Here is a 56973-nt window from a genome sequence, read left to right as displayed (position 1 = left end):
AGGTTTTCGTCTGCGCTTTCGATTGCTTCGTTTTCCTGCCTTTCGAAGCCCCGTCGGCCAGCACGCTGCCCGGCAGCTTCTTCAGCACGTCGTAGTGGCTTTCGTCGCGCGCTTCCTCGTCGCGCTCCTTGATCAGCAGCCATTGCTCCTTGTCGCCGCTGCCGCGCATGTGGCTCCGTACCAGCGTCCAGCCGCCATGCAGCTTCTCGCCGTGCAAATGAAACTTGAGCTTGCCGGCCGCGTACGACCGCGCGGCTTCGGCCGCGCCGCCCGCCGGCTCCCACGTGCCGCGATCCCACACGATCACGGTTCCCGCGCCGTAGTTGCCGGGCGGAATCTCGCCCTCGAAGGTACCGTATTCGACCGGATGGTCCTCGACGTGCACCGCGAGCCGCTTGACCGACGGGTCGAGGCTCGGCCCCTTCGGAACCGCCCACGACAGCAGCGCGCCGTTCAGTTCGAGCCGGAAGTCGTAGTGCAGACGCCGCGCGTCGTGCTCCTGGATCACGTAGGAGAGCGTATCGGGCGCAGCATGCGTCGCGCGCTTGCCGGTCTTGCTCGCGGCGCGATTGCGGGTCGTCGCGCCGGCCGGCTCCGGCGTGTCCTCGAAGCGGCGCTTGCGATGATAGTGGTCGAGTCGGTCGTTCATGGCGATGACTCCGGTGCGTTTGGTGCCATAGACGGCTCGGCCGCGCGCTCAGGCCGCCGCGCGCCGTTTGCGGGAAGTTGCGGCGGTTTTCGACGTCGCGCGCCCGCTGCCGCCGCTACCGCTGCGACTGCGCGCCGTGCTTGCCGCGCGCGGCTTTTTGCGCGCGGGCGCGGCCGCCTCTTCATCGGACTCGGCCTCGCTATCGCTCTGATCCTCGTCCTCGTCGGCGGCGCGCTTGCGGCCCGTGGTGGCCTGCTTGCCCTTGCCGCGGCCAAGACTGCGGCGCAGCAGATCGGACAGGTCGAGAATGTCGGCGGACTTGCGCGACTCGTGCGGCGTTTCGACCTCGACGACCTCCTCGGTCTTGCCCGCCTGGATCTTGCGCTCGACGAGCGCCATGATGTCGTCGCGAAACGTATCGTGATACTGCATCGGGTCCCACGTCTCGCTCATGTCGTCGATCAGCTTTTTCGCCATGTCGAGTTCTTTCGCCGACACGCCGGCGGCCTTCATGCCTTCGGGCGGCACGTTGAATTCGTCGAAATTGCGCACCTCGTCGGCCCAGCGCAGTGTGTTCAGCGCGAGCATCGGACCGAGCGGAATCAGCGCCGCCAGATGCTGCTTGTTGTGCAGCACGACACTCGCGACGCCGATTTTGCCCGACGCCGTCATCGCCTCGCGCAACAGCGCATAGACTTTTTCACCCTTGCGGTCGGGCGTCAGGAAATACGGCGTATCGAGATAGAGAAACGAGATGTCGGGGGCGTCGACGAACGCGAGGATGTCGACCGTCTGCGTCGACTCGGGGTTCGCCGAGCGGATTTCGTCGTCCGACAGCACGACGTAGTGATCCTTCTCGTACTCGAAGCCGCGCACGATGTTGTCGCGGGTCACGTCCTTGCCGGTCCTCTTGTTGAACTGCTTGTAGCCGATCGGATCGATCGTGCGCTTGTCGAGCAGATTGAAGCCGACCTTCTCCGACTGCGTCGCCGGATAAAGCTGCACCGGTACGTGGACGAGCCCGAAACTGATTGCGCCCTTCCAGATCATGTGTGCCATCGCGCGCTCCCCTGTCCCATGGCCCTGAGATATCAGGCGAAGCAGCAAGCGTGCCCGCGTTTCGGCGCGCTCGATACTGCTGCCACGCGTAAAGCAGGAGCGGTTCAGCTCGGCGGCGTGCTGTCATGGCGTTGTAAGTCTTGCGACGAGGCGGCAAAACCTACGGTTTTCCTGGTGCGCGCGGTCTACGCGGCGCCCGCATCAAGGCTCGAGCAGGACCGGTACCGACGCAAACCCGCGAAACCGCACGCGAGCGCCCCGCGTCGGCTCACCATCGACGCGATACGCCGGGAAGCGCTGCACGAAGCGCCCGATCGCAATCCGCGCCTCCAGCCGCGCCAGCGACAGACCCGCGCACTGGTGAATCCCGAACCCGAACGCGAGATGCCGGTTCGGGTCGCGGCGGATATCGAAGCGGTCCGGCTCGGCAAACTGCTCGGGATCGCGATTGGCCGCGCCGATGCACAGCGTGACCGGCGTGCCGCGCGCGAGCGCGCCGCCGCCGATCTCGGTATCGACGGTGGCCATGCGATTGCCGAGCTGGTTCGAACTCTCGAAGCGCAAGCACTCCTCGACCGCGGTGCCGATCAACTCCGGCTCGCGCAGCAGCGCGGCACGCTCGTCAGGCCACTCGCTCAGCGTGACGAGACCGTTGCCGATCAGGTTGGTGGTCGTTTCGTGCCCGGCGTTCAGGATGAAAATGCAGTTCTGCAGCAGTTCGGCTTCAGATAGCTGCTCGTGCGGCCCCTGCCCCTGGATCAGCCGCGTCAGCACGTCGTGCTGCGGATCGCCCGGCTCGCGGCGGCGCCGTGCGACGAGGCCGCGCAGATAGTCGACGAATTCGCTGACCGCGCGATTGCCGCGCTCGAACTGCGCGTCGGTCAGCGACGGCTCGAGCGCGCCCAGTATCGCGAGCGACCAGTCGCGCAGCGGCGCGCGTTCATCGTGCGGCACGTCGAGCAGATTGCCGATGACCTCGACCGGAATCGCCGCCGCGAATTCGCCGATCAGATCGATACGCCCGCGCTGCGCGGCCGCATCGAGCAGGCCGTCGACGAGCCGGATCAGCGCGGGCTCCATCGCCGCGATCGCGCGCGCGGTCAGCGCGCCGGCGATCAGCTTGCGCACCCGCGTATGGCGCGGTGGATCGTTGAACACGAGACTCGTGGTGTGATGCGCGTAGAGGAGAGAGTCACCGTATTTCGGGCGGAACTCGACGGTCTTGTCGGAGCTGAAGGTCTTGGGGTCGCGGTAGACCGCCTGCACGTCGCGAAAGCGCGTCAGGAACAGCGAGCCGTCGGGCATGCGCCGGATTGGCTCATAGCTGCGCAGTGCGTGATAGACCGGATAGGGATCGGCGTAGAACGCCGGGCTCAGATGACGCAGATCGAAGTCGCGGGCAAGGGAGGATGCCTCGCTGGCGGTTGCCGGGGTCATGCGTTGTCTCCGTGGGGCGTCTTGTTGCGCCCGTGTGGGGTGGTGGGTTCGTGTGACCGTATTCGTTCGGCCTGCTCCGTTACGGCGATGCGCCGATCGCCGGCTTCAGCCAACGCGACGACCAGCCGCCTGCGACGGGCCAACGCACAGAACCGATACAATAGCGGGATTTTCCGCGCGCCACGCGCCTCTTTCTTCCTGCGTCACCGGTCGTCCATGAACCTCGTCATTCAAAGCGTCGCCCCCCTTTCCGCCGACCACCACAAAACGCTCGTCGCGCTCGCACGCGGCTCGCACGCCGCCGTCATCGACGAGCACGCGATTCGCATCGCCGACGCGAACCTCGCGCAACGCGCTGACGTCGAAGCGTATTGCTATGCGCATCGACTCGATTACGCGTTTGTCGAAACCGGCCGCCAGTTGAGCGACTTCGGCCTCGTCGCGATGGACATGGATTCGACGCTGATCACGATCGAGTGCATCGACGAAATCGCCGATTTCTGCGGGCTCAAAGCCGAAGTCGCGGCGATCACCGAGGCTGCGATGCGCGGCGAGATCAAGGACTTCAACGAGAGCCTGATTCGTCGGGTCGCGCTGCTGAAAGGGCTCGACGCCAGCGCGCTCGAGCGCGTGTACGAGGAGCGGCTGCGGTTGTCGCCGGGCGCCGAACGCATGCTGGCCGGCGCGAAACAGGCGGGCCTGAAAACGCTGCTCGTGTCGGGCGGCTTCACGTTCTTCACCGCGAAGCTGAAGACGCGCCTTGGGCTCGATTTCACGCGCGCGAACACGCTTGAAATCATCGACGGCAAGCTGACCGGCAATGTGGTGGGCGAGATCGTCAATGCCGACGTGAAAGCGCGCACGCTGCGCGAAACCTGCGCGACGCTCGGCATCGAACCGTCGCGCGCAATTGCGATGGGCGACGGCTCAAACGACCTGAAAATGATGGCCGAAGCGGGACTCTCCGTTGCATTCCGGGCGAAGCCGGTGGTGCGGGAAGCAGCCAGCGTGTCGTTCAATTTCGTTGGACTGGACGGTTTGCTGCGGTTGGTTTGAGGCTGGCGCTCGAGGGATCCGTTATCGCTCGCGTTGGCACAACGACCGACGCGCTAGCGAGCCGCGCGAACCGTTGCGTTATCTGTTGAAAATGGCCGGCAGGAACAGCGCGAACATGCCGATGGAAATCAGGATGCTGAAGATCAACACGCCCTTCATGATGCGATCGTGATTTTTGCCTATTTCCAATGACAGGATAAATTGTTTCATAAGCTCCTCCACAAGACAGAACAAGTATAAGAGCTGCACTATCCAATAAAACTAATTGAGGTAAATGTGCAGGGCCGCGGATAGAAGCGCCGCCAGGCAGGTCATGAAAATTGACGTGCCTATCGCCCCACGTGATAGCGCGCCAACCACGGATTCGGTCTGCCGGTGATCGATAACGGCGGCAATCGGCACCGCAAGGTTCAGCAACAGCCAGAAGAAAAGATTCATCCAAGCCCCTCCCCTGAGCGCCGCAACGTTATCCGGCAAGCACACGATCGTAGCGTCGCGCCGCGGCATCGAACATTCGGCCGAACGGTCGGGTCTGCCTGATACTCAGGGCAACAAAAAAGCCCGCCGGGAACACATCCCGGCGGGCTTCTCGAACAACGTGTCGAACAGGGCTAAGGCGTGTTAAGCCAGCTTGGCCAGGCTCTGCTCGATATCCGCGCGCAGGTCCGCCTCGTCTTCCAGACCGATATAGAAGCGCACCAACGTGCCGCGACGCGGCCACTGCGCCGCAGTGCGCATCGACGCGATGTCGTACGGCATCGCGAGGCTATGCGCGCCGCCCCAGCTCCAGCCGAGCGAAAACAGTTCGAGTGACTCGCAAAACGTGTCGATCCGCGCCGCGCTGTACCGCTCGTCGAACACCACCGAGAACAGTCCGCCCGCGCCGCTGAAATCGCGCTTGTACACTTCGTGCCCCGGACAGTCACCGAGCGCCGGATGCAACACCGCGACGATTTCCGGCCGGCTCTTCAACCACGTCGCGAGCGACAGCGCCACGCGATCGTGCTGCGCGAAACGCAACTGCATACTCGGCAGGCTGCGCAGGATCAGCGAGCAGTCGTCCGAGGACACGCCGATGCCCATGCGCATGCGCGCCGCCTTCAGCTTCACATGCACGTCGCGCTCGACCGTGATCGTCGCGCCCATCAGCACGTCGCCGCCACCCGACTGGTATTTGGTCAGCGCCTGCACCGAGATGTCGACGCCGTGGTCGAACGGCCGGAACGCGAGGCCCGCGGACCACGTGTTGTCGATCGCGGTGACGACCTTGCGCGCGCGCGCCGCCGCCGTGATGGCCGGTACGTCGGGCACTTCCATCGTCACCGAGCCGGGCGCCTCGATCCAGATCAGGCGCGTGTTCGGCTGGATCAGACTGGCGATGCCCGCGCCGATCAGCGGATCGTAGTAGCGCGCCGTGATACCGAAATCGCGCGCGAGCCAGTCGCCGTGGTCGCGGTTCGGCGAATACACGTTATCGGGAATCAGCACGTCGTCGCCGGCCTTCACGAGCCCGAAGTAGACGTTCGAGATCGACGACAGCCCCGACGGCTGCAGCAGCGCATGATTGCCGCCCTCGATCGCGGCGAGGCGCTGAGCGAGCGCGATCTGCGTCGGCGTCGCATGCAGGCCGTAGCGCCATTGCGCGTCGTTTTTCCAGTCGAGCGCGCGCATCGCGGCGAGGTCGGGAAACACCACCGTCGACGCGCGCGTGACGGGCGTCGAGAACGATTCGAAGCCCGGCGTGATCTGGTCCTCGGCACGCACGATGCGGGTCTGCAGGCCATGTTTGAATTTGGATTCAGTCATGTGAAGCTCGGTGAAAAACATAGTCAAGCGAGCCTGAAGCAACGGCCGCGCTGCGCGATTCCGGATGCCCGGCGCGCGTGCGCATCAGTAGCCCGTTTGCAGGTTGCTGACGCCGCCCACTGGGTGCCCCCCGGCAGCGGATGCCGGCGCGGGAGCCGCCGCTGCGCCGTTGGCCGCGGCCGGTTGCGGTGAGGGGGCTGCAGGCCTCGTCGCCGCACCGCCGGCCGAACCGGCCACCGGCACCGCCTGCCCTGCCGCCAGCGGCTTCAGGTTGAATTCCTGCGGGTTCGAATCGTCGACGTTCATGCGGTCGCCTTCGAGCGAGCCGTCCGCCGCGAACTTGCCGACCCAGTTGCCGGTGATATGCGTGCCGTCGTTCGATTCCTCGACTTCGAGCGTATCGCCGACGCGATCGCCAGCGATCAGAATCACCTCGCCGCTATCCGTGTACTGATACTCGCCGTGCACGCCTGATGGATCGTCGGTCTTGGGCCCGAGCCGCAGCACGATCGGCCGCGCGCCGAGCGTGCCCACGTAGCGCGGAAACTTCGCGAACTCGGGGCTCGGTTTCAGCGGCAGCTGGATCGGCGGCGGCGCGGCCAGTGCCTTGACCGCATCGCTTTCCGCCCACGCCTGCGACGGCATCCACAGCACCGTGCCCGTGCACAACAGCGCGGCGGCGCTCACCACCACGCCGGCGCGCAGGCGCAACGTGCGCGTTGCCGAACCCTTCGTCACTTTCGCTTCCTGCATCCCGTCGATCCTTGTTGCTGGTTCCTGCTTGCTACCTATGTCGCGCCGGCCTGCCGTGCGCGGTCACAGACGCTCGAAAATCGCCGCGATCCCCTGCCCGCCGCCGATGCACATCGTGACGAGCGCATAGCGCCCGCCGATGCGCTGCAGCTCGTACAGCGCCTTCACGGTGATCAGCGCGCCAGTCGCGCCGATCGGATGGCCGAGCGAAATGCCCGAGCCGTTCGGATTGACCTTGGCCGGATCGAAGCCGAGCTCCTTGCTGACCGCGCAGGCCTGCGCGGCGAATGCCTCGTTGGCCTCGATCACGTCGAGATCGGCGACCGTGAGACCCGCCCGCTCGAGCGCCTTGCGACTCGCCGGCACCGGGCCGATGCCCATATACGCCGGATCGACGCCCGCATGCGCGTACGACACGAGCCGCGCCAACGGCTTCACGCCGCGCCGCTCGGCGACGCTACGCTCCATCAGTACGACGGCCGCGGCCGCGTCGTTGATGCCCGAGGCGTTGCCCGCCGTCACCGTGCCGTTTTCCTTCGCGAACACCGGCTTCAACTTCGCGAAGTCGTCCGCGGTTGCGTTCAGCCTCGCGTGCTCGTCGGTGTCGAACACGACGTCGCCCTTCTTCGACGCAATCGTGATCGGCAGAATCTGTTCCTTGAAGTAGCCGCTCGTGATCGCGTGGGCCGCGCGACGATGCGACTCGAGCGCGAGCGCGTCCTGGGCGTCGCGCGAGATCTCGTACTTGCGCGCGACGTTCTCGGCGGTCACGCCCATGTGGATCGACTGGAAAGGATCGTTGAGCGCGCCGACCATCATGTCGACGAGACGCGCGTCGCCCATGCGCTGTCCGAAGCGCGCGGCCGGCATCGAGTAAGGCGCGCGGCTCATGTTTTCAGCGCCTCCGCCGATCGCGATATCGGCGTCGCCGAGCAGCACGCTTTGCGCGGCCGACACGATGGCCTGCAAGCCCGAGCCGCACAGCCGGTTCACGGTCAGCGCGGGCGTATGCTGCGCGACCCCGCCGTTGATCGCCGCGACGCGCGCGAGATACATGTCTTTCGGCTCGGTGTGCACGACGTTGCCGAACACGACGTGTTCGACTTCGTCGCCCGACACGCTCGCGCGCTCGAGCACTTCGCGCACCACGCGCGCGCCGAGATCGGTCGGCGCGAAATCCTTCAGGCTGCCGCCGAACGTGCCGATTGCCGTGCGCACACCACTTACCACCACTACGTCCCGTTGCATCGCTTGTCCCTCCTGTTGTCTCTCCAGTCTGCCTGGATGATTGCACCAGCGCGGGCCATGCTGCGCCGCGCGCGGCTTACGTAAAACCTAGTTCGCCAGCCGCCGCTCGACTGTCTCGCGCGACGGAATCGGCGCGACCGCGCCATAACCTTGCGTGGACAGCGCGGCGGCAACGTTCGCGTAGCGCGCGGCGGCAAATGGATCGTCGCCCGCGACGATGCGCGCGATGAAGGCGCCGCCGAAGCAGTCGCCGGCGCCGGTCGCATCGACCGCGTCGACGACATGGCCCGGCACGACGCGCCGCTCGTTCGGCGTCGCGATATACGAGCCGTCCTTGCCGAGCTTCAGCGCGACCACGCCCGGCCCATGCGACAGCAGAAAATCGACGATCTCGTCACGGCCGGTCAGCCCCGTCAGTTCGGTCACATCGTCCCAGCTCGGCAGGCAGATGTCAGTCTGGCGGATCGCCTCGAGCATCACCGCGCGCGCCCGCGCGAGCGGCCACAGCTTAAGACGCAGATTGGTGTCGAAGCTCACGCGCGCGCCATTCGCGCGCGCATGCGCGATCGCTTCGAGCGCGGCGTCGCAGGCGCTGACGCTGATCGCGAGACTGATGCCGGACAGATGGACGACCTTCGCCGCCGCGAGCGCGTCGCGCGGCAGATCGGCGGGTGCATAGCGGCTCGCCGCCGAGCCCGCGCGCAGATAGTCGAACGCGTGGCCGTTGGGGCCGTGAGACACGAAATAGACGCCGGTCGACGCTTGCGCATCGATGCGCACGAACGACGTGTCGACCTGCTCGCGCTCCCACAGATCGACCAGCAGGCGTCCGAAATGATCGGCGCCGACCGCCGACACGAAGCCGGTCCTCGCACCCTGGCGCGCGGCCGCGATGCAGAAGTTCGACGTGTCGCCGCCGAAGCCTTGCAGGTAGTTCGGTTGATCCTTCGCCGACTGGTTGAATTCGATCATCGCCTCGCCGAGCGCGAGGATGTCCGGTGTGTGAGCTTCAGGCTGTGCGGCCGCGCTGTGCGTCATCGCTTAGACCTCGCCCCACAAATCGTGGCCGTCCGCGCCCGTGATCTTCACCGATACGAAATCGCCGACCTTGTAGCGCTTCGACGCCTTGGCGGACGGCGCGACATAGACGACGCCGTCGATCTCCGGCGCATCCGCCGCGGTGCGGCCGATGCCGCCGTCCGCGTTGATTTCGTCGACGAGCACCTTCAGCGTCTTGCCGACCTTCCTCGCGATGCGCTTGGCCGACACCTGCTCGGCCACTTCCATGAAGCGCGCGCGACGTTCCTCACGCACTTCATCGGGCAGCGCGCCGTCGAGTTCATTCGCGCTCGCGCCTTCGACCGGCGAATACGCGAAACAGCCGACGCGATCGAGCTCCGCCTCGCGGATGAAATCGAGCAGCGTCTCGAACTGCTCTTCGGTCTCGCCCGGAAAGCCGGCGATGAACGTGCTGCGGATCGTCAGATCGGGGCAGATCTCGCGCCAGGCCTTGACGCGCTCCATCACCTTCCCGGCGTTGGCCGGGCGCTTCATGCGCTTCAGCACTTCCGGATGCGCGTGCTGGAACGGCACGTCGAGATACGGCAGCACGTGGCCCTTGTACGGACCCTCGGCCATCATCGGAATCACTTCGTCGACGCTCGGATACGGATACACGTAATGCAGACGCACCCACGCACCGTATTGCGCGGCGAGTTCGCCGAGCGCGGCGACCAGATCCGTCATGCGCGTCTTGATCGGCTTGCCGTTCCAGAAACCGGTGCGGTATTTGACGTCGACGCCATATGCGCTCGTGTCCTGCGAGATCACGAGCAGTTCCTTCACGCCGGACTTGAACAGGTTCTCCGCTTCGAGCATCACTTCCGCGACCGGGCGCGACACCAGATCGCCGCGCATCGACGGGATGATGCAGAACGTGCAGCGGTGATTGCAGCCTTCGGAAATCTTCAGGTACGCGTAGTGGCGCGGCGTGAGCTTGACGCCCGCGGCGGGCACCAGATCGACGAACGGATCGTGCGGCTTCGGCAGATGGCTGTGCACCGCCTGCATCACCTCGCCGAGCGCGTGCGGGCCGGTTACGGCGAGCACCTTCGGATGCACTTCCTCGATCAGCCCCGAACCGCTCGCGCTCTTCTTCGCACCGAGGCAACCGGTGACGATCACCTTGCCGTTTTCATTGAGCGCTTCGCCGATCGCGTCGAGGCTTTCCTGCACGGCTTCGTCGATGAAGCCGCAGGTGTTGACGACCACGAGGTCCGCGCCGTCATAGGTGCCGGAGATTTCGTAGCCTTCGGCGCGCAACTGGGTGATGATCTGCTCGGAATCGACGAGGGCCTTGGGGCAGCCGAGAGAGACGAAGCCGACTTTCGGCGTGGCGCCCGGCATGGCCGGAGCGTTCGAGGGGGTGGAAGACATGGGGAACCGCTTGAAGACGTTAAACCCTGAATTGTAGCGGTTCGCCACCGCCACCGCTCGTAAGTCTTTGAATTCTAGTCTTCAAACGGGGATGGGTTCGGCAGGACCAGGTTGATTCAGCTCGCTATTTTCGTCGCTGGAAACGTGCTGACGCGTCGGCGCCGACGCGCCTCCGGCCGCCAGCGCCTGGCCGATTACCGTAAGAATTTCGTCAGAGTCCTGCACTCGCCGGATCGCCGCATGCAGTTCGGCGGCTTGCGGCCAGGTCCGCTGCAGGTAGCTGAGCCACTTCTTGACGCGGCCGTGCTCATGGGTCAGCGTGCCATGCGCCCGCAGTTTGTTCATGTAGCCGACGATCGAACCCAGCACCTGTTGCCATTCGTCGGCAGATGGACACGGGTCGAGGAGCCCGCGGATTCGCTGCGCGAGGAACGGATCCGACACGGCGCCGCGCCCGATCATCACGTCCGCGCAGCCGCTGACCGAGCGGCAACGCTGCCAGTCCGCCACCGTCCAGACTTCGCCGTTCGCGATGACGGGCACGTCGACGGCGTCGTCGATGCGCGCGATCCACTCCCAGTGCGCCGGCGGCCGATAGCGGTCGTCGCGCGTGCGCGCATGCACGACGAGCGAGGCCGCGCCGCCGTCCGCGAGCGCCTGCGCGCATTCGATCGCCCGCGACGTGTCGGACACGCCGAGGCGCATTTTTGCCGTCACCGCGATATCGGCAGGCACCGCGGCGCGCACGGCCGAGACGATCTGGTTCAGCAACTTCGGGTTCGCGAGCAGCATCGCGCCGCCGCCGTGCTGATTGACGACTTTGGCGGGACAGCCGAAGTTCAGGTCGATACCGTAGGGCGACAGCATGGCCGCGTACGCGGCATTGCGTGCCATCCACTCGGGATCGCTGCCGAGCAGCTGGATCACCATCGGCGTGCCGCTGGCGGTCACGCTCGCGTGCAGGATTTCGGGCGCCTCGCGCTCGTAGACGCGGGTTGGCAGCAGCGAGCCTGTGATGCGGATGAACTCGGACACGCAGCCGTCGAAAGCGCCCGCGCTCGTCAGCACGTCGCGCAGCACATAGTCAGCGAGCCCTTCCATTGGGGCGAGAAACAGCCGGCTCATGAGCGGTGTGGGTGAACGGCGGGTCAGAGCAGAATGAGCCGCGCGGCCTTCGCAACGGAAGACGCTGACGCGATCAGGGAGACGGTCTGAAACATAGGACGGGTCCAGCGGAAGAAAAACGGTAACGGCGCAAGCAGCGGTGTGCCGGCAGTGGACGCAACGGACATCGAGCCGCGGCCGGAATCCGGTTCCGACGGAAAAGCGTCCCCACGCGCGGGCCGCCATTGTAGCGCGTCGGCGGCTGCACTCCCGCGAGCTCGCCGCCATTCACTCCTTCACTTCTTCTCCGTCTCCGGATTGGCCTGCGGCGTGGCCGGCGCATTGCTCACATTGCTCGCATTGCTCGCATTGCTCGCAGTGACCGCGCCGCCCGGCGTAAACGGGAACGTGGCGAACATGGTCTTCGCCTGATTCTGCATCTGCTCCTGCATCTGCACGAACATGTTCTTCGATTGCTCGATGTAGCTGGTCATCATGCCCTGCATCATCGGCGCCTGCATATTCATGAACTGCGACCAGACTTCGGGGTTCATCGCCTTGCCTTCATAGAGATTCTTCGACTGGTCGGCAAGCTTCGCCTGAATGTCGATGAAGGCCTGGATGTTCTTTTCCAGATACGTGCCCATCATGCCCTGCATCGCATGACCGTAGAACCGGATGATCTGCGACAGCATCGACGACGAGAACATCGGCAGGCCGCCGCTCTCTTCTTCGAGAATGATCTGCAGCAGGATCGAGCGCGTCAGGTCCTCGTTGCTTTTGGCATCGATCACCTTGAAATCTTCCTGATCGAGCACGAGTTGCTTCACATCAGTCAGCGTGATGTAGGTACTCGTCTCGGTGTCGTAGAGCCGACGATTCGGATATTTCTTGATCAGTCGTTCGGCCGTTTTCTTTGTAGTAGTAGTCATGTAACGCCTTTAAGCTCGAGTTAAGCAAACGCGGAAACGGCGTCCGGGCTGTGCAACGGGATCCATTGCGCAGCCGGGACGCCGGCGAAACCATCTGAGCCGAAGCGCGCCACCTTCCGGTCCGGCGCGCCGATGGCTCAGCCCATATGCAAGCCGCCGTTCAGCGAAAAATCGGCGCCCGTGGCGAAGCCCGATTCTTCCGACGCAAGCCACGCGACGATCGAGCCGATTTCGCCCGGCTGACCGAGGCGGCGCACCGGAATCGTCGCGACGATTTTTTCCAGCACGTCGGGGCGGATCGCCTTGACCATGTCGGTGCCGATGTAGCCCGGCGACACGGTGTTGACCGTCACGCCCTTGGTCGCCACTTCCTGCGCGAGCGACATCGTAAAGCCATGAATGCCGGCCTTCGCGGTCGAATAATTGGTCTGGCCGAACTGGCCCTTCTGGCCGTTCACCGACGAAATGTTGATCACCCGGCCAAAGCCCCGCTCGACCATGCCGTCGATTACCTGCTTGGTGACGTTGAACAGGCTGGTCAGATTGGTGTCGATCACCGCCGTCCAGTCTTCGTGCGTCATCTTGCGGAACACGACGTCGCGCGTGATGCCGGCATTGTTGACCAGCACGTCGATCTCGCCGACTTCGGCCTTGACCTTGTCGAATGCGTCCTTGGTCGATTGCCAGTCACCGACGTTACCCTCGGAGGCGACGAAGTCGTAGCCGAGTACCTTCTGTTCGTCGAGCCACTTCGCACGGCGCGGCGAATTCGGGCCGCAGCCGGCGATCACCCTGAAGCCTTCCTTGTGCAGACGCTGGCAGATGCTGGTGCCGATGCCGCCCATGCCGCCCGTTACGTACGCAATTCGCTGTGTCATAAACCACACTCCGTTATCGTTGTCGAGGCGCCTGCCGGCGGCCTCGTGCCTCACCTGATGCTGGTTCGCGTTGCCGCCGGGCGACCGTCTGGCAACGCGCACTGCACACGAGTCACCTGTTGCAGCGCGCCGCACCGCCAGTTGGCGTGCCGCGCGGCCAGATGCCTGTGCTGGCGAAGACCGCGCGCGACCGGTCGCGAGTGCGCGCGGCGTACCCAGCGTACTTTAAACGCGCTCGACCGCGAGCGCGACACCCATGCCGCCGCCGATACACAGCGACGCCAGACCCTTCTTCGCATCGCGCTTCTGCATTTCGTGCAGCAGCGTGACGAGAATCCGGCAACCGGACGCGCCGATCGGGTGGCCGATCGCGATCGCGCCGCCGTTCACGTTGATCTTCGACGTGTCCCAGCCCATCTGCTTGTGCACGGCGAGCGCCTGCGCGGCAAACGCTTCGTTGATTTCCATCAGGTCGAGATCGGCCGGCGTCCAGCCCGCGCGCTCGAGGCAACGGCGCGAAGCCGGTACCGGGCCCATACCCATCACCTTCGGATCGACACCCGCGTTCGCGTATGCCTTGATGCGCGCGAGCGGCGTGAGGCCGAGCGCTTCCGCTTTTTTCAGCGACATCACGAGCACCGCGGCTGCGCCGTCGTTCAGACCCGATGCGTTGGCCGCCGTGACCGTGCCTTCCTTCGAGAACGCCGGCTTCAGGCTCGCGAGTGATTCGGCCGTCACGCCATGACGCACGAATTCGTCGGTGGTGAAGCGCAGCGGCTCGCCCTTGCGTTGCGGAATCTCGACCGGCACGATTTCGTCGTTGAAGCGCCCCGCCTTCTGCGCGGCTTCCGCCTTGTTCTGCGACAGCGCCGCGAACGCGTCCTGCTGTTCGCGCGTGATGCCGTGCTCCTTCGCGACGTTCTCGGCCGTCACGCCCATGTGGTACTGGTTGTAGACGTCCCACAGGCCGTCGACGATCATCGAGTCGATCAGCTTCGCGTCGCCCATGCGGAAACCGTCGCGCGAACCCGGCAGCACGTGCGGCGCGGCGCTCATGTTTTCCTGGCCGCCTGCCACGACGATGTCCGCGTCACCGGCGATGATCGCGTTGGCCGCGAGCATCACGGCCTTCAGACCCGAGCCGCAGACCTTGTTGATCGTCATGCCCGGCACGGCCGCCGGCAAACCCGCCTTGATCAGCGCCTGACGCGCGGGGTTCTGACCGGAGCCCGCCGTCAGCACCTGGCCCAGAATAACTTCGCTCACCTGTTCCGGCTTCACGCCGGCCCGTTCGAGCACGGCGCGCACCGCGAGCGCGCCGAGTTCAGGTGCGGCAATCTTCGCCAGCGACCCACCAAACTTGCCCACTGCAGTACGAGCGGCCGATACGATCACAACATCAGTCATTTCCATATCCTCCGGGCATCCCGGCCAACTGCGCCACAGCCCGTTACGTTAAAAATTGCGTTGCAACTTGCGTTGCTCTCACGCCTTCATCAACCAGACGCTCATTCACCTGCCAAACACCTATGCACCGGCCGACTGCGCACTATGCCGACGTCGACAGCAATGCCGTCCGCGCGCGTCGAGCCTGTGCGTGAACCTACTCCCGTTGCCGCACGTAGCGGCCCGGCGCCGGCTCGATGACCGGGAATTCGTCGGAGCCCAAATTGGCGCGCGGCTTCACTTTCTTGCCGCCGTACTGATCGAGCCAGTCGGTCCATTCCGGCCACCAGCTGCCGGGCACTTCGGTCGCCGCGTCGAACCATTCGTCCGCGCTTTCGGGCAGCGTGTTCGCGTCGGTATCGAGCTTCCAGAAGCTGCGCTTCTTCTTCGCGGGCGGATTGATCACGCCGGCGATATGGCCCGACGCGCCGAGCACGAACTTTAGCGGCCCGGTGAGCAGCGGCGCCGACGCATACGCGGTTTGCCACGGCACGATATGGTCTTCGCGCGAACCGTAGATGAAGGTCGGCACGTCGATCTTCGACAGATCGATCGGCTCGCCGCAGGTGGTCAGCGCACCGGGCTCGCGCAGCTTGTTCTCGAGATACGTGTTGCGCAGATACCAGACGTACATCGGCCCAGGCAGACTGGTCGAATCGCTGTTCCAGTACAGCAGGTCGAACGGTACCGGCGTGCGGCCCTTCAGGTAACTGTCGACGACGTAGTTCCACACGAGGTCGTTCGGGCGCAGGAACGAGAACGTGTTCGCGAACTCGACGCCGCGCATCAGTCCCGGCGGCGCGCCGTTCTTGCCGCCGATGCTCTGCTCGCGCATCTGCACGTGCGCCTCGTCGACGAACACGTCGAGCACGCCCGTGTCGGAGAAGTCGAGCATCGCGGTGAGCAGCGTCATCGACGCGGCCGGATGTTCGCCGCGCGCCGCAGCCACCGCGAGCGCGGTGGCGAGCATCGTGCCGCCGACGCAAAAGCCGAGCGTATTGATCTGCTCGCGGCCGCTGATCTTGCGCACGGTGTCGATCGAGGTGAGCACACCCTCGCCGATGTAGTCGTCCCACGTCTTGTGCGCGATGGACTGATCCGCGTTGCGCCACGAAATCAGGAACACCTGATGGCCCGAATCAAGCCCGTGCGCGACGAGCGAGTTTTCGGGCTGCAGGTCGAGAATGTAGTACTTGTTGATGCACGGCGGCACGATCAGGAGCGGCCGCTCGCGCACGGTCGCCGTGCGCGGCTTGTACTGGATCAGCTGCAGCAGATCGTTCTCGAACACGACCGAGCCTTCGGTGTTCGCGAGGTTCTCGCCGACCGCGAAACGCGATTCGTCGGTTTGGGAAATCTTGCCGCGCTGCATGTCGGTGAGCAGGTTCATCACGCCCTGGCGCAAGCTCTCGCCTTTGCTGTCGAGCAGCGTTTTCTGCGCTTCGGGATTCAGCGCGAAGAAGTTGCTCGGCGAGGCCGCCGCGGTCCACTGCTGGACCGCGAAGCGAATGCGCTCGCGGGTTTTCGGCTGGGTGTCGAGCGCGTCGACCATCTGCTGCAGATAGCGCGCGTTCAGCAGATACCACGCGGCGGTGAACGCGTAGGCGGGCGCCGCGCTCCAGGCGTCCGCGCTAAAGCGCCGGTCCTTGAGCTCAGGCGCCTTGATCGCCGACGTGGTGGCCTGCTGGATCAGTTCCATCGCCTCGCGCGAATAGTCGGTCTGCAGCTTCTGCAAACGCTCGGGCGGAATCGCGGCGGTGGGAATGCTCAGCCCCGGCAACGACGGCAACGCACCGGCGGCCAGCTTGCTGAAGTCGGGCATGCCGGGAAACGCCGGTATTTGCGGGAAGCCCGCCGTTATCTGTGCAAGGTCCGGCATCTGCGGCATTGAGGGCATCTGAAATGCCATGCCATTGGGCTGCGCGCCGAACGAACGCCAGGCGTTCATCCAGGCGTCGAGAAATTGCTGCATGCCTGCGGCTGACGATGCACCGCTCGTACCGGCCTGCTGCGTCTGCTCCTTCGAGGAGTCGGTGCTGGGGGAAGCTGAGGAATGAGATGCTGCCATACCTGCTTTTGACCGGTAAGTCCTTGCGGACGGGTTGAGAGGCAGTTCCGTGCGCACGTGGCGATTGCTCGCGACTTCGTCACGCCCTGTCCCATGAACGACGAGGAGCTTAGAAGGAACATTCTTGCTCCCCATCACAAGGCATGTCAATGCTTGCTCCCGATTTTGCCGCAGTGCGATAGTTTTTTAATTATCGTTTTCCCTGTATGGCAAATCGCGCTTTAACGAATCAAATGATGCTTGCCGCGGGTAAATCCGAAAAACTCCTATGGCGCATGGCACTTAAGCATATTTATTCGTTCGGTCGCCCACACAGCTGGCGGGCGATTCGCGCTATCGGCGGGCCTTCCGGCGGCGCAACAAAAAATGCGCGTGAAGGCCGGGGAACGGGCCGTCAGCGACGCGTCGGCAGTGGGATTCGCGAATAACGACCCGGTGCGCATTCACGCGAAATAAAACCACGGCTCGATTTTAAAAGTATGACAAGATGCGCCCGCGCGGCATCCCGAATTAATCGGCAATTGATTGCGCCTGTTCGTCGATCCAGATCAACGCGGCCATGCGACCGGTCTCGCGATCACGGCGATACGAATAAAAACGCTCGCGCAACGTGACCGTGCACAGATCGCCGCCGCTGATGCACGTAAGGCCGAGCCGCTGCAGGCGCAGGCGGGCCAGCGCCGGCAGATCGGCGAGATATTTGCCGGCATTCGCGGGATGCGCGACGAACGCCTGCGCGGTCGCGTCGCGTTGTGCATCGTCGGCACCGGTCATGAAGGCGTCACGCACGTCTGCGCCGACTTCGAACGCGGTGGGCCCGATCGACGGCCCGAGGTACGCATGCAGCTCGCTCGCCCGCACACCCGCCAGCGCCGCGACCCGCGCGGCGGTCTGCTCGACGATGCCCGCCGCGAGTCCGCGCCACCCGGCATGCGCGGCGCCGACCGCGCGCCCCGCTTCGTCGCACAACAGCACCGGCATGCAATCGGCGACCATGACGACGCACGCGATGCCCGCGCCATCGGTGACGCTCGCGTCGGCGCGCGCCGGCGCACCATGGTCGCGCGCGTGCGCGATCGCATCCTCGGCGCGGACGACGCCGGCGCCATGGATCTGTTCGAGCCACGCGGCCTCGCGAACACCGGCAAGCGCGACGAGCCGTGCCCGATTGCTCGCGACCGCGGCGGGATCGTCGCCGGTCTTCGTGCCCAGATTCAGCCCGCCGGGCTGGTCGGCGCCGTCGCGCCAGCGGCCGAACGGCGCGTTGCTGACGCCGCCGTCGCGGGTGGTCACGAGCGCGCGCACGCGCGGCGACACGTTCCATGCGGGTTGCACGACATCGGCAAAACCCAGCTCCGGGAGATTGGTGCTCATGCGTGATCGTCCTCGTCGTGGTCGCTGCCTTCATCGTACGCGCCGTCGTCGACCGATGCATCGTAGTCCTCATCCTCGCCATACGCATCGTCGAACTCGCCCGCGTCGTCGCGACCCAGACCGAGCGCGGCCGACAACGCCCCGATGTCGGCCGGCACGTCGGCGCGCCATTGCATCGAGCGGCCGGTCTTCGGATGAATCAGGCCGAGCCGCCACGCGTGCAGCGCCTGGCGCGCGAAGCCGTCTGGCAGCGGCGCGACCGAGCGCTTGCCGCGCGCGCGTCCGTACACGGGATCGCCGAGCAACGGATGACCGATGTGCGCGCAATGCACGCGAATCTGATGCGTGCGCCCCGTCTCCAGATCGCAGTGAATCGCCGTGACCGGCTGACGCTGCCAGATCGCCGAGGCCACGCGCCGGAAATGCGTGCGCGCCGGCTTGCCGGCCGCGCCCGTCACCACGGCCATGCGCGTGCGCTCGCGCGGATCACGGCCGATCGGCGCGTCGATCGTGCCTTCGTCGGGCAGGTTGCCCCACACGAGCGCGAGGTAGCGGCGCTTGACCGTGCGCGCCTGCAACTGGCGCACGAGGTCGGTTTGCGCCTCGAGCGTGCGCGCGACCACCATCAGCCCCGAGGTCTCCTTGTCGAGCCGATGCACGATGCCCGCGCGCGGCAGACCCGCCGCGGACTCGCCATAGCGGTAGAGCAGCCCGTTCAGCACGGTGCCGCTCCAGTTGCCAGCCGCCGGATGCACGACCATGCCGGCCGGCTTGTTGATGACGACGAGCGTGTCGTCCTCGTAGACGATGTCGAGCGGCACCGGCTCGGGCGTGAAGGCGAGCTGCTGGGGCAGCAGATCGGGCACGAGCTCGATCGTCGCGCCAAGCGGCACCGGCTGGCGGATCTTCGCCGCCTTGCCGTCGACGCGCACCCGCTGCGCCTCGATCCAGCTTTGCAGACGGCTGCGCGAGAACTCCGGGAATACTTTGGCGAGCACCTTGTCGAGGCGCTCGCCGGCCAGTTCGTCGGGTACCACGACGCTGCGCGGCGCTTCGTCGGCCGCGCGCACGGGCACGGGTGCCGCCGCGGCCGCAGAGCCTTGCGGGCTGCTTGCGGCGAGCGCGTCGCTGGAGAAATCGTCGTCGAGGGAATCGACGCCCAACGCGTCGGCCGGGTCGGCGCTTACGCTATAATCTTCGTTGCCATTCCCGGCGCCTGCGGCGCCTGGAGTATTTGAGCGGGTCATTGAATCTGGGTCACCTGGACGTAAAGCTAGACTGGAAAATGCGAGCCTTGAACACCATCACTGAAGCGGCGATCAATTTGGCGGCCATCAAGAAGGCGGCCCGGAAAGTGGCCGGATACATTGCGTGCGCCGCGGCCGTCGTCGCTGTTGCGGCTTGCCACGGCCTGCCGGAGAAGACCGACGAAACGGCAGCGTGGAACAACAACAAATTATATACGGAGGCGAACGACGCACTGACCGGTGGTGACTGGGGCAAGTGCGCGAAGTATTTCGAGCTGCTCGAGGGCCGCGACCCGTTCGGCCACTTCGCCCAGCAGGCGCAGATCAACGTCGCGTACTGCAACTGGAAAGACAACGAAAACGCCGCCGCCGACCAGGCCATCGACCGCTTCATCCAGCTGCACCCGGATCATCCGGACATCGCCTACGCGTATTACCTGAAGGGCATGATCCACTTCAACGACGACCTCGGTCTGTTCGGCCGCTTCTCGGGCCAGGATATGAGCGAGCGCGATCCGAAGTCACTGCGCGAGTCGTATGACGCGTTCAAGGTCGTGGTGGACCGCTTCCCGAACAGCAAGTACGCGGCGGACGCCGCGCAGCGCATGCGCTACATCGTGAATGCGCTCGCATCGCACGAAGTCCACGCCGCGGACTACTACTATCGCCGCGGCGCCTATGTCGCCGCCATCAACCGTGCGCAGCTCGCATTGCGCGAGTACAAGAACGCGCCGGCCATCGAAGACGCGCTGCACATCATGATCCTGTCGTACGAGAAGCTGAACAACCAGCAACTCGCCGACGACACTCGTCGCGTGCTGGCCGGCACCTTCCCCGACAGCCCGTACGTGACCGGCCACGCACGGCCCGGCACGGCGAAGTCGTGGTGGCAGTTCTGAGCCCTCACGCGCCGACGGCACACTGACCTTCGTCTGAAAACGAAAACGCCACGACCTCGGTCGTGGCGTTTTCGTTTATGCGCGCCGCGAGACTCAATCGCGCTCGAACAGCGCAATCGATTCCACGTGCGACGTATGCGGGAACATATTGACGACGCCCGCGCCCACCAGCCGATAGCCGGCCTCATGCACGAGCAGCCCGGCATCGCGCGCGAGCGTGGCCGGCGCGCACGACACATAGACGATGCGCGTCGGCAGCGGCCCGTTGCCGCTCTGCGCGATCTCCGCGAGCGCCTTCGCGATCGCGAGCGCGCCTTCGCGCGGCGGATCGACGAGGAACTTGTCGAACTGGCCGAGGGCGCGCAAGTCGTCGGCGGTGACTTCGAACAGGTTGCGGCACGCGAACGACGTATGCCCGGCGACGCCATTCAGCTCCGCATTCGCGAGCGCGCGCTGGGTCAGCACTTCGCTACCCTCGATGCCGACCACTTCCCGCGAGATTCGCGCGAGCGGCAGCGTGAAGTTGCCGATCCCGCAGAACAGGTCGAGCACGCGGTCGGTGCGTGCCGGCGCCAGCAGGCGCAGCGCGCGGCTCACCAGCACGCGGTTGATCGCGTGATTGACCTGGGTGAAATCAGTTGGCTTGAACGGCATACGGATGCCGTATTCGGGCAGCGTGTAGTCGAGCTGCACGTCGAGAGGATAAAGCGGCGTGACCGTGTCGGGACCGCCCGGCTGGATCCAGAACTGCACCTTGTGCTCGTCCGCGAACTCGCGCAGCACCTGCTCGTCCCCGGCCGTCAGCGGTTCGAGGTTGCGCACGACGAGCGCCGTGACCGACGAGCCGACCGCGAGCTCGAGCTGCGGCACGCGGTCGTAGATAGACAGCTTGCGGACCATGAAACGCAGCGGCATCAGCATCGCCGACACGTGCGGCGGCAGCACCTCGCAGGTCTTCATGTCGGCGATATAGCTGCTCTTTTTCTCGTGAAAGCCGATGCGCATGCCGCCGCGCTCCGGCAGATAGCGCACCGCGAGCCGCGCGCGATAGCGATAACCCCAGGACGGCCCGTGAATCGGCCGGAACACCGTTTCGGGGCGCAGCTTCGCCAGATGCTGCAGGCTGTCCTCGAGCACGCGCTGCTTGACCGCCACCTGCGCGCGCATGTCGAGATGCTGCATCGAGCAGCCGCCGCAGATGTTGAAGTACGTGCATTTCGGCGTCGTGCGGAGCACGCTTTCGCGGAACACCTGGACGACCTCGGCCTGCTCGAATTTCGGCTTGCTGCGATGCGTCGAATAACTGACGAGTTCACCCGGCAGCGCGCCTTCGACGAACACGACCTTGCCCGGCGTGCCGTCTTCGCTCGTGGTGCGGCCCACGCCACGCGCTTCCATATCGAGCGAAACGATTTCGATGAGCGGTTCGTTGCCGGTAATGACGGGCGCCGGCGCCGGGGCGTGCGCCCTGGCATGCTTCGATGAGCGCCGCGGCGAGCGACGTTGGGGGGCAGTTCGGGACACCTGCGGACTTCCTGACAAACTATGGGGAAAGGCGGGATTGTAGACGAAGCGCCGGGCTTGCCTGCGATGCGGTGCGGACCACACGCGGAGCGAGTGCGGATCGCGGCCCGGATTGCGGCTCCCCGGCGGAGGCTCTGCTCGCGCGCGCTTACTGCTCGAACGCCGCCAGATACTCGGCCCACTGCGGCGCGCTTTCCAGCGCGAGCGCGTTCTTCACGAGGTTGATCTCGTCAGCATACTCCGACGGCGAAAAACCACCGCGCATCAGTTGGAAGCGGCAATACAGCAAGTACGTATTGACGACGTCGGTCTCGCAGTAATTGCGGATTTCCTCGATACGCCCTTGCTGGAACGCCTGCCACACCTGACTGCCGTCCATGCCCATCTTGCCCGGAAAGCCACACATCTTCGCGAGCGCGTCGAGCGGCGCGTTCGCGCGCGCCTGGTACATCGCGAGCACGTCCATCAGATCGGTGTGCCGCGCGTGGTAGCGGCTGATGTAGTTGTTCCACTTGAAGTCGCGGTCGTCCTCGCCGAGATCCCAGAACCGGTAGGCGGGGATGCCGTTGACGAGCGCGCGATAGTTGAGCACCGGCAGATCGAAACCGCCGCCGTTCCACGACACGAGTTGCGGCGTGTACTTTTCGATCACGCGATAGAACGACTGCACGAGCGTCGCCTCGCCGTCCTCGGGCGTACCGAGCGAGCGCACGCGAAAACCGTTGTTGTCACGGAACACGCAGGAAATCGCCGCGACCCGCTGGAGGTGATGCGGCAGAAAATCGCTGCCAGTTTTTTCGCGGCGTGCGGCGAACGCGTGCTCGGCGACGTCGGCGTCGCTCATCGACGCGGGCAAATCTTCAAGCCGGCGGATGCCGGCGACATCGGGAATCGTCTCGATGTCGAAAACAAGAATCGGTGTCATCAGGTCAGAGAACGGCGTCTTTGCGGACACCGTTTGAGGCAAAGAAGCGCTTCAGTCGCACCAGCGCTTCCTGTTGGATCTGGCGCACACGCTCGCGCGTGAGGCCCATTTCGTCGGCCAGCTCCTCGAGCGTGGCGGGCTCGATGTGATTCAGACCGAAGCGCCGCTCGATCACATGGCGGTGCTTGTCCGACAAACGCGCGAGCCATGCGCGTGTCAGTGTTTCGAGCTCGCGATGCTGCACTTCGGCGTCTGGCGACTGGCTCTGGTCGTCCGACAGCAGATCGAGCAGGCTGCTCGCCGGATCGAGATCGAGCGGCGCATCGAGCGAGGCGGTGTGCTCGTTCAGCGCGAGGATGTCGGTGACTTCGTCGGTGGTCTTGCCGGTCAGATAAGCGATGTCGTCGATGCTCGCGTCGCGGCGCTCGGCCGCCTCCCCCGAATTCATCGAGTTCTTTTCCAGATGGCGCTTCGCGCGCAACACCTGGTTGAGCTCACGAATCACATGCACGGGCAATCGCACCGTACGCGCCTGGTTCATGATCGCGCGCTCGATGCTCTGGCGGATCCACCACGTCGCGTAGGTCGAGAAACGGAAGCCGCGCGTCGGATCGAATTTTTCGATTGCGTGCATGAGGCCGAGGTTGCCCTCCTCGATCAGATCGAGCAGCGGCACGCCGCGATTCAGATAACCCTTGGCAATGCTGACGACCAGCCGCAGATTGCGCTCGATCATTACCTGCCGCGCTTCGAACTCGCCGGCCTTGGCAAGGCGCGAATATTTCTGCTCTTCCTCGACGGTGAGCAACGGCTTCACGCTGATGCGATTCAGATAATGCTGAATCGTGTCGGCCGTGAGCTCGGCCTGCAGCAGTGCGCGGAAATCGTCGGCGTCGGGCGGCGCCTCGCCGGTGGTTTCGCGCGCGTCAGCGCTCTCGCTGTCGTCGAGGCCGCTCTGGCGTTCGTCGAGATCGCGCTCCTCCGCGACCTCTTCTTCCACTTCCGAAGCGCCGCTTTCGTCCACTGCGGCAGACGTGACTTCGCTGATCGTCTCAGACTCGGCTTGCGGCGGGCGGCGCTTCGATTTCGGCATGGTCGTATCGCTTATTGCGGCGGCAAATACTTCAGTGGGTCGACTGGTTTACCCTGTCGGCGAACTTCGAAATGCAACATCACACGGTCGGAATCGCTATTGCCCATCTCTGCGATCTTCTGCCCCTTCGTAACCGCGTCCCCCTCTTTTACCATCAAAGCGCGGTTGTGTGCATACGCGGTGAGATAAGTTGCATCATGCTTGATGATAATGAGATTGCCGTAACCACGCAGCCCATTTCCGGCATAGACGACGCGACCATCGGCTGACGCTTTAACCGGCTCGCCCGCGGAGCCGCCGATATTGACGCCCTTGTTGGTCGAGTCGTTGAACGTGTTGAGTAGCGGACCGCGCACCGGCCATGCAAATGCTACGTTGCCTGCCGCGGCGCTGCCGATGTCGGCGCTCGCCGCAGAGGGATTGGCCGGAGGCGCAGCTACCGCACCATTCGCGGGCGTACCGTTCGTCGCGCCGCCGTAGAGCGGCGGCATCGCAGCGCCGACCACGGCCGGCGCGTTGTTGTTCAGCGGTGCGCTTTGCACCGCGCCCGTGCTGCCGATCGGCGCGGTCGACACGCCCGGCGTCATGGCCGCGGTATTCGCGCCCGGCGGCACGACGCGCAGCAGCTGGTCGACTTCGATCTGATTCGGGTTGGTCAGGTTGTTCCACGTCGAGATGTCGCGGTAATTCTGGCCGTTTTCGAGCGCAATACGGTACAGCGTATCGCCCGGCTTCACGCGATAGTAGCCGGGCGGCGGCGGGCCGAGCGGCACCGCCGGTTGCGCCGCGCCCTGCGCGGTGGCGAGCGTGCCGCCGCCGGAGCGGTCGACGACGGGCGCCTGGTCGAGCCGGGATGCACAGGCCGTCATCAACAGGGACAAGGCGAGCACGCACACGCTGCGCTGGGTTACGGTCAGGGGGGTATTCGGGGTGGTTCTCTGCATCGCGCGCAACATACTCATCGGTGTCAAATCACTCCGGATTTTAAGGGTACAAAGAAAACGCGATCAAGCCGCGACTCGCGCCATTGCGCGGGGCCGAGGCGCTCGATCAGCGTCAGCACCTGGCTCTGTCCTTCCTGCGAGCCGACCGGCGCAACCAGACGTCCGCCGATCGCAAGCTGCTCGAGCAACGCCTGCGGCACGTCGAGCCCGGCCGCCGCGATCACGATCGCGTCGAACGGGGCCGCCGACGGCAAACCGAGCCGCCCGTCGCCGTAATGCAGCCGGATATTCGGAATGCGCAGCGGACGCAGATTCGTCTTCGCGCGCTCGGACAGCGGCTTGATGCGTTCGATCGAATAAACCTCGCGCGCGACCTGGCTCAGCACCGCCGCCTGATAGCCGCAACCGGTGCCGATTTCGAGCACCGTGTTCAGCGCGCGCCCGGCCGCCGCGAGTTCGATCATTCGCGCAACCACCGACGGCTTCGAGATAGTCTGGTGATGACCGATCGGCAGCGCGGCATCTTCGTACGCCTGGGCCGCAAGACCCGGATCGACGAACATGTGGCGCGGCACCGCCGCCATCGCGTTCAGCACACGCTGATCGCTGACGCCATTGGCTCGCACGCGTTCGACCATGCGTTCGCGAACCCGTTCCGAGGTCAGCGCCAGGGCGTTGTTCATCGCGCCGCTGGTCGCGCCGCCGAATGCGCCGCTCATTGCACCGGCCAACGCGGCGTTCGGCGCGGGTTTCGCGCTTTGCTGCAGTTGCGACTGGAGTGGCGATGGCGTCGCGCGTGCGCTGTGGCCAGACGCATGCGTCGAGTTTTTGCCTGGCTTGACCGACGACTTTGGTGCTTGCTTGACAGGCTGCCCCGCCAATGCACCAGCCAACGAGTTCGCCGTTGTCTTTGCGACTGGCGCGGCCTGCGGCTTTGGCGGCATTGCACCGGTCGCCGCCGTTGACGTACCGAACGAAGCGCTTTGCGTCTTCGCCTGGGGAATCACCTGGGGTCGCGTCGCCGGCGTAGCTTGCGCAGCAGCTGAGGTCCTCGCTTGCGCCCGTGCGGCCGCGCCGCCCTGCGTCGGTTTCGCCGACTGCTGCCGTGCGTTCAACGCCGCGCTCGCCGCGAGCGCCGCCGCGCGCATCTCACCCGGACGTCCCTCGGGCCGGCGCGGTTCGCGCACCAGGTCCTCGAGACCTAACGGAAAGCGCTTCGCGCGCTCGCCGGTCATGAACTGCCGCTCCCGGCGCGCAGCCAGTCGCGCGCCGCAGGCAGCATTTGCGTGTAGGTCAGATCGAGCTGCAGCGGCGTGATCGACACGGCGCCGTTGGCCACCGCATGGAAGTCCGTGCCTTCACTCGCGTCGCGCGCCTGGCCCGAGGCGCCGATCCAATAGATCGGTTCGCCGCGCGGATTGGTCTGGCGGATCACCGGCTGCGACGGATGACGTTTGCCGAGTCGCGTGATCTGCCAGCCGCGCAGTTCGTCATACGGCAGGTTAGGGATATTGACGTTCAGCAGCGGATGTCCCGGCAACGGCCGCGCGAGATAATGCGCGACGATTTCGGCGGCAACGCGGGCCGCGTCTTCGAGATGCGCCCAGTCCTTGTCGACGAGCGAGAACGCGATGGCCGGCACCCCGAACATGATGCCTTCGGTGGCGGCTGCGACGGTGCCGGAATACAGCGTGTCGTCGCCCATGTTCTGGCCGTTGTTGATACCCGACACGACCAGGTCCGGTGTATGGTCGAGCATGCCGGTCAGTGCGATGTGCACCGAGTCGGTCGGCGTGCCGTTCACGTAGTAGAAACCGTTCGCCGAACGCAGGACCGACAGCGGCCGCCACAGCGTCAGGGAATTCGACGCGGCGCTGCAGTTCTGTTCGGGAGCCATCACGGTGACGTTGGCGATCGGCTTCAGCGCTTCGTAAAGCGCGGCGAGGCCCGGCGCCAGATAACCGTCGTCGTTGCTGAGTAGGATTCGCATGCGCCGATTGTAACCGAGGAAAGATGGCACGCGAACGACATGGACGGCGTGTCTGCGTGGCGTGCACAAGCGTCGTGCGAGCCAGTATTTTCCAGGTGCGCGAATGCTTGTATCGAACGCAAAGATGCTGCTTCGCACTGAATGCGCGGCCGTGCGCGCTCGTCGATGAAATCGGATCCTGTGCGTGCTTCGCGCTGTGCAATGCAATACGGCTTGCGCGAGAAGCGCGCGCGACGCATCGAAAGCGCGCTGCAAGTTGTAACCCGCAGCGCAATAAATCGCACGGTCGTGCGCTTTGTTTTACACTCGAAAACGGTGCCAACCCTGAACGATACGGAGACACGATGCGCGCGATTCGCTGCAAGCAGTACGGGCCGCCCGAGAGCCTGGTCGTCGACAACCTGGCGGATCTCGAAGCGCCGCCTGGCCACGTCGTGATCGACGTGAAGGCCGCGGCCGTCAATTTTCCCGACGTGCTGATCATCGAGAACAAATACCAGTTCAAGCCGCCGCTGCCGTTCACGCCCGGTTCGGAAGCCGCGGGCATCGTGCGCGCGGTGGGCGAAGGCGTCACGCAGTTCAAGCCTGGTTCGCGCGTGGCCGCGTTCACCGGCTCCGGCGGTTTTGCCGAGCAGGCGCTTGCGCCCGCCGCGGCCTGCGTGCCGCTCGACGATGACGTGTCGTTCGAACTCGCGGCCGCGTTCACGCTCGCGTATGGCACCTCGCATCACGCGGTGGTCGATCGCGGCGCGCTGCAGCCGGGCGAGACGATGCTCGTGCTCGGCGCGGCCGGCGGAGTCGGGCTGGCGGCGGTCGAAATCGGCAAGGCGCTCGGCGCGCGCGTGATCGCGGCGGCATCGAGCGACGAAAAGCTCGCGACCTGCGTGAAGCACGGCGCGGACGCGACGATCAACTACAACACCGAGGATCTGCGCGAGCGCATCAAGGCGCTCACCGACGGCAAAGGTCCGGACGTGATCTACGACCCGGTCGGCGGCGTGTATGCGGAGCCGGCGTTTCGCAGCATCGGCTGGAGGGGGCGTTATCTGGTGGTCGGCTTTGCGAATGGCGAGATTCCAAGGCTGCCGCTGAACCTGATGTTGCTCAAGGGCGCAAGCGTGGTCGGCGTGTTCTGGGGCGACTTCGCAAAGCGTGAGCCGCAGCGCAATCGCGCGGCATTCGAGCAGATGACCGGCTGGATTCGTGAAGGCAAGCTCAAGCCCTACGTGTCGGCCCGCTACTCGCTCGACGACACCGGCCGCGCGTTGCGCGACATGGCCGAGCGCCGCGTGATCGGCAAGGTGGTCATCACGCCGTAGCACGACCAATAAAGCAGCATCAAAAACGGCGCGGCGGCCGACTGCGATTTCGGCCGCCGGACCGCTTGCGATCCACGTTCACAGCTTCTCGGTATCCCCGGTGCGCGGCTGCCACTTCATCAAACGCCGCTCCGCGGTCCCGACGATCGCATCGAGAATCAGCGCGAACGCGGTCAACACCAGAATCCCCGCGAACACCGTGTTGATATCGAAGGTGCCCTCGGCCTGCAGGATCAGATAGCCGACGCCGCGCGCCGAGCCCAGATACTCGCCCACCACCGAGCCGACGAACGCAAGCCCCACCGACGTATGCAGGCTCGAAAACACCCAGCTCATCGCGCTCGGCAGATAGACGAAACGCAGCAGCTGTTTGCGGTTCGCGCCGAGCATGCGCGCGTTCGCGAGCACGACCGGGCTCACTTCCTTCACGCCCTGGTAGACGTTGAAGAACACGATGAAGAACACCAGCGTGACGCCGAGTGCGACCTTCGACCAGATGCCGAGGCCGAACCACACGCCGAAGATCGGCGCGAGAATCACGCGCGGCATCGAGTTCGCGGCCTTCACGTACGGATCGAACAGCGCGCTCGCGGTCGGCGCGAGCGCGAGCCACAGGCCGACGCCGAGCCCGATCGTGGTGCCAAAGACGAACGCGAGCACGGTCTCGACGAGCGTGATCCACAGATGCAGATAGATCTCGCCGCCCGTGAACCATTCCCAGATCCGCTGCAGTACTTTCTGCGGCTCGCCAAAGAAAAACGCCGCCTTGTTCGGATCGTCGAAATAGAACGGCGGTATCAGCGTCGGGCTGGTCAGCACGTACCACAGCACGAAGCACAGCACGAGCAGCAGCCACTGCCAGATCACCAGATTCGCCCGGCTCGGGCGCAACGTCTTCCACATGACTTGGTTTGCCTTGGACGATTATTGAACACGTCTTCTTTTCGATGCGCAGGCGGGGATGCGCGGCACATTTAAACAGCGGTCAGTTGCTGCTGATAGCCCTTGAGCACCTCATCGCGCAGCACACCCCAGAGCTGCGCATGCAACTCGACGAAGCGCGGATGCGAACGGATTTCGGCGACATCGCGCGGCCGCGGCAGATCGATCCGGAACTCGCCGATCGGATGCGTCGCAGGCCCGGCCGACAGTACCACCACGCGATCCGACATCGCGATCGCTTCGTCGAGATCGTGCGTAATGAACAGCACGGCCTTGCGCTTCGCGGCCCAGAGATCGAGCAGCTCGTTTTCCATCAGCTGCCGCGTTTGAATATCCAGCGCGGAAAACGGCTCGTCCATGAGAATGATGTCGGGGTCGAGGATCAGCGTCTGCGCCATCGCGACGCGCTTGCGCATGCCGCCCGACAGCTGATGCGGATAGCGGTCGCCGAAGCCGCCGAGACCGACACGCTTCAACCACTCTTCGGCCTTCGCGCGCGCTTCCGAGGCCGGCACGCGGTGAAACGACAGGCCGGCCATCACGTTGTCGAGCGCCGAGCGCCACGGCATCAGCGCATCTGCCTGGAACATATAGCCCGCACGGCGATTCAGGCCGCTGAGCTGTTCGCCGAACACGCTGACGCCGCCCGCCGACGGCTGGAGCAGCCCCGCGCCGATGTTCAGCAGCGTGGACTTGCCGCAGCCAGTCGGCCCGACGACCGACACGAACTCGCCGGGCTCGATACGCAGCGTCGTGTCCTTAACTGCTGTGTAGCGCTGTGCGCGGTTGTCACGCGCGGCGAACGTGCAGGTGATGTTTTCGAGCGCCAGGGCAGCAACGGTCATCGTACGGCTCGCTTCGGGAATCGGGTTAGCGGGGAGTTGTCGCGGCGACGCTGGGGCGACGGCTGTGGACGCGGCGAATCGCCCTGTCCACGTCCCATTCGATGCGCCTGTGCGCGCCGCGTCGTTTATGCCTTGACGGTCGCGAGCGCCTTCTTCACGAAGTCGTTGGTCCACGTCTTCGACAGATCGATCTGCGCGTTCTGGATCACCGGATCGAACGCTTTCAGCGTCTTCAGCGACGTCGCGGGACCGTCGGCGGGCATCAGGCCGTCGGGCGACATCGCTTCGCGCACGTGCTGCCACGCGTCGAGATAGAGCGCGCGGTCGCCGAGCAGATAGCTCTCCGGCACCGTGTTGATCAGTTCGCTGCCGCTCGCGTTCTGCAGCCACTTGAGCGCGCGCACCATCGCATTGGTCAGCGCCTGCGTGGTGTTCGGGTTCTTCGTGATGAACGACTGCGATGCGTACAGGCAGCCCGCCGGCATGTCGCCGCCAAACACGATGTGCGTATCGGTGAGCGTGCGGGTATCCGACACGACGCGCACGTCGCCGGCGCGCTCGAGGCGCGTGACGACCGGATCGAGATTGGCGATCGCGTCGATCTGCCCGGACTGCAGCGCGGCGATCGCGCCGGCACCCGCGCCCACGCCGATGAACGCGACGTCCTTCGGACTGAGCCCTGCTTTCGCGAGGACGAAGCTCGCCATGATCGACGTCGACGAACCCGGCGCGGTCACGCCGATCTTCTTGCCCTTCAGATCGGCGATCGACTTGTAGTTCGGCATCGTCTTCTTCGACACCGCCAGCACGATCTGCGGCGCGCGGCCCTGCAGCACGAATTCGCGGAACATCTGCTTTTGCGCCTGCAACAGCAGCGTGTGTTCGAACGCGCCGGAGACCACGTCGGCGCTTCCGCCGACTGCCGCCTTCAACGCCTGCGAGCCGCCCGCGAAGTCGGAAATCTCGACTTCGAGCCCCTCGTCCCTGAAGTAGTTGCGGCGCTCGGCGATCGTCAGCGGCAGGTAGTAGAACAGGTTCTTGCCGCCGACCGCGATGGCGACCTTGGTGGTCTCGGGCTTGCCCTGCGCGAAAGCGAACGGCGTGGCAGCGAGCGAGGCGCCCGCGAGCGCCGCACCGCCGGCGAGGAAGGTTCTGCGTTGCATGGTCCGTTGTCTCCAGATTTTTTGTCGTCCGGCTTTTTGACCGCCCGTGTGCGCGTTGCGCAAGCGCTTGGCCACGGTGTGGGGCTGCCGGTCGCAAGGCGCGAATCGTGCGTCAGCGCCGCGCTTTACGCGCCTTTCTCTATGCGTTGCGCTGTGCGCATCAGACGATCTGTTGCGCCCGCAACCGCGCGATGCCGTCAGCATCATAACCTAGCGATTGCAGGACTTCATCGGTATGTTCACCCAGTTCCGGCCCCAGCCAGCGCGTCTCACCGGGCGTCGCCGACAGCTTCGGCGTAACCGCGGGCAGCGTGATTTCCTTGCCGTCCTGCCATTTGAACCGCTGGATCATCTGCCGCGCGATGAACTGCGGATCGGTGAACATATCGGCGACGCTGTAGATGCGGCCCACCGGCACGTCGGCCGCGTTCAGCACCGCGAGCGCTTCGTCGATCGTGCGCGTGGACAGCCACGCGCCGATCGCGGCGTCGATTTCCTGCGTGCGCAGCACGCGGCCATCGTTATGCGCGAGCGCCGGATCGTTGGCGAGATCGTCGCGTTCGATCGCGATCATCAGGCGCCTGAAGATCGGATCGCTATTGCCGCCGATCACGATGCTGCCGTCGCGGCACGGATACGTGTTCGACGGCACGATGCCCGGCAGCGACGCGCCGGTACGCTCGCGCACCATGCCGTAGACGCCGTATTCCGGCACCACGCTTTCCATCATGTTGAAGACGGCCTCGTACAGCGCGACGTCGACGACCTGCCCCTTGCCGCCGTTCATCTGCTTGTGATGCAGCGCCATCAGCGCGCCGATCACACCGTGCAGCGCGGCGATCGAATCGCCGATCGAAATGCCGATGCGCGGCGGCGGCAGATCCGGATAGCCGGTGATATGGCGCAGACCGCCCATCGACTCGGCGATCGCGCCGAAGCCGGGCCGGTCGCGATACGGGCCCGTCTGGCCGTAGCCCGACAGACGCACCATCACGAGGCCGGGGTTCTCGGCGGACAGCACGTCGTAGCCGAGCCCGAGCTTTTCGAGCAGACCGGGCCGGAAATTCTCGACGACGATATCGGCCTCTTTCGCGAGGCGCCGCACGATCTCCTTGCCCTCTTCGGCTTTCAGGTTGATCGTGACGGACTTCTTGTTGCGCGCCTGCACGGCCCACCACAGCGACGTACCGCCGACTTCCGGGTACAGCTTGCGCCATTTGCGCAGCGGGTCGCCGCCTTTGGGGTCTTCGATCTTGACGACGTCGGCGCCGAACTCGCCGAGAAAACGCGCGGCGAACGGCCCGGCGATCAGCGTGCCGAGTTCCAGCACCTTGACGCCGGCGAGCGGACCGCACGCGTCATGCGGCGCGGCGCTCGCGCCTGATTCGGGGGTGGCGCTCATGAGTCTCCTTGGTTCTGCATCGTTGTGTACCCGGTCTGTCTGGTTTGCAACGACTTGCGACGATGCGTGCCTGGACGGATATGGCGGCGGCCAACGAAAGCCGCGCGGCTACATCGAACGACGGTCGAGCATCGCGCGCGCGATCGTGCCCGCGTCGACATACTCGAGCTCGCCGCCCACCGGCACGCCGCGCGCGAGACGCGTCACGGCAAGGCCGCGCGCCTTCAGCGTCTGTCCGAGGTAATGCGCGGTGGCCTCACCCTCGTTGGTGAAATTGGTGGCCAGCACGACTTCCTTGACGACGCCATCCGACGCGCGCTTCACGAGCCGGTCGAAATGGATTTCCTTCGGGCCGATGCCGTCGAGCGGACTCAACCGCCCCATCAGCACGAAATAGAGGCCGCGATAGGTCATCGTCTGTTCGAGCATGATCTGGTCGGCCGGCGTTTCGACGACGCACAGCAGCGACGGATCGCGCTCCTCATCGAGGCAGACCTCGCAGATCTGCGCTTCGGTAAATGTGTTGCACTTTTCGCAGTGACGCAGATGCTCGGTCGCGAACAACAGCGAGCGCCCAAGCTTTTCGGCGCCTTCGCGATCGTGCTGCATCAGGTGATACGCCATGCGCTGCGCGGACTTCGGCCCGACACCGGGCAGCGCTCGCAGCGCTTCGACGAGCGCCGACAGGGCGGAAGGTTGTTTCATGCGGATCGGTGTCGACGTGGGAGGTGCTCGGGTGGGCGAATTGGGATGCGGGGGTGTTGCTCGAACCGGGCCGCGCTTTCACGCCGTGACGACGCTTTCACGCGCGGCTGCAGGTTCGATGTTTCCAGCCTGCGCGCGGCGCGCGGCGGCGAGCGTCTGGGTTCGCACCGCGGCAATGAACCGCCGCGGCGCTCACCCGCTTCAGCCCGTTCTCAATCAGAGCAGGTTCAGAACGGCAGCTTGAAACCCGGCGGCAGCGGCAGGCCGGCGGTCATGCCGCCCATCTTTTCCTGCGCGGTCGCCTCGGCCTTGCGCACGGCGTCGTTGAACGCGGCGGCGACGAGATCTTCCAGCATGTCCTTGTCGTCGGCGAGCAGGCTCGGGTCGATCGACACGCGGCGCACGTCGTTCTTGCAGGTCATCGTCACCTTGACGAGACCGGCACCCGACTGCCCCTCGACTTCGATCAGCGCGAGTTGCTCCTGCATCTTCTTCATGTTTTCCTGCATCTGCTGGGCTTGCTTCATCAGCCCGGCGAGTTGGCCTTTCATCATGGACGTGCTCCTTCTAGATAGCGTGGAATCTGGCATTCCGGCGCCGCGCTGCGACGACGCCGCGAACGATGGATCAGTGGGCCGGCGACGCGCCGTTGGGGGCGGCGTCCGGGGTAATCGGGCGGATCGAGCCCGGCACGATGCTCGCGCCGAACTCGCGAATCAGCGACTGCACGAACGGATCGGCGCTGATCTCGCGCTCGGCTTCCTGCTGGCGCTGCGCGCGCAGCTTCGCGTCGTGCGCGGCGGCGGTACGGCGCGCCGGGCCGACTTCGACCTGCACGTCGACGTTCTGGCCGAGCCGCTCGACGAGCGCTGCCTTCAGTTTAGCGACCTGCGACGCTTCTGCGTATTGCGGCACCGGCACGTTGAGCTTCAGCGTGCTGCCGTCGAGCGCCATCAGTTCGCTGTTGAACGCAAGCTGATACGAGATGCCCTTCAGCGGCAGATCGACGGCGAGCGCCGGCCAGTCGCCGGTGAAACCTAGCGGATCGAGCGGCACGGCAGGCGGCAGCGGGCGCGTATCGGCGACCGGCGCCGGCGCGGCGGCCTGCGCGGCCGCGCCGTCCATGCGGACGTCGTCGGGGCCGCGGTCGAACACCGGCACGAAGTCGTCGTCTGGCGGAATGAAGTACGCGTCGTCCGCGGCCGACAACGGCAGGTAGTCGTCGGGCGGCATGTCGTCCCATGGTGAGATCGACGGGCTGTTCTGCTGCGCATTGCTGCTCGCGCCGCTGTTTGCGTCGCGAGCGGGTGCAGCCTGCGCGGCGGTGTCCTGCGACACGCGGCGTGACGCACCGGGCGTCGGCACCGGCACGACCACACGCGGCGCGGCCGGCTTCGGTGTGGCGGGTGCGGCCAGCTTCGCGGACACGTCCGTGTTAGCACGGCCACGGTCGGACGATACTTTCATGCCGGCGTTGCGCAGCACGTCGAGCGCGGCGCTGGCGCCGCCCGCGCGGCGCGGCGCGGAGTCGGCTGCGGCCGCCGGTGCCGCCGTTGAAGCGGGCGCCGCCAATTCCGGCCGCGCTTCCGGTTCCGGTGACGTGGCCTCTTCCGCGCGACCAGGCACGGTAGTTGCAAGCGCGCTCGGTGCGGACGAAGGTGCGATGTCGGAAACTTCGTTCGAGACCGGCGCGCTGGAGCTGGCGATCGTGGCGACGGCATTCGCGGGCGCGTCTTCCCACGGCGCCAGCGGGGCTGCCGTAATGGCAGGCGCTTCTGTCACGCGGGCGATTTCGGCGTTGGGCGATTGCGGTGCTTCTTCAGATTGCGCGGAGTCGGCTGCGGGCTTCGCGATCGGCTTTGCAGTCGGCGCGGTCGATTTCATCGCGTCGCCCTGCTCCTCGCCGGCAACGCCTACCTGAGGTCCACGAACGGGCGCAGCAGCTGCCATGGCCGTCGCGGACGACGGTGACAGCGCGCGCAGCGCGGCAACCGTCGGTGCACCCGAGCGCTGCGCACCGGCGCCGGCGCCGCCCGCATCGCTCTGCGTGCCAGCGGCTCCCGCCGCTCCGCCACCGCCGCCTGTCGGCGCCGGCTCGAACGCTAGCATGCGCAGCAGCGTCATCGTGAAGCCCGCGTATTCGTCGGGCGCGAGGCCCAGTTCGCTTCGGCCGATCGTCGCGATCTGATAGAACAGTTGCACCTGCTCGGCGCTCAACGCGTCGGCGAAACGGCGCAAGTCGGCCGCCTCCGGCCATTCGTCGAGCACCGACGAAGGCGCGAACTGCGCCCACGCGATCCGATGCAGCAGGCTCGCCAGGTCTTGCAGCGCCGTCGAGAACGACAGGCTGCGCAAGGCCATCTCGTCGGCGACCGCCAGCACCGCCGCGCCGTCGCCCTGCCCGAGCGCGTCGAGCAGGCGGATCAGATAGCTTTGGTCGAGCGCGCCGAGCATGCCGCGCACCGCGTCTTCACTGACCTGGTTCGCCGAATAGGCGATCGCCTGATCGGTCAGCGATAGCGCGTCGCGCATCGAACCGTCGGCCGCGCGCGCGAGCAGGCGCAACGCCTGCGCCTCGTGAGGCACGCTCTCTTCGCCGAGAATGCGTTCGAGATGCAACACGATATGGCCGGCCGGCATCTGCTTCAGATTGAACTGCAGACAGCGCGACAGCACGGTGACCGGAATCTTCTGCGGGTCGGTGGTCGCGAGGATGAACTTGACGTGCGGTGGGGGCTCTTCGAGCGTCTTCAGCATTGCGTTGAACGCGTGGTTCGTCAGCATGTGCACTTCGTCGATCATGTAGACCTTGAAGCGCGCATCGACGGGCGCGTACACCGCGCGCTCGAGCAGCGCGGCCATTTCATCGACGCCACGATTACTCGCCGCGTCCATTTCGACGTAATCGACAAAGCGCCCTTCGTCGATCTCGCGACACGCACGGCATACGCCGCACGGCGTCGACGTCACGCCGGTCTCGCAATTGAGCGCCTTCGCGAAGATGCGCGACAGCGTGGTCTTGCCGACGCCGCGCGTACCTGTAAACAAATAGGCATGGTGCAGACGGCCGCCGTCGAGCGCATGGGTGAGCGCGCGCACCACGTGCTCCTGTCCGACGAGCGAAGCGAAATCCTTCGGCCGCCATTTGCGTGCGAGAACTTGATAGGTCATCCGGAAATTGTATCAGTAACAATGGCGCGCAAAACCGATTCGGGAAGACGCGTGAAATGCGCGAAACGGCCACGACGACGCTCCATCCGAAGACGGCGAACGATCAATACAAAAGCTGGGAATGACTGAGGAGAAACTGCGCAGAAGCCGTGAGCACGGCCGCGGAGAAAAAAGCAAGGAAAGGTGACGAGCCCGACCCTCGGCACTGGTGGAAAACGGCTGTGGCTGCTTCGTTCCCGACCTGACCAGGTTGACCATCCCTCCATGCGAGGAGGCCCGTCACGAAGGATTCTATCATTGCCGCGCGCATTGTGCGACTGTTGACACGGGCAAAGCGCGAACGACGCTCCGCTTCGAACGGCTTCGCGCGGTTTGCGGCCGCTTTCTGCACGCCGCCAGACACCCTCCCGGCCACCGCTGCGACGCCCGCCACGCGCGGCACTTGAGTTCGCCGCGCGCGACACCATTTAGATTGCAACGCGGTCGCCGTGAGCCGCAGAAACCGGCCGACGCTGCGGCGGTGGCCTATTAGCCCCACTGCCTTGATGAGTACTATCGCCATCGGCAACGCATAGCGAATTAAGCTACACTGCCAGTTGAAAGACCCGCATACGCGACTCTTTCCGTGCATTGCGTGAAAATCCGGCGTTTTTTCAGACGGTTTTTCTGATTTTCACAGGCATGCGCGGCGAGGCTCCGGATGCGGCCAAGCGAACAGAAGTTTTCCCAGTTTTTGACGTATCGTGGCGAGCAATTCAGGCGGGCCTCGAACCGACAGAGGTATTCATAAATGAGCGAACAAATCAAGCATATTAGCGACGCATCGTTCGAACAGGACGTCGTGAAATCCGATAAACCCGTGCTGCTCGATTTCTGGGCCGAATGGTGCGGTCCGTGCAAGATGATCGCGCCGATCCTCGACGAGGTCGCGAAGGACTACGCCGATCGCCTGCAAGTCGCGAAGATCAATGTCGACGAGCATCAGTCCACGCCGGTCAAGTTTGGCGTGCGCGGCATCCCCACATTGATCCTGTTCAAGAACGGCGCCGTTGCCGCTCAGAAGGTCGGAGCTCTGTCGAAGTCGCAACTCACCGCGTTCCTCGACGGCAACCTGTAAAGCAAGCAGTACGCCGCGGCGCTCGCGGGTCCATCGCGCGCCGCAGGCAGTTGGAGAATCGGGCGCATCGGGTGAGCAAACCACCGCGCCCGCCGGTCAAGCGTGTTGTCAGCTGGCAACACGCTTTGCAACAAAGATGCCACGCTGCCGCACTGGCTTAGATTGGCGTGTGCTATGCTAGAATCCACAAAACGTCGAAAAGACGTGTAAGTCTTTGAGCGGTTCCGCTCACCCCTCCTCCCAGATTTCATTTCGTCGCACCTTCTCCTGCGGGTTCTCCGTATGCATTTATCCGAGCTTAAGACTCTGCACGTGTCCCAATTGATCGAGATGGCCAATGGCCTCGAGATCGAAAGCGCGAACCGCCTGCGCAAGCAGGAATTGATGTTCGCCATTCTAAAAAAACGAGCCAAAGCGGGCGACACGATCTTCGGCGACGGCACCCTCGAAGTGCTGCCGGACGGTTTCGGCTTCCTGCGTTCGCCGGAAACCTCCTACCTCGCCAGCACGGATGACATCTACATCAGCCCGTCGCAAATCCGCCGCTTCAATCTGCATACGGGCGACACGATCGAAGGCGAAGTGCGCACGCCGAAAGACGGCGAGCGCTATTTCGCGCTGGTGAAGGTGGACAAGGTCAACGGCCAGCCGCCGGAGGCCTCGAAGCACAAGATCATGTTCGAAAACCTGACGCCGCTGCACCCGAACAAGGTGCTGCTGCTCGAACGTGAAATGCGTGGCGAAGAGAACGTGACCGGCCGCATCATCGACATGATCGCGCCGATCGGCAAGGGCCAGCGCGGCCTGCTCGTCGCGTCGCCGAAGTCGGGCAAGACCGTGATGCTTCAGCACATCGCGCACGCGATCAAGCAGAACCATCCCGACGTCGTGCTGTTCGTGCTGCTGATCGACGAGCGTCCGGAGGAAGTGACGGAAATGCAGCGTTCGGTGGCCGGCGAAGTGATCGCCTCAACGTTCGACGAACCCGCCGCGCGTCACGTGCAGGTCGCCGAAATGGTGATCGAGAAGGCCAAGCGCCTCGTCGAAATGAAGAACGACGTCGTGATTCTGCTCGACTCGATCACGCGTCTCGCGCGCGCTTACAACACGGTGGTACCGGCCTCGGGCAAGGTGCTGACGGGTGGTGTCGACGCGAACGCGCTGCAGCGCCCGAAGCGGTTCTTCGGCGCGGCGCGCAACATCGAGGAAGGCGGATCGCTGACCATCATCGGCACGGCGCTGATCGAAACCGGCAGCCGCATGGATGATGTGATCTACGAAGAGTTCAAGGGCACCGGCAACATGGAAGTGCACCTCGAGCGCCGTCTCGCCGAGAAGCGCGTCTACCCGTCAATCAACCTGAACAAGTCGGGCACGCGCCGCGAAGAGCTGCTGATCAAGCCCGAAGCGCTGCAGAAGATCTGGGTACTGCGCAAGTTCATTCACGACATGGACGAAGTCGAGTCGATGGAATTCCTGCTCGACAAGATCCGCCAGACGAAGAGCAATTCCGAGTTCTTCGACATGATGCGTCGTGGCGGCGGCAGCTAACGCGCGACGTTCGTGCTGGCCGTATTAGTCGGCAACTGCAACGCATGAAAAACCGCTCGCAAACTGCGAGCGGTTTTTTTTCGTCCATCGTTCGCAGAGACAATGCGCCGCCTCAACATCAGCGTGAACGTACACGCGGTTTCTCGGAGGGGCCTCGGCTATCCCGTCGAGAACACCGGGCGGCTCGTCGGCGCCACGTCGCTGATTTCGGCGAGCGCGCTGTTCGTCTATCTGCGTTTTGCGAAGCTGCTGCCGCGCAAGAAGTGGATCATCGTGCCGGGCTTCGGGGTGGCCGCGTTCGCCGCCGGGTGGATCACACGCATGTCACCGGACGTCGGCGAGGCGGCGCTCGCCCTGCCGCCGCTGCTGCTGCGGGGCCTGCTGTTGCTGTTCATCGTGCCGCCGGTCGCGAATCTGACGTGCCGCATCTTCTTGATCGAGGAGGAGTTCACGCACGGCTACCGGCTGAAAAACATCGTCCGGCAGTTGACCATCTCCTTCGCGACCGCCTCGGTGATCATCGTCGAGCAGCACCGGCTCGCGCTGCATCAAAGTCGCCTCGCGGAGTCCGTGAATCCGTACAATCCGGTCTACCAGAACACGCTCGCGACGCTGGCGCGCGGCTCCGCCGCCGGTCATGCGGCGAGCGAAGCGCACGCGCTCGCGATCGCGTCGATCAGCCGGTCGATTGGGCAGCAGGCCAGTTTGCTCGCGTCGCTCGACGGTTTCTATTTTCTGATCGGCGTCGCGATATGCGGCGGCCCGTTCGCCGCGTGGCAAAAACAGATCGACTGAAGGTGGGCTCCAAGCATGCTGTCGAAACTCACGAACTGGCTGGGCGCACGGCGTCGCGAGCGCGCGCTGCGCGACTACGCGATCGACGATTCCTTGTGGCAGACGATACTCGCCGGCCTACCCTTTCTCACGCATCTGGAAGCGCCGGATCTCGCGCGGCTGCGCGAGATGACGACTCTCTTCCTCGCGCAGAAGGAGTTCTCGACCGCGCACGAGCTCGAGCTGACCGATGCGATGACGGTCGGCATCGCCGCGCAGGCGTGCCTGCCGGTGCTGAACCTGAGCCTCGATCTGTATCGCGGCTGGGTCGGCGTGATCGTCTATCCGGGCGAGTTCGTGATCCGCAAGACCGTTGAAGACGAAGATGGCGTCGTGCACGAGATCGAACACGACGCCAGCGGCGAGGCGTGGGAAGGCGGCCCGGTGGTGCTGTCATGGGAAGACGCGCAGATGACCGATGGCAGCGACGCATACAACGTCGTGATCCACGAGTTCGCGCACAAGATCGACATGCTCAACGGCGAAGCGGATGGCCACCCGCCGCTGATGCGCCGCTGGCACGCGCCGCTCGATGCGCAGGCATGGGCCGATGTGTTCGACCATGCATACGATCACTTCTGTGCGAAAGTCGACGCGGTGCCCGAGCGACGCTGGGCGCGTTTCGAACGCGAGTCGCTGATCGATCCGTATGCGGCGGACCATCCGTCGGAATTTTTTGCCGTATGCAGCGAGGCGCTGTTCGTGCGGCCCCAAGCGTTCGAGGCGGAGTATCCGGAACTGTACCGACTGCTCGCGCGCTACTACCGGCAAGATCCAGCGCGCGTCGGTTTGACGTTCACGCCCATTTGAGACGCCGCGAATGTGGGCGCCGCTTGCGCCGCAATAGAATCCGCTGGCAGAAAAATCGCCAAGCGACTGATTTTCTGGCATAATCGCGGTTTTTCGACCGTAGGCAAGTGGCTCGCGCCTGAAGGCAGTCCCATTCGAGGCTGCACGCGGGTTGGCTACCGCCAGATTAAAGGAAAGACCATGAAAGAAGGCATTCACCCGAATTACCGCGAAGTCCTGTTCGTCGACATGTCGAACGACTTCAGGTTCGTGACGCGCTCGACCATCCAGACGCGCGAAACCGCGGAATTCAACGGCAAGACCTACCCGCTCGCGAAGATCGAAGTGTCGTCGGAATCACATCCGTTCTACACCGGCCAGCAAAAGATCATGGACACGGCCGGCCGCGTCGAGAAGTTCAACAAGAAGTTCGGCGCACGTGCTTCGGGCAAGGCAGTAAAGTAATACCGCAACGTTGCCGGCTGCCGGCCGGCAACGGAGCAAACAGAAAGGGCAGCGCGAGCTGCCCTTTTTTGTCGCCTGCGCTTGTGCGCCCGCTGGGTCGCACGCCGCGCGAAGCCTTCAGCCGGAAGTAGCACGCCGCGCTTTCGCGACACTGTGTTACAGCTTGTCCGTTGACGTTGCCGGGCGTTACCGGCCGTGACGTGCATCGCACGGCACGACTACAATGCCGGATGCTCGAAACGGGCCCTCGCGCCCTGACCTGCCGGGCCGCTCCGGCTGCATCGTTTATCCAGACTCCACACACCGCATGAGACCTGTCGTTCGCCTCACTGCCTCTGCGACCAGTGCGTTGCCGCGCTGGCTGCTGCTGGCCATCTGTATCGTCTACGCCTCGTTCGGCCTGTTCGGCCGCGATCCGTGGAAGAACGAGGACGCAGCCGGCTTTGGTGTGATGTGGACGATGGCGAACGGCGGCGCGCACGACTGGCTACTGCCAAATCTGGTCGGCAAATATCTGACCGAGGACGGCCCGCTCGGCTACTGGCTCGGCGCGAGCGCGATCCGCGTCCTCGCACCGTGGGTCGACGCGAGCAACGCGTCGCGCGTGTTCACGGGCCTGCTGTTCTGCGCGGGCTGTGCGTTCGTCTGGTACGCGGCGTATCTGCTCGGCCGGCGTGCCGAAGTGCAGCCATTCAAATATGCGTTCGGCGGCGAGCCGGAACCGCGCGACTATGGCCGCACGCTCGCCGATGGCGCACTGCTGATCCTGCTCGCGTGCTTCGGCCTCGCCGAGCGCGGTCACGAGACCACGCCGCAGCTCGCGCAGTTCGTCTGCATCGCGATGCTCGTGTACGGCCTCGTGCGCATGATCGACAAGCCGATTCAGGGCGCGCTGATCTGGGGTCTCGCGATCGGCCTCGTCACACTCGCGAGCAGCCCGGTGCTGGTCGGCGCGCTGCTGCTCGGCACGCTCGCGATGACACTGATCGTACGCGAAACGCGATCGCGCTGGCTGCTGCTCGCGGGTCTGCCCGTGGCGCTCGTGCTCGCGGTGTCGTGGCCGATCATCGCGCTCTCCGCGTTCCCGGACGACGCTGTCTGGTATCTGAACCAGTGGCTGCACGTGAGCCTGAGTTCGTTCGCGGGCCCGCCCGGCTCGGTCGCCGCGTATGCGCTGAAAAACCTGCCGCTCTTCACGTGGCCCGCCTGGCCGCTCGCGCTGTGGTCGTGGTTCAGCTGGCAGGGACTGCGGCGCGCGCCGCACGTGGCGATTCCGCTGTCGGTGATCGGGCCGCTGTTCGTGCTCGTCGTGCTGCAAAGCCATCAGTCGAACCGACTCTACATGCTGCTGCTGCCGCCGCTCGCGGTGCTCGCCACTTTCGCGCTGCCGACGCTCAAGCGCGGCGCGATCAACGCGATCGACTGGTTCGCGCTGCTGAGCTTCACGATCCTCGGCAGCTTCGTATGGCTCGTGTATGTGGCAGGCCTGACCGGCTTCCCGCATCCGCTCGCGCGCAATCTCGCGCGACTCGCGCCCGGCTTCGTGCCGCAGTTCAAGATTCTGTCGTTCGTGTGCGCGGTCGCGGTGACCGTGTGCTGGTTCCTGCTGGTGCGCTGGCGCCTCGCGCGTCATCCGAAGGTGCTGTGGCGCAGCGTCGTGCTGTCGAGCGCCGGCACCACGCTGATGTGGGTGTTGCTGATGACGCTGTGGCTGCCGGTCGTCAACTACAGCCGGACCTATCGCGACGTCGCGCAGCAGATCGCCGCCCATTTGCCCGATGACTACACGTGCATCGCGCCGGTCCGTCTCGGCAATGCGCAGATCGCGACATTCGCGTATTTCGGCGACATGCATTTCTCGTTCGACCAGGACTGCGACGTAATCCTGCGTCAGGACTCGCAGGACTACGGCAACCCGAGCGCGATGCCCGACTACATCTGGAAGCTCGTGTGGGAAGGCCGCCGCGCCGCCGACCGCGACGAGCGCTTCCGCCTGTACGTGCGCATCGACCGTCCCAAGCCGCCGCCCGGCAAGCGCCGCAACTGGCACAAGAAGCGCGACTGACCATGTTCGCCGACGTACGGAAGATCGCCGCGCTCGCGTGGCCCGTATTGATCGGCCAGTTGGCCATCATCGCGTTCGGCGTGATCGACACGGCGATGGTCGGGCGCTACTCGGCCGTCGATCTGGCCGCGCTCGGCCTCGGCTCGTCGATCTACGTCTCGGTCTATATCGGCCTGACCGGCATCCTGACCGCGCTGCAGCCGATCACCGCGCAGCTGTACGGCGCGCGTCGCTACGGCGAGATCGGCGAAGAGGTCCGCCAGTCATGGTGGCTTGCCGCCGCGCTGACCGTGATCGGCTTTCTGATCCTGTTCTTCCCCGGACCGCTGCTGGCGTTGTCGCGGGTTCCCGACGCGCTGCACGAGCGCACGCTCGCGTACCTGCGGATTCTCGCGTTCGGGCTGCCCGCCGGCCTCGCCTTCCGGGTCTACGGCTCCGTTGCCAACGCGCTCGCCAAACCGCGGCTCGTGATGTTCCTGCAGATCGCCGCGCTGCTGCTGAAAATTCCGCTCAATACCTGGTTCATTTTCGGCGGCCTCGGCGTGCCCGCGCTGGGCGGTCCGGGCTGCGCGCTCGCGAGCACGCTGCTCAACTGGGCACTCGCGGCGCTCGGCATGCTGCTGCTCGCGCGCGTCGACGATTTCAAGGCACTCGGCATCTTCACGCACTTCTGCTGGCCGGTCTGGAAGCGCCAGGCCGCGCAACTGCGGCTCGGTATTCCAATGGGGCTGTCGTATCTGATCGAGGTCACGTCGTACACCTTCATGGCGCTTTTCATCGCGCGTTTCGGCACGACGACACTCGCCGGGCACCAGATCGCCGGCAACGTCGGCGCGGTGCTCTATATGACGCCACTGTCGATCGGCATCGCGTCGTCGACGCTGGTCGCGCAGGCGCTCGGCGCGCATCGGCCGCAGGCGGCGCGCACGCTGTCGCGTCACGGCATCGCGATGGCGGTTGCGATCGCGTGCTGCTATGGCGCGCTCGTGCTCGCGCTGCGGCCGTATATCGTCGACGGCTATACGACGAACGCGCAGGTCGCGGCGAAGGCGTTACCGCTGGTGCTGATCGTCGCCTGCTACCACCTGTTCGACGCGTTGCAGATCTCGACCGCGTTCGTGCTGCGCGCCTACAAGGTCGCGGTCGTGCCGACCATCATCTATGCGGTGGCGCTGTGGGGAGTCGGGCTCGGCGGCGGCTATGCGCTCGGCTTCGATACGACCGGCCTCACGCCGCCCTGGCTGACCGGCGCGCGCGGCTTCTGGGTCGCGAATACCGCAAGTCTCGCGATTGCCGGGCTCGGCTTGCTCGTGTACTGGCGAATCGTGAGCCAGCGCTATTTGCGCGAGGCTGCGGCGGCGCTGGTTGATTCGGCTGTTTGAGGGGATGGAGGGTTGGGAAGGCCACGAATAGCACCGACCGGACCGTCAGTTGCGCCCAAGCCGGGGTGAGAGACGACCTGTTCTGCATCCGCCTTTCCTTCCCCACGCAGCTCAGCCCGCTCACGCCGCGTATGCGGCCTGCCCTGCCCGATCCTTGGCCTCGAAAATTTCCCGCGCCGCGAACAGCGCATTGAGCGCGGCCGGAAAGCCCGCATAAAGCGCCATCTGCATGAACACCTCGACGATCTGCTCGCGCGTGCAGCCGACGTTCAGCGCCGCCTCGATATGTACCTTCAGCTGCGGCTGCGCGCAGCCGAGGGTCGCGAGCGACGCGATCGTCGCAATCTCACGCGTGCGCAGATCGAGCTGCGGCCGGCTGTAGATGTCGCCGAAGCCGAATTCAATCAACAGGCGTCCGAATTCCGGCGCGACGGGCGCGAGCGCGGCGATTACCTGCTCGCCCGCCGAACCGTCGATTTCCCTGAGCTTGTCCCAGCCCCGCGCGTAGCGGTCGTTGTGTGCGTAGTCCATTGCGAGTCCTTATCGGGGTGTGAGGGCGACGAGGCTTCGTCGTCCTGTCGTGCCGGATCGGGCTCAAGCGCGCCGCTCGTGGCCGCCTCGTAGTACGCGATCTTGTCGTCGATCGCGCCGAGGTTGCTCTGCAGATCGGCGATCCGCGCGAGCAGCGCGGTGCGATGCGCAACCAGCAGGTCGCGGCGTGCGCGCATCGTCGGATGGCCTTGCGCGCGCAGCGCGGCGATCTGCTGCATGCCGGAGATCGACATGCCCGTTGCCTTCAGACGCATCACGAAGCGCAACCAGTCGAGATCGGCCGGCGAGTACAGCCGGTGCCCCGTCTGCGTGCGTCCGACCGGCCGGATCAGGCCGGCCTGTTCGTAATAGCGCAGCGTGTGCGTGGACACGCCGATCGTTCCGGCGACCTGACCGATGGTGAGCGCGGTTGAGTGTTTCGACATGACGGACTCAGGTTAGGACTTCGAGTGCACTCTAAGTCAAGCGTCGGACGCTGTCATTCCTTTGCGTTGCTCATTCTTTATCGCAGACGAGTTATCGCGATCGATATCGACCGATAAATTCACCGGCACTGCATGCCGCTAAAAGCTTTAAATATTGTGTGGTGGATTTACTTGTCATCAATCGATCGGTATAAATCGTCCGCTATCTCAAATCGGGCCTGCGATTTGTCCTATGCTTAAACGCAGCGCCCGCTGACAGGATAGGTCGTCCGTTCCCGGCTAACTTTTTGCCCTCAATGGAGTGCTTGCCATGCTGAAGAAGCTTTTCATGCTTTGCGTCGCTGTGGCTTTGTCGCTGTCGGCCGGATTTGCCGCGGCCGTGGAAGTGAATACCGCCGATCAGGCCGCGCTCGAATCGGTCAAGGGCATCGGCCCCGTGCATGCGAAAGCGATTGTCGACGAACGCGCCAAAAACGGCCCGTTCAAGAACGCCGACGATCTCGCCGCGCGCGTGAAGGGCATCGGCCAGAAATCGGTCGAGAACCTCGAAGCGGCCGGACTGACGATCAACGGCTCGTCGGCACCGCCGACCGGCGCGAAGACGTCCACCAAGCCGGCCACGAAGACCACACCGGCGGCTCCCGCGGCAACCACCGCCGCCGCGCCCGCTGCCACGACGGCAGCGCCGGCCGCGGCTGCCCCCGCCTCGGCCGCGAAGCCGTCGAAGTCGAAGAAGAAGGACAAGGCCGCAGCATCCGAAGCGGCAGCCGCTTCGGCTCCGGCCGTCGCGGCTAGCGCACCGGCCGACGCGTCCGGCACCAAGGCTTCGAAGAAGAAAGCGAAGAAGAGCAAGGCGGCATCCGCCGCGGCTGCGTCCGGCGCTTGAGCCCGGCGGGGCTGCCGCCCTTGCGTTTCACCGCGACGCGCAACCGCGCGTCGACGTCACCCGCCCGGCCGTCATACGCGCCGGCATTGAAGAGAGACCGTCATGAGCCTACTCGACACCATCGGTTCCCTGCTTGGCAAATCGCCAGAAGGCGGCGGCCAGCAAGCGCTGATCGCCGCCGCGCTCGAATTCGTCAACAACCAGCCTGGTGGCCTGAACGGCCTGATCCAGCGCTTCCAGGAAAAAGGCCTCGGCGACGTCGTGTCGTCGTGGGTCGGCAATGGAGAAAACCAGCCGATCGCACCCGACGCGCTGCATAACGTGCTGGGCTCGGAAGCCGTGACCGGTCTCGCCGCCAAGGCCGGCGTCCAGCCGGATCAGGTGACGGGTCTGCTGTCGCAGATCCTGCCGCACGTCGTCAACGCGGCCACGCCGGAAGGCGAAGTGCCGGCCGATGGCAAGCTGAACGCGACCACGGTGCTCGGCGCGCTCGGCGGCCTGTCGGCGCTGCTCGGCAACAAGGGCAACGCTTAAGCACGCTGTGCGCCATGCGCTGGCGGCTTGCAGAGACCTTCGCTCCACGGTGATGCCACCGGTTTGAAATCGGCGGGCAAAAGAAAACCGGCAACGAAGTCACCTTCGTTGCCGGTTTCTTAACGTTGGCGGGAACGACTCGCCTGCCGTCGTCCCTTAACATCATCAAGCCATCGCCTTCAGTGCACGACGCGCTCGAACAGCAGCTTGCCGTCGTCCACTTCGACCGGAATTACATCCTTCGGACCGAACTTGCCGGCCAGAATCAGCTTCGCGATCGGGTTCTCGATCTCCTGCTGGATCGCGCGCTTCAGCGGCCGCGCACCGAACAGCGGGTCGTAGCCGACCTTGCCGATGTGCTCGAGCGCCGCGTCCGATACCACCAGCTGCATGTCGAGCTTCGCGAGCCGCTCGTGCAGACGCTGCAGCTGGATCCGCGCGATCGACTGGATGTTCGAGCGATCGAGCGCATGGAACACGACGACGTCGTCGATCCGGTTCAGGAACTCGGGCCGGAAGTGCAGCTTCACCTCTTCCCACACAGCGTCCTTCACGGCTTCCTGCGGCTCGCCGACCATCGCCTGGATGACCTGCGAACCAAGGTTCGAGGTCATCACGATCACCGTGTTCTTGAAGTCGACGGTGCGGCCCTGGCCATCGGTCATGCGGCCGTCGTCGAGCACCTGCAGCAGCACGTTGAACACGTCCGGATGCGCCTTCTCGATTTCGTCGAGCAGGATCACGCTATACGGCTTGCGGCGCACGGCCTCGGTCAGATAACCGCCCTCCTCGTAGCCGACGTAACCCGGCGGCGCGCCGATCAGACGCGCGACGCTGTGCTTCTCCATGAACTCGCTCATGTCGATACGGATGAGATGCTCTTCCGAATCGAACAGGAACGACGCCAACGCCTTGCACAGCTCGGTCTTGCCGACGCCGGTCGGCCCGAGGAACAGGAACGAGCCATACGGACGGTTCGGGTCCGACAGACCCGCGCGCGAGCGGCGAATCGCATCGGCGACCGCGCTGATCGCCTCGTCCTGGCCGACCACGCGCTCATGCAGCTTCGACTCGATCTGCAGCAGCTTTTCGCGCTCGCCCTGCATCATGCGCGACACCGGAATGCCGGTGGCCCGCGACACGACCTCGGCGATTTCTTCCGCGCCGACCTGCGTGCGCAACAGACGCGGACGCTTCGGACTGTTCTGCTCCTCGGCCTCGGCGCGCGTGACTTCCTTCAGCTGCGCCTCGAGACCCGGCAGCTTGCCGTACTGCAACTCGGCCACCTTCTCGAGCTTGCCCTCACGCTGCAGACGCACGATTTCCGCACGCGTCTTCTCGATCTCTTCCTTCAGCTGCGCGCTGCCCTGCACCGCCGCTTTTTCCGCGGTCCAGATTTCATCGAGGTCCGAATATTCGCGGTTGAGCCGCTCGATTTCCTCTTCGATCAGTTGCAGACGCTTCTGCGACGCTTCGTCCTTCTCCTTCTTCACTGCTTCGCGTTCGATCTTCAACTGGATCAGACGACGGTCGAGCCGATCCATCTCCTCCGGCTTCGAGTCGATTTCCATCTTGATCTTCGACGCGGCTTCGTCGATCAGATCGATCGCCTTGTCGGGCAGGAAGCGGTCCGTGATGTAACGATGTGACAGCTCGGCGGCCGCGACGATCGCCGGGTCGGTGATGTCGACGCCGTGGTGCAGCTCATAGCGCTCCTGCAGACCGCGCAGGATCGCGATGGTCGCCTCGACCGACGGCTCGTCCACCAGCACCTTCTGGAAACGGCGCTCGAGCGCGGCATCCTTTTCGATGTACTTGCGGTATTCGTCGAGCGTGGTCGCGCCGACGCAATGCAGCTCGCCGCGCGAGAGCGCCGGCTTCAGCATGTTGCCCGCGTCCATCGCGCCTTCGGCCTTGCCGGCGCCGACCATCGTGTGAATCTCGTCGATGAAGACGATGGTTTGCCCTTCGTCCTTCGCGATGTCGTTGAGCACCGCCTTCAGGCGCTCCTCGAACTCGCCGCGATACTTGGCGCCCGCGAGCAGCGCGGCCATGTCGAGCGACAGCACGCGCTTGTTCTTCAGCGTTTCCGGCACCTCGCCGTTGACGATGCGCTGCGCGAGCCCCTCGACGATCGCGGTCTTGCCGACGCCCGGCTCGCCGATCAGCACCGGGTTGTTCTTGGTGCGGCGCTGCAGGATCTGAATGGAACGGCGGATTTCGTCGTCGCGGCCGATCACGGGGTCGAGCTTGCCTGCGCGGGCGCGCTCGGTCAGGTCGATCGTGTATTTCTTCAGCGCTTCGCGCTGGCTTTCGGCGTCCTGGCTATGCACCTGCGAGCCGCCGCGCACCGCGGCGATCGCGGTTTCGAGCGCCTTGCGCGACAACCCATGCTCGCGCGCGAGACGGCCGGCCTCGCCTTTGTCGTCGGCGACCGCGAGCAGGAACATTTCGCTCGCGACAAACGTGTCGTTGAGCTTCTGCGCCTCCTTGTCGGCCTGGTTCAACAGACCGGTCAGTTCGCGGCCGATCTGCACGTTGCCATCGGTGCCTTGCACTTGGGGCAGCCGCGTGACCGCGTCGTTCAGTGCGGTTTGTAGAGGTTGTACATGCACGCCGGCGCGCGACAGCAGCGAGCGAGCGGAGCCGTCCTGCTGCGCGACGAGTGCCGCGAGCACGTGGACGGGTTCGATGTACTGATTGTCGTGGCCAACCGCCAGACTCTGGGCGTCCGCGAGCGCTTCCTGGAATTTAGTGGTGAGTTTGTCGATTCTCATCAAGAGACCTCCAATTTCGATTACCACCAAAATGAGGCGTTTTATTAGGGTTTCAAGCGCTTTTTTGGCCTCGGTCGCAACTATTTAACATTTGAGCGCAAGAACTGCCGCGATCCTTCCCCAGTGGCGCGGCCGGGCGGGTTTGCGCACCCGGGAGCCGGCCGGATGTTCTAGTTCTTGTGGCCCAGCGTCGCCGGACTGCCGCCGCGCGTGCTATCCGATACCACCGTAATCGGCAGCGGCACCATCTGAATCGTGGAGCCTAACCCGAGCAACGCCGCGAGCGGACTTTTCGGTTGCGCGACTTCGCCGATCGTAAAACGATCGAGCTCGGCGAGAAAAGCGAGGTTCGCCGCCTGCAACGCGCCACGCAGCCGGCACTGCGTCGTGATGACGCAAGGCCGCTGTTGGCCCTGCCGGTCCGGCAGACAGCCGACCAGCGCAAAGTCGCTTTCCGTGACCCGCACCACGTCGCCGACGCTCAGCGATAGCGATTGCGCGCCAAGCCGCAAGCCGCCGTTGCGGCCGCGCACGGTTTCGACCCAGCCGAGCTCGCCCAGCTGCTGCACGACCTTCATCAGATGGTTCTTCGAGATGCCGTAGGCTTGCGAAATGTCCTGGATCGTCGATAATCCGTCGCCCCGCACCGCGAGGTACAGCAGCACGCGCAGCGCGTAATCCGTATAGTCGGTAAGTCTCATAGGTCCCGGTATAGCTTGAAAGGCTGCGAGCAAGCGCCTTGAACGTCCCGATAACCGCGTCGAGGCAAGGGTTGCCGGGAACGAACGCTACGCCCTAGCATGACTGGCTGGCATGACTGGCCGGCGGGCGTCGTTCCCCGAATCGCGCTGCAATACTGTTTCGGATAGCAATAGTAGCTTTTTCCGCATCAACCGTTTGTTAGAAAAACGGGGGGGTCAAGGTTCAGTTCAGCCGTCATCGGCAACCGCAATTTTCTGGAATCCGCATGAATCCGTCTTTCCCCGCCGCGCCGCCGGTCGAACGCGCGGCCGAACCCACCGACGCCAATATCCGCGACCTCGTCTATGGCTTTTACGATCGCGTGCGTGCCGACCCGCTGCTCGGTCCGGTCTTCGACGCGAAGCTCGCGGGCCGCTGGGACGACCATCTGCCGAAGATGTGCGCATTCTGGAGCAGCCTCGTGCTCGGCGCGAAGCAGTATCGCGGCAACGTGCAGCAGGCGCATCAGCCGCTCGAAGGCATCGAGCCGCAGCATTTCAGCCGCTGGCTGTATCTGTTCCTCGATACGGTCGAATCGCGCTATCAGCCGGCCGCGGCGGTCCGTTTCATGGAGCCGGCGCTGCGGATCGCGCAGAGTCTGCAACTGAGCCGTTTCGGCTGGGATTACAAGATCCCGCCGGAGCAGCAGGCGCTGCTCGAGCGGGTGGCGCCGAAGCGTCGGCCGCGAGATGGCGACGTTGACGACGATGGCGAGCATCCGTCGCGGCCGGCTGGGGAGCCGTTCCCGGTGCCGATCATCGGACGCTCGCGGGACGAGTGAACGTCGGCCGGCGCCGACGCCCCTCACACAAAGACGCCGCGTGCGCCGTCGCAACTCCGCGGCCCGCGACTCGTTTACTCCGGAGTCCGATTTCCCGATTCGATTCCCCAGCGCGCGAGCGCGGCATCGTCGGTCACGCGCGCGTCGACCCAGCGCTCGCCCGCGTCGGTTTTCTCCTTCTTCCAGAATGGCGCTTCGGTCTTCAGATAGTCCATTACGAATTCACACGACGCAAACGCGTCGCCGCGATGCGCGGCCGTCGTCGCAACGAGCACGATCTGATCGAGCGGATACAGCTTGCCGACGCGATGCACGATCAGCACCTCGATGCCCGGCCAGCGTTCACGCGCACGCTCGACGATCGCCTCGAGCGACTTCTCCGTCATGCCCGGATAATGCTCGAGCTCCATCGTCTCGACCGCGCTGCCCTCGTTGAGATCGCGCACGGTGCCGACGAAGCACGCGAGCGCGCCGATCCTCGGATTGCGCGCGCGCAGCGCGGCCACCTCGGCGCTGAGGTCGAAGTCTTCGGTCTGGACGCGAACGGGCATGGACGGCTCCTGAGGGCTTTTGTCGCGGGCGTGAACGTGATGTGCGAGAGCGCGGTTCAGCCGCCGGTGACGGGCGGAAAGAACGCGACCTCGCAGCCCTCGGTGATGCGGGTGCTCGCGCCGGTCATCACGTGGTTGCAGGCCATGCGCAGCGCGCGGCCTTCGGCGAGCGTCTCGGCCCAGATGCCGCCACGCACGCGCAGCCACGCGCGCACATCGCCGACGGTCGCGATGCCGTCGGGCACCTCGACGCTTTCGTCGGACGTATTGAGCGCTTCACGCACGCTCGCAAAATATCGGAGTTCAATCTTCATCGGGATACCGCCGGTCTACGCCGCGCATGCCGCGCACGACCGGCCTCAGTTCAACAGTTCGGAAAACGGAATGAAGCGCACGGTTTCGCCGGCGCTGATCGCGTGGTTCGGCGGATTGTCGATCAGACCGTCACCCCACACGGTCGACGTCAACACGGCCGAACTCTGATTGGCAAACAGATCGAGCCCTCCCGCCACGTTGACGCGCGCGCGCAGGAACTCGTTGCGGCGATCGGCCTTGCCCTGCGTGAAGTCCGCGCGCAGCGACAGCGCGCGCGGCGCGACCGCCTGCACGCCGGCCAGCCGCAGTACGAACGGACGCACGAACAGCAGGAACGTCACGAAGCTCGACACCGGATTGCCGGGCAGGCCGATGAAAAACGTTTCGGCCGGCTCGCCCCCATTTGCACCACCCGCACCACCCGCACCACGCCGCACCGCGCCGAACGCGAGCGGCTTGCCCGGCTTCATGGCGATCTGCCACATCGACAGACGCCCTTCGGCCTCCACCGCCGGCTTCACGTGATCCTCCTCGCCGACCGACACGCCGCCGCAGGTGAGAATCAGATCGTGCGCCTCGGCGGCTTCGCGCAGCGTCGCGCGGGTCGCGTCGAGTTGATCGGCGACGATGCCATAGTCGGTCACGTCGCAGCCGAGCTTCTCGAGCAGGCCGCGCAGCGTGAATCGATTCGAGTTGTAGATCGCGCCGGGCTTCAGCGGCTCACCGGGCATCGTCAGTTCGTCGCCGGTGAAGAATACGGCGACCTTCACGCGCCGGCGCACCTCGAGCCGCGCGCATCCGACCGACGCGGCAAGCCCCAACGCCTGCGGCGTGAGCCGCGTGCCGGCCGGCAGGATCACCGAGCCCGCGCGAATATCGGCGCCCTGTGCGGTGATCCACTCGCCCGCCTGCGGACGATGCACGATCGTCACCTCGTCGCCAGCCGCCTCGGTCTGCTCCTGCATCACGACCGCGTCCGCGCCGGCGGGCACCGTCGCGCCGGTGAAGATGCGTGCCGCGCTGTTGGGCGCGAGCGGCGTCGGCGCATGGCCGGCCGGAATGCGTTGCGAGACCGGCAGGCGGCTACCGTGCGCGAGATCGGCGATGCGGACCGCGTAGCCGTCCATCGCGCTCGTGTTCATCGGCGGCACGTCGAGCGGCGACGTCACGTCGGTGGCGAGCACGCGATTCAGCGCGTCGAGCGTCGGCAGCGTTTCGATACCGTCGAGCGCGCGCGCGGCGTCGAGCAGGATCGCCAGCGCATCGGCAGTGGCGAGCATCGGGGCGCGGGGCGTGGGTGTGGACATCTGGAGGGTGGAAGCCGCAGGTTAAAAGAACATTGTAGCGGCCGATGCCGTTAGCCTGGGCGGCCGGGCGTTATGGGGAGCTTTTGGTGTTTTTCGATGCGTGGCCGCGGAAGTGCGGCCAGCGTTTTCTCGTAGTGCGGGCGTGGGCGTCGATCAACGTGAAGCGACGCGGCCCGCTCGCCCTTATTCGCCGGTATTCGCGACGATGAAGTCCTTCACCCGCTGCGCATCCGCGGGCACGACCTCGAAGCGCTGCGGCAGCGACTCGAGCCCCGAGAACGCCGCCGGCCGCTCCGGCTCGCGCAGCAGCGCCTCGCGGATCGTCTCGCCGAACTTGATCGGCTGCGCGGTCTCGAGCACGATCATCGGAATGCCGGGCTGCAGATGCTCGCGCGCGACCTTCACGCCGTCGGCCGTGTGCGTGTCGATCATCGTGTCGTAACGCTGGAACACGTCGCGGATCGTGTCGACGCGGGTGTCGTGGCTGCTGCTGCCCGACACGAAACCGAACTCCCTTACGCGCGCGAAGTCGCCACTGGCCGCGAGATCGAAACCGCCCTTCTCCTCGACGTCGCGGAACAATTGCAGCACGCGCGCCGGATCGCGGCCGAGCAGGTCGTACACGAAGCGCTCGAAGTTCGATGCCTTCGAGATGTCCATGCTCGGGCTGCTCGTGTGATACGTCTCGGCCGCCTTGCGTACGCGGTAAATACCAGTGCGGAAGAACTCGTCGAGCACGTCGTTCTCGTTGGTCGCGACGACGAGCTTCTCGATCGGCAGACCCATCATGCGCGCGATATGACCCGCGCACACGTTGCCGAAGTTGCCCGACGGCACCGTGAACGACACGCGCTCGGCGTTCGACTTCGTCGCGGCAAAGTAGCCCTTGAAGTAATAGACAACCTGCGCGACGACCCGCGCCCAGTTGATCGAGTTGACCGTGCCGATCTTGTACTTCGCCTTGAACGCGTGATCGTTCGACACCGCCTTCACGATGTCCTGCGCGTCGTCGAACACGCCTTGCACCGCGAGGTTAAAGATGTTCGGGTCTTGCAGGCTGTACATCTGCGCGGTCTGGAACGCGCTCATCTTTTTGTGCGGCGACAGCATGAACACGCGGATGCCCTTCTTGCCGCGCATCGCGTATTCAGCGGCGCTGCCGGTGTCGCCCGACGTCGCGCCGAGAATGTTCAGCGTTTCGCCATGCTTCGCGAGCGCGTACTCGAACAGGTTGCCGATCAGCTGCATTGCCATGTCCTTGAACGCGAGCGTCGGACCGTTCGACAGTTCGAGCAGCGACAGCGGCGCGCCGTCTTCGACGCCGAGCGTCTTCAGCGGCGTGATCTGCGCGGCGCTTTCGTCGTCGCGCACGTTGCAGTAGGTCGCGGCCGTGTAGGTTTTGCGCGTCAGTGCGCGCAGGTCGTCGGCGGGAATGTCGTCGCAGAACTTCGACAGGATCTCGAAGGCGAGATCCGCGTACGGCAGCGTGCGCCAGCGCGTGAGTTCGTCCGGGGTGACGCGCGGATAGTCGGCCGGCAGATACAGGCCGCCGTCTTTCGCGAGACCGCCGAGCAGGATCTCGGAGAAGGTATGGCGCTCGCCGGCTCCGGCGCCGCGCGTGGAGAGGTAGTTCATAGTTCGGCCTAGTTCAGCGCTTCCATGCGCAGCTTCGTGACTTGCGAGACGACGGTCTCGAGCGCCTCGATCGACCTGATCGCGGCATTGACCTGCTTTTCGACCGTCTCGTGCGTGATCAGCAGAATGTCGGTTTCGCCCTTGCCGTTCGCGTCGACGAGCTCCGATTCCTTTTGCAGCAGCGCGTCGATCGAAATGCCGGTGTCCGCCAGAATGCGCGTGATGTCGGCGAGCACGCCGGTCACGTCGGCGACGCGCAGGCGCAGGTAGTAGCCGCACGTGACTTCTTCGATCGGCAGGATCGGGGTGTTCGACAGGCTGTCCGGCTGGAATGCCAGATGCGGCACGCGGTGCTCGGGGTCGGCCGTGTGCAGACGCGTCACGTCGACGAGATCGGCGACCACGGCGGAAGCCGTCGGCTCGGCGCCCGCGCCCTTGCCGTAGTACAGCGTCGTGCCGACCGCGTCGCCATGCACGACGACCGCGTTCATCGCGCCTTCCACATTCGCGAGCAGGCGCTTTTCCGGAATCAACGTGGGGTGCACGCGCAGCTCGATGCCCTTGTCGGTGCGTCGCGTGATGCCGAGCAGCTTGATGCGGTAGCCGAGCTCCTCGGCGTATTTGATGTCGATCGCGGCGAGCTTGCTGATGCCTTCGACGTACGCGCGGTCGAACTGCACCGGCACGCCGAACGCGATCGCACTCATGATCGTCGCTTTGTGCGCCGCGTCGACGCCCTCGATGTCGAAGGTCGGGTCGGCTTCCGCGTAGCCGAGCTCCTGCGCGGCCTTCAGCGCGGTCGCGAAATCGAGCCCGCGGTCACGCATCTCCGACAGGATGTAGTTCGTCGTGCCGTTGATGATGCCCGCGATGTACTGGATGCGGTTCGCCGTCAGCCCTTCGCGCAGTGCCTTGATGATCGGAATGCCACCCGCCACCGCCGACTCGAACGCGACCATCACGCCGTTCGCGCGCGCCGCCTCGAAAATCTCCGTGCCATGCACCGCGAGCAGCGCCTTGTTGGCGGTGACCACGTGCTTGCCGTTGTTGATCGCGCGCAGCACGAGGTCGCGCGCGATGCCGGTGCCGCCGATCATTTCCGCGACGATCGCGATCGAAGGATCGTCGACGACCGCGTTGAAGTCATCGGTCAGCGCCACGCTGCCGGCTTCGCCGCCGAGCGCCGCGGTCGCCTTGGCCGGGTTGCGCACGGCAATGCGCGCAATCTCGATGCCGCGACCCGCGCGACGTTTGATTTCTTCCTGATTGCGGCGCAGTACCGTGAAGGTCCCGCTGCCTACCGTGCCGAAGCCCAGCAGTCCAACTTTGATCGGTTCCATGCAGCGTGTGTTTCTAGTAGAGGTTTGAAAAGGGTGTCGGGGGTGGCACGAGCGGCGCGCCTCATTTGACACATCAGGCGCCACATCGTACGCGAGGCCGGCTCAGGCCGTGTGACGTTTGCGGTAGCCGTCGAGGAAGCGCGCGATCCGGTTGATCGAATCCGCGAGATCGTCGACGTTCGGCAGGAACACGACACGGAAGTGATCCGGCGTCTTCCAGTTGAAGCCAGTGCCCTGCACGAGCAGCACGCGCTCTTCGAGCAGCAGGTCGAGGATGAACTGCTGGTCGTTCTGGATCGGATACACCTTCGGGTCGAGGCGCGGGAACATGTACAGCGCCGCCTCGGGCTTCACGCAGCTCACGCCGGGGATCGCCGTCAGCATGTCGTAGGCGAGCTCGCGCTGCTTGTACAGGCGCCCGCCCGGCACGATCAGGTCGTTGATGCTCTGATAGCCGCCGAGCGCGGTCTGGATCGCGTACTGGCCGGGCACGTTCGGACACAGCCGCATC

The 56973-nt window shown here is 65.1% G+C and carries 52 protein-coding genes, 1 other RNA gene and 1 pseudogene (2 of these 54 running past the window's edge); 13 read left to right on the top strand and 41 right to left on the bottom strand.

Translation table 11 applies throughout. The annotated features are described in order from the left end of the window. The 3 genes from ligD to HDG34_RS29305 form a co-directional block, all read right to left on the bottom strand. A protein-coding gene (gene ligD, locus HDG34_RS29315) for a DNA ligase D (protein WP_184064970.1) crosses the window boundary here: on the bottom strand, positions 1 to 649 show its 5' portion. 2168 nt of this gene lie to the left of the window's left edge; only the first 649 of its 2817 coding nucleotides appear in the window; the start codon lies at positions 647 to 649; the stop codon falls past the left edge of the window. Between the two features lie 48 nt (positions 650 to 697). Beyond that, positions 698 to 1708, bottom strand: a complete 1011-nt coding sequence (locus HDG34_RS29310; protein WP_184064967.1) for a Ku protein — start codon at positions 1706 to 1708, stop codon at positions 698 to 700. 201 nt (positions 1709 to 1909) lie between these two features. After that, positions 1910 to 3145, bottom strand: a complete 1236-nt coding sequence (locus tag HDG34_RS29305) for a cytochrome P450 (RefSeq protein ID WP_184064964.1) — start codon at positions 3143 to 3145, stop codon at positions 1910 to 1912. Between the two features lie 216 nt (positions 3146 to 3361). On the opposite strand from HDG34_RS29305, the gene serB reads away from it, so the two are divergent. Continuing rightward, positions 3362 to 4201: a phosphoserine phosphatase SerB gene (gene serB, locus HDG34_RS29300; protein ID WP_184064961.1), complete on the top strand. Its 840-nt coding sequence runs from the start codon at positions 3362 to 3364 to the stop codon at positions 4199 to 4201. A 78-nt stretch (positions 4202 to 4279) separates the two neighbouring features. On the opposite strand, the gene HDG34_RS39540 is transcribed toward serB, so the two are convergent. From HDG34_RS39540 to HDG34_RS29235, 14 genes are all read right to left on the bottom strand, one after another. Continuing rightward, a complete protein-coding gene (locus HDG34_RS39540; protein WP_260321381.1) occupies positions 4280 to 4411 on the bottom strand; it encodes a hypothetical protein in 132 nt (43 codons plus the stop codon). Positions 4412 to 4462: 51 nt separating this feature from the next. Beyond that, complete coding sequence (locus HDG34_RS29295) at positions 4463 to 4639, bottom strand: hypothetical protein (protein WP_184065081.1); 177 nt, start codon at positions 4637 to 4639, stop codon at positions 4463 to 4465. Between the two features lie 183 nt (positions 4640 to 4822). Next, the gene (locus HDG34_RS29290; protein WP_184064958.1) at positions 4823 to 6007 is read right to left on the bottom strand and encodes a cystathionine beta-lyase; all 1185 of its coding nucleotides are present in this window, start codon (positions 6005 to 6007) and stop codon (positions 4823 to 4825) included. A gap of 84 nt (positions 6008 to 6091) precedes the next feature. Beyond that, complete coding sequence (locus HDG34_RS29285) at positions 6092 to 6760, bottom strand: hypothetical protein (protein ID WP_184064955.1); 669 nt, start codon at positions 6758 to 6760, stop codon at positions 6092 to 6094. Positions 6761 to 6823: 63 nt separating this feature from the next. Further along, a complete protein-coding gene (gene bktB, locus HDG34_RS29280) occupies positions 6824 to 8008 on the bottom strand; it encodes a beta-ketothiolase BktB (RefSeq protein ID WP_184064952.1) in 1185 nt (394 codons plus the stop codon). A gap of 87 nt (positions 8009 to 8095) precedes the next feature. Continuing rightward, on the bottom strand, positions 8096 to 9046 hold the full coding sequence (locus tag HDG34_RS29275; protein WP_090804664.1) for a sugar kinase: 951 nt from the start codon (positions 9044 to 9046) through the stop codon (positions 8096 to 8098). A 3-nt stretch (positions 9047 to 9049) separates the two neighbouring features. Further along, positions 9050 to 10444, bottom strand: a complete 1395-nt coding sequence (gene rimO / locus HDG34_RS29270; protein ID WP_184064949.1) for a 30S ribosomal protein S12 methylthiotransferase RimO — start codon at positions 10442 to 10444, stop codon at positions 9050 to 9052. An 81-nt stretch (positions 10445 to 10525) separates the two neighbouring features. After that, entirely contained in the window at positions 10526 to 11569 is a 1044-nt protein-coding gene (locus HDG34_RS29265; RefSeq protein WP_184064946.1) for a tRNA-dihydrouridine synthase, read from the bottom strand. Between the two features lie 275 nt (positions 11570 to 11844). Further along, the gene (gene phaR, locus HDG34_RS29260) at positions 11845 to 12480 is read right to left on the bottom strand and encodes a polyhydroxyalkanoate synthesis repressor PhaR (protein WP_184064943.1); all 636 of its coding nucleotides are present in this window, start codon (positions 12478 to 12480) and stop codon (positions 11845 to 11847) included. A gap of 137 nt (positions 12481 to 12617) precedes the next feature. Further along, complete coding sequence (locus HDG34_RS29255; protein WP_184003457.1) at positions 12618 to 13358, bottom strand: 3-ketoacyl-ACP reductase; 741 nt, start codon at positions 13356 to 13358, stop codon at positions 12618 to 12620. Positions 13359 to 13583: 225 nt separating this feature from the next. Further along, positions 13584 to 14765, bottom strand: coding sequence for an acetyl-CoA C-acetyltransferase (locus HDG34_RS29250; RefSeq protein ID WP_184043870.1), 1182 nt, complete (start codon positions 14763 to 14765; stop codon positions 13584 to 13586). A 196-nt stretch (positions 14766 to 14961) separates the two neighbouring features. After that, positions 14962 to 16776, bottom strand: a complete 1815-nt coding sequence (gene phaC, locus HDG34_RS29245) for a class I poly(R)-hydroxyalkanoic acid synthase (protein WP_184065078.1) — start codon at positions 16774 to 16776, stop codon at positions 14962 to 14964. 606 nt (positions 16777 to 17382) lie between these two features. Beyond that, positions 17383 to 18246: a peptidoglycan editing factor PgeF gene (gene pgeF / locus HDG34_RS29240; RefSeq protein ID WP_184064940.1), complete on the bottom strand. Its 864-nt coding sequence runs from the start codon at positions 18244 to 18246 to the stop codon at positions 17383 to 17385. Next, complete coding sequence (locus HDG34_RS29235; RefSeq protein ID WP_184064937.1) at positions 18243 to 19493, bottom strand: RluA family pseudouridine synthase; 1251 nt, start codon at positions 19491 to 19493, stop codon at positions 18243 to 18245. The genes pgeF and HDG34_RS29235 overlap by 4 nt, the downstream gene beginning before the upstream one ends. Before the next feature lie 38 nt (positions 19494 to 19531). Here HDG34_RS29235 and HDG34_RS29230 point away from each other — a divergent pair, with 38 nt between their 5' ends. After that, complete coding sequence (locus HDG34_RS29230) at positions 19532 to 20392, top strand: outer membrane protein assembly factor BamD (protein WP_090804648.1); 861 nt, start codon at positions 19532 to 19534, stop codon at positions 20390 to 20392. Positions 20393 to 20485: 93 nt separating this feature from the next. Here the strand turns inward: HDG34_RS29230 and rlmD are convergent, their stop codons facing one another. From rlmD to surE, 6 genes are all read right to left on the bottom strand, one after another. Then, on the bottom strand, positions 20486 to 21916 hold the full coding sequence (gene rlmD / locus HDG34_RS29225) for a 23S rRNA (uracil(1939)-C(5))-methyltransferase RlmD (RefSeq protein ID WP_184064933.1): 1431 nt from the start codon (positions 21914 to 21916) through the stop codon (positions 20486 to 20488). Between the two features lie 148 nt (positions 21917 to 22064). Then, a complete protein-coding gene (locus HDG34_RS29220) occupies positions 22065 to 22841 on the bottom strand; it encodes a 3'-5' exonuclease (protein WP_184064915.1) in 777 nt (258 codons plus the stop codon). Between the two features lie 4 nt (positions 22842 to 22845). Continuing rightward, positions 22846 to 23934, bottom strand: coding sequence for an RNA polymerase sigma factor RpoS (rpoS, locus tag HDG34_RS29215; RefSeq protein WP_018418126.1), 1089 nt, complete (start codon positions 23932 to 23934; stop codon positions 22846 to 22848). Positions 23935 to 23945: 11 nt separating this feature from the next. Next, entirely contained in the window at positions 23946 to 24896 is a 951-nt protein-coding gene (locus tag HDG34_RS29210) for a peptidoglycan DD-metalloendopeptidase family protein (RefSeq protein ID WP_184028933.1), read from the bottom strand. A gap of 5 nt (positions 24897 to 24901) precedes the next feature. After that, complete coding sequence (locus HDG34_RS29205; RefSeq protein WP_184064912.1) at positions 24902 to 26113, bottom strand: protein-L-isoaspartate(D-aspartate) O-methyltransferase; 1212 nt, start codon at positions 26111 to 26113, stop codon at positions 24902 to 24904. Further along, positions 26110 to 26868, bottom strand: a complete 759-nt coding sequence (gene surE, locus HDG34_RS29200) for a 5'/3'-nucleotidase SurE (RefSeq protein WP_184063695.1) — start codon at positions 26866 to 26868, stop codon at positions 26110 to 26112. Before surE ends, HDG34_RS29205 begins: the two co-directional genes overlap by 4 nt. Positions 26869 to 27212: 344 nt before the next feature. On the opposite strand from surE, the gene HDG34_RS29195 reads away from it, so the two are divergent. Beyond that, the gene (locus HDG34_RS29195; RefSeq protein ID WP_090804634.1) at positions 27213 to 28187 is read left to right on the top strand and encodes an NADPH:quinone oxidoreductase family protein; all 975 of its coding nucleotides are present in this window, start codon (positions 27213 to 27215) and stop codon (positions 28185 to 28187) included. 78 nt (positions 28188 to 28265) lie between these two features. Here HDG34_RS29195 and HDG34_RS29190 read toward each other — a convergent pair whose 3' ends face one another. The 8 genes from HDG34_RS29190 to ffs all read right to left on the bottom strand — a co-directional run bounded on the left by HDG34_RS29190 (position 28266) and on the right by ffs (position 36696). After that, complete coding sequence (locus tag HDG34_RS29190; RefSeq protein WP_090804632.1) at positions 28266 to 29090, bottom strand: ABC transporter permease; 825 nt, start codon at positions 29088 to 29090, stop codon at positions 28266 to 28268. 71 nt (positions 29091 to 29161) lie between these two features. Further along, positions 29162 to 29974 carry an ABC transporter ATP-binding protein gene (locus HDG34_RS29185; RefSeq protein WP_184064908.1) on the bottom strand — a complete coding sequence of 271 codons (813 nt, stop codon included), beginning with the start codon at positions 29972 to 29974 and terminating at the stop codon, positions 29162 to 29164. A 125-nt stretch (positions 29975 to 30099) separates the two neighbouring features. After that, positions 30100 to 31137, bottom strand: coding sequence for an ABC transporter substrate-binding protein (locus HDG34_RS29180; protein WP_184064905.1), 1038 nt, complete (start codon positions 31135 to 31137; stop codon positions 30100 to 30102). A gap of 160 nt (positions 31138 to 31297) precedes the next feature. Continuing rightward, positions 31298 to 32539 carry a CaiB/BaiF CoA-transferase family protein gene (locus tag HDG34_RS29175; protein WP_184064902.1) on the bottom strand — a complete coding sequence of 414 codons (1242 nt, stop codon included), beginning with the start codon at positions 32537 to 32539 and terminating at the stop codon, positions 31298 to 31300. Positions 32540 to 32647: 108 nt separating this feature from the next. Beyond that, entirely contained in the window at positions 32648 to 33244 is a 597-nt protein-coding gene (gene recR / locus HDG34_RS29170) for a recombination mediator RecR (RefSeq protein ID WP_018418135.1), read from the bottom strand. A 227-nt stretch (positions 33245 to 33471) separates the two neighbouring features. After that, a complete protein-coding gene (locus tag HDG34_RS29165; RefSeq protein WP_027197578.1) occupies positions 33472 to 33798 on the bottom strand; it encodes a YbaB/EbfC family nucleoid-associated protein in 327 nt (108 codons plus the stop codon). Positions 33799 to 33871: 73 nt separating this feature from the next. Beyond that, the gene (locus tag HDG34_RS29160) at positions 33872 to 36415 is read right to left on the bottom strand and encodes a DNA polymerase III subunit gamma/tau (RefSeq protein ID WP_184064899.1); all 2544 of its coding nucleotides are present in this window, start codon (positions 36413 to 36415) and stop codon (positions 33872 to 33874) included. 182 nt (positions 36416 to 36597) lie between these two features. Continuing rightward, positions 36598 to 36696, bottom strand: an RNA gene (ffs, locus tag HDG34_RS29155) — signal recognition particle sRNA small type. A gap of 509 nt (positions 36697 to 37205) precedes the next feature. On the opposite strand from ffs, the gene trxA reads away from it, so the two are divergent. From trxA to HDG34_RS29120, 7 genes and pseudogenes are all read left to right on the top strand, one after another. After that, entirely contained in the window at positions 37206 to 37532 is a 327-nt protein-coding gene (trxA, locus tag HDG34_RS29150) for a thioredoxin TrxA (RefSeq protein ID WP_013089343.1), read from the top strand. Positions 37533 to 37814: 282 nt separating this feature from the next. Next, on the top strand, positions 37815 to 39083 hold the full coding sequence (rho, locus tag HDG34_RS29145; protein ID WP_026225411.1) for a transcription termination factor Rho: 1269 nt from the start codon (positions 37815 to 37817) through the stop codon (positions 39081 to 39083). Between the two features lie 150 nt (positions 39084 to 39233). Beyond that, a pseudogene (locus HDG34_RS29140) lies at positions 39234 to 39878 on the top strand (MFS transporter); the annotation flags it as partial. A 15-nt stretch (positions 39879 to 39893) separates the two neighbouring features. Beyond that, on the top strand, positions 39894 to 40727 hold the full coding sequence (locus tag HDG34_RS29135) for a zinc-dependent peptidase (RefSeq protein WP_184064896.1): 834 nt from the start codon (positions 39894 to 39896) through the stop codon (positions 40725 to 40727). Positions 40728 to 40907: 180 nt separating this feature from the next. Beyond that, on the top strand, positions 40908 to 41171 hold the full coding sequence (locus HDG34_RS29130) for a type B 50S ribosomal protein L31 (RefSeq protein ID WP_090804621.1): 264 nt from the start codon (positions 40908 to 40910) through the stop codon (positions 41169 to 41171). 307 nt (positions 41172 to 41478) lie between these two features. Next, the gene (locus HDG34_RS29125; RefSeq protein WP_184064893.1) at positions 41479 to 43236 is read left to right on the top strand and encodes a glycosyltransferase family 39 protein; all 1758 of its coding nucleotides are present in this window, start codon (positions 41479 to 41481) and stop codon (positions 43234 to 43236) included. 2 nt (positions 43237 to 43238) lie between these two features. Continuing rightward, positions 43239 to 44618 carry an MATE family efflux transporter gene (locus HDG34_RS29120; protein WP_184064890.1) on the top strand — a complete coding sequence of 460 codons (1380 nt, stop codon included), beginning with the start codon at positions 43239 to 43241 and terminating at the stop codon, positions 44616 to 44618. Positions 44619 to 44738: 120 nt separating this feature from the next. Here the strand turns inward: HDG34_RS29120 and HDG34_RS29115 are convergent, their stop codons facing one another. Continuing rightward, complete coding sequence (locus HDG34_RS29115; protein ID WP_184064887.1) at positions 44739 to 45149, bottom strand: carboxymuconolactone decarboxylase family protein; 411 nt, start codon at positions 45147 to 45149, stop codon at positions 44739 to 44741. Continuing rightward, positions 45068 to 45595 (bottom strand): MerR family transcriptional regulator, encoded by a 528-nt coding sequence (locus HDG34_RS29110; RefSeq protein WP_184028972.1) that lies wholly within the window; start codon positions 45593 to 45595, stop codon positions 45068 to 45070. The genes HDG34_RS29115 and HDG34_RS29110 overlap by 82 nt, the downstream gene beginning before the upstream one ends. Positions 45596 to 45905: 310 nt before the next feature. Here HDG34_RS29110 and HDG34_RS29105 point away from each other — a divergent pair, with 310 nt between their 5' ends. Both HDG34_RS29105 and HDG34_RS29100 read left to right on the top strand, forming a co-directional pair. Next, positions 45906 to 46481: a helix-hairpin-helix domain-containing protein gene (locus HDG34_RS29105; RefSeq protein ID WP_184064883.1), complete on the top strand. Its 576-nt coding sequence runs from the start codon at positions 45906 to 45908 to the stop codon at positions 46479 to 46481. Positions 46482 to 46583: 102 nt separating this feature from the next. Beyond that, on the top strand, positions 46584 to 47015 hold the full coding sequence (locus tag HDG34_RS29100; RefSeq protein WP_018418148.1) for a YidB family protein: 432 nt from the start codon (positions 46584 to 46586) through the stop codon (positions 47013 to 47015). A gap of 179 nt (positions 47016 to 47194) precedes the next feature. On the opposite strand, the gene clpB is transcribed toward HDG34_RS29100, so the two are convergent. Both clpB and HDG34_RS29090 read right to left on the bottom strand, forming a co-directional pair. After that, the gene (gene clpB / locus HDG34_RS29095; RefSeq protein WP_090804607.1) at positions 47195 to 49792 is read right to left on the bottom strand and encodes an ATP-dependent chaperone ClpB; all 2598 of its coding nucleotides are present in this window, start codon (positions 49790 to 49792) and stop codon (positions 47195 to 47197) included. A 170-nt stretch (positions 49793 to 49962) separates the two neighbouring features. Beyond that, entirely contained in the window at positions 49963 to 50493 is a 531-nt protein-coding gene (locus tag HDG34_RS29090; RefSeq protein WP_184064880.1) for an Rrf2 family transcriptional regulator, read from the bottom strand. A 266-nt stretch (positions 50494 to 50759) separates the two neighbouring features. Here HDG34_RS29090 and HDG34_RS29085 point away from each other — a divergent pair, with 266 nt between their 5' ends. Further along, positions 50760 to 51314 (top strand): group III truncated hemoglobin, encoded by a 555-nt coding sequence (locus HDG34_RS29085; RefSeq protein ID WP_184064877.1) that lies wholly within the window; start codon positions 50760 to 50762, stop codon positions 51312 to 51314. Between the two features lie 74 nt (positions 51315 to 51388). On the opposite strand, the gene HDG34_RS29080 is transcribed toward HDG34_RS29085, so the two are convergent. The 6 genes from HDG34_RS29080 to HDG34_RS29055 all read right to left on the bottom strand — a co-directional run. After that, complete coding sequence (locus HDG34_RS29080) at positions 51389 to 51865, bottom strand: molybdenum cofactor biosynthesis protein MoaE (protein WP_184064873.1); 477 nt, start codon at positions 51863 to 51865, stop codon at positions 51389 to 51391. A gap of 56 nt (positions 51866 to 51921) precedes the next feature. Next, complete coding sequence (moaD, locus tag HDG34_RS29075; RefSeq protein WP_090804599.1) at positions 51922 to 52179, bottom strand: molybdopterin converting factor subunit 1; 258 nt, start codon at positions 52177 to 52179, stop codon at positions 51922 to 51924. Between the two features lie 45 nt (positions 52180 to 52224). Further along, complete coding sequence (gene glp, locus HDG34_RS29070; RefSeq protein ID WP_184028988.1) at positions 52225 to 53460, bottom strand: gephyrin-like molybdotransferase Glp; 1236 nt, start codon at positions 53458 to 53460, stop codon at positions 52225 to 52227. A 210-nt stretch (positions 53461 to 53670) separates the two neighbouring features. After that, positions 53671 to 55122, bottom strand: coding sequence for a threonine synthase (gene thrC / locus HDG34_RS29065; protein ID WP_184064870.1), 1452 nt, complete (start codon positions 55120 to 55122; stop codon positions 53671 to 53673). Between the two features lie 8 nt (positions 55123 to 55130). Continuing rightward, positions 55131 to 56462 (bottom strand): homoserine dehydrogenase, encoded by a 1332-nt coding sequence (locus HDG34_RS29060; protein ID WP_184064867.1) that lies wholly within the window; start codon positions 56460 to 56462, stop codon positions 55131 to 55133. 102 nt (positions 56463 to 56564) lie between these two features. Continuing rightward, a protein-coding gene (locus HDG34_RS29055) for a pyridoxal phosphate-dependent aminotransferase (RefSeq protein WP_311734877.1) crosses the window boundary here: on the bottom strand, positions 56565 to 56973 show its final stretch. It continues 839 nt past the right edge of the window; only the last 409 of its 1248 coding nucleotides appear in the window; its start codon lies off the right edge, out of view; the stop codon is at positions 56565 to 56567.

The organism is Paraburkholderia sp. HC6.4b, from assembly GCF_014200875.1.
Taxonomy (GTDB): Bacteria; Pseudomonadota; Gammaproteobacteria; order Burkholderiales; family Burkholderiaceae; genus Paraburkholderia; species Paraburkholderia tuberum.
Note: the sequence above shows the minus strand (reverse complement) of the source record. Positions and strands in the feature narration are given on the sequence as shown.

Coding starts and splice junctions, on each gene's coding strand:
- HDG34_RS29310 (WP_184064967.1), bottom strand. CDS start 1,708: ATGGCACACATGATCTGGAAGGGCGCAATCAGTTTCGGGCTCGTCCAC.
- HDG34_RS29305 (WP_184064964.1), bottom strand. CDS start 3,145: ATGACCCCGGCAACCGCCAGCGAGGCATCCTCCCTTGCCCGCGACTTC.
- serB (WP_184064961.1), top strand. CDS start 3,362: ATGAACCTCGTCATTCAAAGCGTCGCCCCCCTTTCCGCCGACCACCAC.
- HDG34_RS39540 (WP_260321381.1), bottom strand. CDS start 4,411: ATGAAACAATTTATCCTGTCATTGGAAATAGGCAAAAATCACGATCGC.
- HDG34_RS29295 (WP_184065081.1), bottom strand. CDS start 4,639: ATGAATCTTTTCTTCTGGCTGTTGCTGAACCTTGCGGTGCCGATTGCC.
- HDG34_RS29290 (WP_184064958.1), bottom strand. CDS start 6,007: ATGACTGAATCCAAATTCAAACATGGCCTGCAGACCCGCATCGTGCGT.
- HDG34_RS29285 (WP_184064955.1), bottom strand. CDS start 6,760: ATGCAGGAAGCGAAAGTGACGAAGGGTTCGGCAACGCGCACGTTGCGC.
- bktB (WP_184064952.1), bottom strand. CDS start 8,008: ATGCAACGGGACGTAGTGGTGGTAAGTGGTGTGCGCACGGCAATCGGC.
- HDG34_RS29275 (WP_090804664.1), bottom strand. CDS start 9,046: ATGACGCACAGCGCGGCCGCACAGCCTGAAGCTCACACACCGGACATC.
- rimO (WP_184064949.1), bottom strand. CDS start 10,444: ATGTCTTCCACCCCCTCGAACGCTCCGGCCATGCCGGGCGCCACGCCG.
- HDG34_RS29265 (WP_184064946.1), bottom strand. CDS start 11,569: ATGAGCCGGCTGTTTCTCGCCCCAATGGAAGGGCTCGCTGACTATGTG.
- phaR (WP_184064943.1), bottom strand. CDS start 12,480: ATGACTACTACTACAAAGAAAACGGCCGAACGACTGATCAAGAAATAT.
- HDG34_RS29255 (WP_184003457.1), bottom strand. CDS start 13,358: ATGACACAGCGAATTGCGTACGTAACGGGCGGCATGGGCGGCATCGGC.
- HDG34_RS29250 (WP_184043870.1), bottom strand. CDS start 14,765: ATGACTGATGTTGTGATCGTATCGGCCGCTCGTACTGCAGTGGGCAAG.
- phaC (WP_184065078.1), bottom strand. CDS start 16,776: ATGCAGCAATTTCTCGACGCCTGGATGAACGCCTGGCGTTCGTTCGGC.
- pgeF (WP_184064940.1), bottom strand. CDS start 18,246: ATGAGCACCAATCTCCCGGAGCTGGGTTTTGCCGATGTCGTGCAACCC.
- HDG34_RS29235 (WP_184064937.1), bottom strand. CDS start 19,493: ATGACCCGCTCAAATACTCCAGGCGCCGCAGGCGCCGGGAATGGCAAC.
- HDG34_RS29230 (WP_090804648.1), top strand. CDS start 19,532: ATGCGAGCCTTGAACACCATCACTGAAGCGGCGATCAATTTGGCGGCC.
- HDG34_RS29220 (WP_184064915.1), bottom strand. CDS start 22,841: ATGACACCGATTCTTGTTTTCGACATCGAGACGATTCCCGATGTCGCC.
- rpoS (WP_018418126.1), bottom strand. CDS start 23,934: ATGCCGAAATCGAAGCGCCGCCCGCCGCAAGCCGAGTCTGAGACGATC.
- HDG34_RS29210 (WP_184028933.1), bottom strand. CDS start 24,896: ATGAGTATGTTGCGCGCGATGCAGAGAACCACCCCGAATACCCCCCTG.
- HDG34_RS29205 (WP_184064912.1), bottom strand. CDS start 26,113: ATGACCGGCGAGCGCGCGAAGCGCTTTCCGTTAGGTCTCGAGGACCTG.
- surE (WP_184063695.1), bottom strand. CDS start 26,868: ATGCGAATCCTACTCAGCAACGACGACGGTTATCTGGCGCCGGGCCTC.
- HDG34_RS29195 (WP_090804634.1), top strand. CDS start 27,213: ATGCGCGCGATTCGCTGCAAGCAGTACGGGCCGCCCGAGAGCCTGGTC.
- HDG34_RS29190 (WP_090804632.1), bottom strand. CDS start 29,090: ATGTGGAAGACGTTGCGCCCGAGCCGGGCGAATCTGGTGATCTGGCAG.
- HDG34_RS29185 (WP_184064908.1), bottom strand. CDS start 29,974: ATGACCGTTGCTGCCCTGGCGCTCGAAAACATCACCTGCACGTTCGCC.
- HDG34_RS29180 (WP_184064905.1), bottom strand. CDS start 31,137: ATGCAACGCAGAACCTTCCTCGCCGGCGGTGCGGCGCTCGCGGGCGCC.
- HDG34_RS29175 (WP_184064902.1), bottom strand. CDS start 32,539: ATGAGCGCCACCCCCGAATCAGGCGCGAGCGCCGCGCCGCATGACGCG.
- recR (WP_018418135.1), bottom strand. CDS start 33,244: ATGAAACAACCTTCCGCCCTGTCGGCGCTCGTCGAAGCGCTGCGAGCG.
- HDG34_RS29165 (WP_027197578.1), bottom strand. CDS start 33,798: ATGATGAAAGGCCAACTCGCCGGGCTGATGAAGCAAGCCCAGCAGATG.
- HDG34_RS29160 (WP_184064899.1), bottom strand. CDS start 36,415: ATGACCTATCAAGTTCTCGCACGCAAATGGCGGCCGAAGGATTTCGCT.
- trxA (WP_013089343.1), top strand. CDS start 37,206: ATGAGCGAACAAATCAAGCATATTAGCGACGCATCGTTCGAACAGGAC.
- rho (WP_026225411.1), top strand. CDS start 37,815: ATGCATTTATCCGAGCTTAAGACTCTGCACGTGTCCCAATTGATCGAG.
- HDG34_RS29135 (WP_184064896.1), top strand. CDS start 39,894: ATGCTGTCGAAACTCACGAACTGGCTGGGCGCACGGCGTCGCGAGCGC.
- HDG34_RS29130 (WP_090804621.1), top strand. CDS start 40,908: ATGAAAGAAGGCATTCACCCGAATTACCGCGAAGTCCTGTTCGTCGAC.
- HDG34_RS29125 (WP_184064893.1), top strand. CDS start 41,479: ATGAGACCTGTCGTTCGCCTCACTGCCTCTGCGACCAGTGCGTTGCCG.
- HDG34_RS29120 (WP_184064890.1), top strand. CDS start 43,239: ATGTTCGCCGACGTACGGAAGATCGCCGCGCTCGCGTGGCCCGTATTG.
- HDG34_RS29115 (WP_184064887.1), bottom strand. CDS start 45,149: ATGGACTACGCACACAACGACCGCTACGCGCGGGGCTGGGACAAGCTC.
- HDG34_RS29110 (WP_184028972.1), bottom strand. CDS start 45,595: ATGTCGAAACACTCAACCGCGCTCACCATCGGTCAGGTCGCCGGAACG.
- HDG34_RS29105 (WP_184064883.1), top strand. CDS start 45,906: ATGCTGAAGAAGCTTTTCATGCTTTGCGTCGCTGTGGCTTTGTCGCTG.
- HDG34_RS29100 (WP_018418148.1), top strand. CDS start 46,584: ATGAGCCTACTCGACACCATCGGTTCCCTGCTTGGCAAATCGCCAGAA.
- clpB (WP_090804607.1), bottom strand. CDS start 49,792: ATGAGAATCGACAAACTCACCACTAAATTCCAGGAAGCGCTCGCGGAC.
- HDG34_RS29090 (WP_184064880.1), bottom strand. CDS start 50,493: ATGAGACTTACCGACTATACGGATTACGCGCTGCGCGTGCTGCTGTAC.
- HDG34_RS29085 (WP_184064877.1), top strand. CDS start 50,760: ATGAATCCGTCTTTCCCCGCCGCGCCGCCGGTCGAACGCGCGGCCGAA.
- HDG34_RS29080 (WP_184064873.1), bottom strand. CDS start 51,865: ATGCCCGTTCGCGTCCAGACCGAAGACTTCGACCTCAGCGCCGAGGTG.
- moaD (WP_090804599.1), bottom strand. CDS start 52,179: ATGAAGATTGAACTCCGATATTTTGCGAGCGTGCGTGAAGCGCTCAAT.
- glp (WP_184028988.1), bottom strand. CDS start 53,460: ATGCTCGCCACTGCCGATGCGCTGGCGATCCTGCTCGACGCCGCGCGC.
- thrC (WP_184064870.1), bottom strand. CDS start 55,122: ATGAACTACCTCTCCACGCGCGGCGCCGGAGCCGGCGAGCGCCATACC.
- HDG34_RS29060 (WP_184064867.1), bottom strand. CDS start 56,462: ATGGAACCGATCAAAGTTGGACTGCTGGGCTTCGGCACGGTAGGCAGC.